This window comes from Prauserella endophytica, assembly GCF_005146945.1.
Classification (GTDB): Bacteria; Actinomycetota; Actinomycetes; order Mycobacteriales; family Pseudonocardiaceae; genus Prauserella_A; species Prauserella_A endophytica.
Map to the genome: position 1 here is coordinate 55751 of NZ_SWMS01000012.1, position 56206 is coordinate 111956.

The window sequence follows — 56206 nt, forward strand, 5'->3', positions numbered from 1 at the left end:
AACCAGCGCGTTGCCAGCGCCAGCAGCGCGATGCCGGTGGCGGTGACCCCGGCGAAGAGGCCGTCGGCGGACACGCCGAGCCAGACGGCGCCGGGGAAGAGCACCACGAACGGCAGCGATGCCCGCGCGGCTTCCGGCCTGCCGAGCGCGGCGATGGTGACCGGCACCGCCACCGCCACCAGCGCGCCGACGAGCACGCAAACGATCGCTGCCCACACCGGGCCGGAGAGACCGAGCCGGTCGAGCCACACGAACACCAGCGTCGCGCCGGGCGGGTGGCCCGCCACGTGCGTCGTCCAGTTGTCCGGCTGCCCGGCCAGTATCCGGTCGGAGAACCCGGCGAGCATCGCCGGGATGTCGGTGATCCCGGCAACCTCGTGGAGGTACTCGTGCGGTGTCGCGAGCCGCCGGGCGAAGCCCCGCGTCCACCCGTCCACCAGCGCGAGCGCGACGATCCAGGCGAGCGAGGCCACATAACCGAGCGGGAGGAGGCGTCGCCAGGGCAGCCGACCGGCCAGCGCGGGGCCCCACGCGAGCACGCACACCGCGACCAGAACGGCGAGCACCGTGCCCTTGCCGTAGTGGGGCAGCCAGCTCCCGTAGAGCGGCGCGGCCTCCGCCCAGATGACCACGCCGGAGCCGGGCCGGTTGAGGTACGCGCCGACGGCCACCGCGGCGCCCACGAGCAGTGCGGCGAGCCCGGCGGCGAGCAGATCACCTCGGATGCCGAGGGTCCTGCGGGCAGGCGAGCTCACCGTGGGGGACTCGACCACAGCCGCACGATAGACCCAGGCCCGGCCCTCGGCACCGCATCGAAGGTGATCGTCAGAACTCGGTAAGAACTTCATTGACGTCAGGATTTCGTAAGCACCACAGCGGTTCCCTACTGTCCAAGGTGGACCTACCGTGGCCGGCGTGAGGTCTGACACCGTCGACGTCGTACTCCCGTGCCTGAACGAGGCACCCGCCTTGCCCGGCGTGCTCGCCGGCCTTCCGCCCGGCTACCACGCGATCGTGGTCGACAACGGCTCCACCGACCGCTCAGCCGAGGTCGCCGCCGGCCTCGGCGCAACGGTGGTCGCCGAGCCGCGCCCCGGCTACGGCGCCGCCGTCCACACCGGCCTGCTGGCGGCGAGGACGGACATCGTGTGCTTCCTCGACGCGGACGGCTCGCTCGACGGGCGCCTGCTGCCGCAGCTCGTGGAGCCGGTCCTCGCCGACGAGGCGGAACTCGCGGCCGGCCGGCGCAGGCCCGAGTCCCCTGGCGTGTGGCCGTGGCACGCCCGCGCGGGCAACGTGCTGCTGGCCGCGGCGCTGCGCGCCAAGGGCCTCGGCGTGCACGACATCGCCCCGATGCGGGTGGCGCGCCGGCGCGCGCTGCTGGCGCTCCGTGTCGAGGACCGCGGCTTCGGTTACCCGCTGGAACTGCTGGTCAGGGCCGCCCGCGCGGGCTGGCGGGTCCGGGAGTTCGACGTGCCGTACGGCCCGAGGACCGGTGGCACGGTGTCCAAGGTCTCGGGTTCGCTGCGGGGCACCCTGCGAGCGGCGCGGGACATGGCGAAGGTGTGGCGAACATGAACGTGGACTGCGCCGTGCTCGTGGTCGCGAAGGCGCCCGTTCCGGGGCTGGCGAAAACGCGGCTGTGCCCGCCCGCGACCCCGGCGCAGGCCGCCGAGCTCGCCGCCGCGGCACTGCTCGACACGCTCGACGCCGTGCTGGCAACGCCGGGCACCGTCCCGGTCGTCGCGCTGACCGGCGACCTGCCAGCCGCCGCGCGGAGCACCGAGTTGCGGGTGGCGTTGCGGCGCTGCACGGTGATCCCCCAGCGCGGCGAGGACTTCGCGGAGCGCCTCGTGCACGCGCACACCGACACAGCCGTCGCGACGGACCGCCTCCCCGTGCTGCAGATCGGGATGGACACCCCGCAGGTGACGCCAGGGCTGCTGCGCTCGACCGCGGACCTTCTGCGCCGCGACGAGGCCGTGCTGGGTCCCGCCGAGGACGGCGGCTGGTGGGCGCTGGCGCTGCGCGATCCCGAACGGGCGCGGGCGCTCGGAGCCGTGCCGATGTCGCGTCCGGACACCGGCGCGCTCACGCGGAGGGCACTCGAGTCCGCCGGGCTGCGCACGGGAACCGCCACCCGCCTGTCCGATGTGGACAGGATGTCCGACGCCGGCCTGGTGGCCGGGATGGCCCCGGACGGGCGATTCGCGGCGGCGCTGCGCACCGTCCACTCGCGATGAGCGGCGAGTTCGACCGCGGCCTGCTCGGCGGCAGCTGCTGGCTGGAGCTGGCGAGCGGCGAACGGATCGCGCTGCCCGTCGAACGCTGGCGGCGCCCTCCGGAGACCGGGGACGGCCTGCTGCTCTCGCGCTGCGCGGGTCCCACCCTCGACGTGGGATGCGGCCCCGGCAGGCTCGCCGCCGCGCTCGGTGCGCGGGGCGTCGCCACGCTGGGAATAGACAGCTCGCCGGTCGCTGTGCGGCTCGCCCTGCGCAGGGGAGCGATCGCGCTGCGCAGGGACGTGTTCGCCAGGGTGCCCGGCGAAGGCCGGTGGCGGCACGTGCTGCTGGCCGACGGCAACATCGGCATCGGCGGCGACCCGGTGCGCCTGCTGCGGCGAGTCGCCCGGCTGCTGGGCCCGGGCGGCAGCGCGGTCGTCGAGGTGGAGCCACCCGGTCACGGCCTGCGCAGGGAACGAGTTCGTGTGGGCGGCCCCGCCGAGGCGGGCGGCTGGTTCGGCTGGGCCTGGCTGGGGATGGACGCCATCGGCACGTCCGCGGCGGAGGCTGGCCTGCGGCTGCGCTGGAGCGGGAAACACGAGCGCCGCTGGTTCGCCGAGCTGACGGCCCCCTGACGCAACCACGCGCAACCGGGCAAGGGGGTCCCGGTTGCGCGTGGGCTATGGATTCCGGCGACCGAGGCCGGAGCTGGTCTCGGCCGCCACCGCGGCCGAGCGTCGGTGGTTCAGTTGCCTTCGACCGGCTGGCCGCCGAGGGTCACCTCGAGCGTCTTGTTGTTCTGGAGCGTGAGGGTGACCTGCTCCCCCGGTGCCCTGGTCCGGACGGCGGCGACGAGTGCGTTGGCGTCCTCGATCACTCGGTCGTCGAACTTGGTGACCACGTCGCCTGCCTTGAGGCCTGCCTTCTCGGCGGGGCTGCCGGGCATCACCTCGCCGATGGCCGCGCCGCCGTTGGGGGCGTCGCCGACGGTCGCGCCGATGTAGGTCTGGGTGGCGTGGCCGTTCTCGATGATGTCGTCGGCCGTGCGCCGCGCCTGGTCGATCGGGATCGCGAAGCCGATGCCGACGTTGCCGCCCTCGCCGCCGGATGCGGACTGCGGGCTGTAGATCACCGAGTTGATGCCCACGACCTGCCCGGACATGTTGGCCAGCGGGCCGCCAGAGTTGCCGGGGTTGATCGCGGCGTCGGTCTGGATCGCGTCCATCACGGTCGCCTGGTCGCCCGAGCCACCGGCGGAGACGGGTCGGTGCAGCGAGCTGACGATGCCCGCCGTGACCGTTCCGGCGAGCTCGAACGGCGAGCCGATGGCCACCACCTGCTGACCGACCCGGAGGTCGCCGGAGCGGCCGAGCTCCACGACCGGCAGGTTGCTGACGCCCTCGGCGCGCACCACCGCGATGTCGGTTGTCGGGTCGCGCCCCACGATCGACGCCTCGGCGCGGTCGCCGTTCTGGAAGACCACCGTGACGGTGCCACCGTTCGCGGCGCCCTCGACCACATGGTTGTTGGTGAGGATGTAGCCGTCGTCGCTGATGATGAAACCGGAACCCTCGTTGGCGGCCCGCTGACCTTCCACCTGGAGCTGCACGACGCTCGGCATGAGTTTCTGCGCTGCCGCCTCGACGGTGCCCGCGGGGGCGTTGCCCGTCTGCTGGGCGGGTGGGGTCTGGTCGAGCGCGTTGACCGAGCTGCCGGCTGCCGGGCTGTTGTCCGCGGCGAGATACCCGCCCGCGACACCCGCGCCACCTCCGACCAGCAGCGCGAGCACCGCGACTCCGGCAACGAGTCTCGCCGTGCCCTTACGCTGCTGCCCCGGTCCGCTCGTGGGCTGGGTGTGCGCCGCGAACGTGGCCGCCGGGTAGGACGGGCCGGGCACAGTGTGCTGAGCGGCCGGGTACTGATGACCGGGCTGGGTGGGCTGCCCCTGGGGCACCTGGCCCTGCGCCGACCACGGGTTCGGCTCGTCCGGTCCCGGCCAACCACCGTGCTCCGGGCCTCCTGGTGCCGATGCGCCGGACTTGTCCGCAGCTGTGGGGTCGTTCTCGGTCATGCACCCATGATGGGCCAAGCTCCTGAGAGCTTGCTGAACTGAACCTGTGGGGAGCACGTGGAAGCGGCTCAGCCCGCGGCGCGCAGCCGCTCCGCGATCTGCTCCGGGGTGGAGTCGTTCACCCACACGGCCATGCCCGACTCCGAGCCGGCGAGGTACTTCAGCTTGTCCCTGGACCGCAGCACCGAGAACAGCTCGAGGTGCAGCCAGGAAAGCTCGCGGTCGCGGTGGCGGGGCGACTGGTACCAGCCCGCGACGTAGGGCAGCGGTCGGTCGTAAAGGCCGTCGCACCGGCGCAGCACCTGTAGGTACACCCGCGCGAAGTCGTCGCGCTCGGCGGCGTCGAGCTCGGTGAGGTCGGCGACCTGGCGGTGTGGCACCACCTGCACCTGCACCGGCCAGCGCGCCGCGGGCGGCACGAAGGCGGTCCAGAACCGGCCCTCGGCGACGACGCGCGTGCCCGCCTTGTGCTCATTGGCGAGCACGTCGCCCATGACGTGCCTGCCGTGCTCGGCGCGGTAGGCGGCGGCGGTGGCGAGCATCCGCTCGGTCCTCGGGGTGACGAACGGGTAGGCGTAGATCTGGCCGTGCGGATGGTGCAGGGTGACGCCGATCTCCTCGCCCCTGTTCTCGAAGGGGAAGACCTGCTCAACACCGTCCAGTTCGGACAGTGCAGCCGTGCGGTCGGCCCACACGTCGACGACCGTGCGGACCCGCTCGGCGCTCAGCTCGCCGAACGACCGCTCGTGGTCGCTGGTGAAGCAGACGACCTCGCAGCGCCCCCGGCCGGGCGCGAGCTGGACCAGCCCTGCGCCGTCCACCGTGGTGGCCTCGCCCGACACGTTCTTGGCGAACGAAGGGAACCGGTTCTCGAAAACCACGACGTCGTAGTCGGCCTCGGGCACCTCGCTCGGCTTGCCGGGGCGCGTCGGGCACAGCGGGCACAGGTCGGCCGGCGGCTTGTAGGTACGGGTCTGCCTGTGGGCAGCCATCGCGACCCACTCGCCGGTCAGCGGGTCGCAGCGGATCTCCGACGCGGCCGAGACGGCGGGCAGGTCGCGGGTGTCCACGGCCTCGCGGGGCTGTGCGAGCTCGTGCTCGTCGAAGTAGATGATCTCGCGGCCGTCGGCGAGGTGACGAACGGTCTTGTTCACTCGCCTGCTCCGGAGTGGCGTGTCGCCGGGGCGATCATGAGCTCTCCCACGTGTTCGGACAGGATTCGCCGCGCATCGTCGGGCAGCTCGTCGTCGCTCACCACAACGCTGGCCTCTGCCAGCTCGGCGATGGTCGAGATGCCGACCGTGCCCCACTTGGTGTGGTCGGCGAGCACCACCAACCTGCGGCCGGCCTCCACGAGCGCGCGGTCGGTCTCGCTCTCGGTGAGGTTCGGGGTGGTGAACCCGGGCCCGTCGGCCATGCCATGCACCCCAAGGAAGACCAGGTCGAGGTGCAGGCTGCGCAGGCTCTGCACGGCGATCGGGCCGACGAGCGCGTCGGAGGGCGTGCGGACGCCCCCAGTGAGCACCACGGTCCGGTCGGGCTGGCTCGAGTCGCGCAGGACGTCGGCGACGCGGATGGAGTTGGTGACGATCGTGAGGCCTGGGATGGCGTCGAGCGCGCGGGCGAAGGTCCACGTGGTGGTGCCCGCCGAGATACCGATCGCGGTGCCGGGGCGGACGAGCCCGGCGGCGACGGCGGCGATGGCCTGCTTGTGCTCGAGCTGGCGGACCGACTTCGCCTCGAAACCGGGCTCGTCGGTGCTGTGACTCGCCACGGACGTGGCGCCGCCGTAGACCTTCTCCACCAGCCCTCGGCTGGCGAGGACGTCGAGGTCGCGGCGTACGGTCATGTCGGAGACGCCGAGCCGCTCGACGAGATCGCTCACCCGGACCGCACCGGTCCGGCGCGCCTCCTCCAGGATGATCGCTTGCCGCTGCCGCGCCAGCACGTTGACTCCATCCCGCAACCGCAGCCGAACTACACAGAATTTCTCACAAAATTCTACACGATCAAACAGAAGTCAGCCCGGGACGCCCGGCAGGCGGATCGTCATCAGCGCTCCACCTGCCTCGCTGCGGCCGGCATAGACGGCACCGCCGTGCCGTTCGGTCGCCTGTTTGACGATCGCCAGCCCGAGCCCGGAGCCGGGCAGCGTGCGGGCCTCGGAGGAGCGGTAGAAGCGTTCGAACACCTTCGGCAGGTCCTCGTCCGCGATGCCGGGGCCCGCGTCGGAGACCTCGATCACGGCGGTCCCGTCGCCGAGCGCGCGGAGCCGGACCTGCACCGTGGAGCCCTCGGGCGAGAACTTGACCGCGTTGTCGAGCAGGTTCAGCACCGCCCGTTCCAGCACGGCCGGGTCACCCGCGAGCACCCACGGTTCGAGCGTGACGTCGAACTCGGTCTCGCCCGCCCGGCGCCGCGCACGGTCGAGGGCACGCTCGACCACCTCGGCGAGGTCGACGCGCTCGTTCTCGATCCTCGGCTCGCTCTCGCGGGCGAGTTCCACGAGGTCGCCGATCAGCTGCGTCAGCTCGTCGAGCTGGCCACGGATGTCGGCCTCCATCTCAACCCTGTCGCGCTCGGCCAGCGGCCGTGCGCCTTCCCGGCTCGTGGCGAGGAGCAGCTCCAGGTTGGTGCGCAACGACGTCAACGGCGTCCGTAGCTCATGCCCGGCGTCGGCGACGAGCTGACGTTGCCGCTCCTGCGAGTCGGCGACGGCCGCGAGCATGGTGTTGAAGCTGTGGGTCAGCCGCGACAGCTCGTCGTCGCCGGTCACCGGGATCGGCCGGAGGTCCATCGTGCGGGCGACGCGCTCGGTCGCGGAGGTGAGCCGCTCGACCGGACGCAGGCCGGCGCGGGCGACCGCGGTACCGGCCGCGGCGGCGACGACGATTCCCGCCCCGCCGAACAGGAAGAGCACGAGCGACAGCTCCGCAAGCGTTCGCTTCGTGGGCGCAAGCGATTGCGCGAGGACGAGCGCCTGCCCTGGCCCCGAGGGCAGGGCGACCACGCGCATGTCGGTCGCGGTGTCGGTGCGCAGCGACGACTCGGCGGTGCCGACCGCCACGGCGCGCTCGGCGTCACCGACGGGCGGCGGCTCGCCACGCTCAGGCCAGGTGAGGCCAGCGCCGGCCTGGAGCAGGCCGATGTCGATGTCGCTGCTCACCAGCAGCGCGGCCGGCACCTCCCGGAACTGGGCCTGGACGGGGACGCTGGTCACCGCGGCGTTGGCCCGCTCGATGAGGCTGTCGTCGAACTGCTGGTAGAGGTTGCCGCGCACGGTGAGGTAGGCGACGAGCGAGACGAGGGCGACCGCGCCGCCGACGCAGCTGGCCGCGAGCAGCATGACCCGCGTACGCAGCGAGAATCGGCGCGGACTTTCGGCTTTCTTCGGCGGGTGCGACTGGGGTGGTTCGACACCGGGAACGGCGGACATGGGTGGTGCCTGTGTCACGGTGGGGTCTCTCGCAGCACGTAGCCGACGCCGCGCACCGTGTGGATCAGCCGGGGCTCACCCTCGGCCTCGGTCTTGCGCCGCAGATAGCCGACGTAGACCTCCAGGGCGTTGCCCGAGGTGGGGAAGTCGTAGCCCCACACCTCCTCCAGGATGCGGCTGCGCGTGAGCACGTGCTTCGGATAGGACATGAACAGCTCGAGCAGGGCGAACTCGGTGCGGGTCAGGCTGATCGGCCGCTCGCCCCTGCGCACCTCGCGGGTGCCGGGGTCCAGGGTGAGGTCGGAGAACGACAGCACCTCGGAGTGCTGCGAGTTCTGCGACTCCGCACTGGCGCGACGCAGGAGTGCGCGCAGCCTGGCGAGCAGTTCCTCCAGTGCGAAGGGCTTGGGCAGGTAGTCGTCGGCGCCCGCGTCGAGCCCGGAGACGCGATCGGAAACGGTGTCCCGCGCCGTGAGCACCAGAATCGGCAGGTCGTCGCCGGTGCTACGCAGCCTGCGGGCGACCTCGAGGCCGTCGAGCCGGGGCATCATGACGTCGAGCACCATGGCGTCCGGCCGGTCACCGGTCACCTTCTCCAGCGCCTGCGCTCCGTCGCTGGCGACGTCGACCTGGTAGCCGTTGAACTCCAGTGACCGCCGCAGGGACTCGCGAACGGCCCGATCGTCGTCGACAACGAGAATGCGCATGGGAACAGTCTTACCGCTTGAGCTGAGACTGTCCTTAACGCGGCGTCACTCGACCAGGCCACCCCGGTAGGCCAGCAGGGCGGCCTGGACGCGGTTGGCCGCGCCGATCTTGGAGAGCACGGCCGAGACGTAGCCCTTCACGGTGGCCTCGGAGAGGTGCAGCGACCCGCCGATTTCGGCGTTGGACAGTCCCTGGCCGATGAGCCCAACCACCTCGCGCTCGCGCTCGGAGAGCGAGGCCAGCAGCTTGCGAGCGGGAGCGGCGGCACGCTGCTCGTCGCGGTGGGCGTTGACCATGCGAGCGGCGACGCTGGGGTCGAGCACGGCCCCGCCGCGGGCCAGGTCGCGCACGGCCCGCACCAGCACGGCGGGCTCGATGTCCTTCAGCAGGAACCCGTTGGCGCCGAAGCTCAGGGCGAGGCTGACGTAGGAGTCGACGTCGAAGGTGGTGAGCATCGCCACCCGCGGCGGCGCCGGCAACGCCTGGATCGCCCGCAACGCCCGGATACCGTCGTCGGGGGCGCGCATCTTGATGTCGAGGAGGGCGACGTCGGGCTGGTAGCGCCGGGCGGTCTCCACGGCCGATCTGCCGTCAACGGCCTCCCCGACGACCTCGATGTCCGGCGCGACGGACATCATCGCCCGCAACCCCGACCGGACCAGTTCCTCGTCGTCGGCGAACATGACCTTGATCAACCGATGCCTCCGCGCCGCGTCCAAGGGGCTAGTTACCCACTGGTAGTCTGGGTATTACAGTGAGCAACTCGCGCGTAGTCAAGGTCCGCCTCACCCACGCGCGGCCGGTACGGCTAAGCTAAGGCCCGAGCACGACCAGCCTCCGTAGCTCAGGGGATAGAGCACCGCTCTCCTAAAGCGGGTGTCGCAGGTTCGAATCCTGCCGGGGGCGCCCAGGTCAGAGGCCCTTTTTGCAGGCCAGAGCCGATTCGCGTGGTGCCGTACGTGGTGCGAGTACCGTATTCTCGCACCATGACGGGCACCAGGTCGGCGCGTCAGAAGCGCCAGCGAGGCGAGGTAGAGCGGCTACCGAGCGGGGCACTCCGCGTCAAGGTCTACGCGGGTGTTGACCCGTTGAGCGGCCGTCGTCACTACCTGCGCGAGACCGTTCCTGCCGGACCGAAGGCTGAGGACGAAGCGGAGAAGGTCCGCATCCGGCTCGTCAACGAGGTCAACGAGCGGCGCAACCCGCGCACGAGCGCGACCGTGAACCAGCTCATGGACCGCTACCTTGAGCTGCTCGACGTCGACACCACGACCCGCCAGCGGTACGAGGGCGTTATCCGCACCCACGTGCGTCCGCTGATCGGCAAGCTGCCGCTGTCACGACTCGACGCCGAGACGTTCGACTCCTTCTACAAGACGCTCCGGACCTGCCGCGCGCACTGCGGAGGCCGCAAGTTCGTTGAGCACCAAACTCAGGGCGAGCACAACTGCACCGAGAAGTGCCGACCCCACCAGTGCAAGCCCCTGTCCCTCGGGACCATTCGGAAGATCCACTGGTGCTTGAGCGGCGCATTCAAGGACGCGCTGCGCTGGAAGTGGATCACGATCAACCCGCTGGACCAGGCAGACGCGCCCAAAGGACCCACACCCGACCCCAAGCCGCCGACGCCAGCAGAGGCCGCCGCGATCATCAACGAGGCGTTCAAAGACCTTCGCTGGGGCATGTTCGTCTGGCTCGCGATGACGACCGGCGCCCGCCGAGGAGAGCTGTGTGCGCTCCTCTGGGATCGGATCGACCTAGACAACGCCGTTCTGTGGATTCGCGGCAGCATCGCACAAGATGGGCCGCGCACATGGGAGAAGGACACCAAGACGCACCAGCAACGGCGAATCGCCCTCGACGCGGAGACGGTCGGACTCTTGCGCGCCTACCGCCAGTGCTGTGACGCGGAAGCTGCGCTTGTCGGAACAACCCTCGCGAAGACCGGCCGCGTCTTCTCCCCCTCAGTAGATCATTCGACGTGGCTGAAGCCCTCGACCGTCTCGCAGCGGTACCGGCGAATGTGCGAGAAGCTCGGCTGGGACATGCACCTTCACCAACTCCGCCACTACTCGGCAACGGAACTCATCTCGTCCGGCGTCGACGTGCGCACAGTCGCCGGTCGTCTCGGTCACGGAGGCGGCGGCGCAACCACCCTCCGCGTCTACTCGGCATGGGTCGCAGAGGCCGACCAGCGTGCAGCGGGCAAGTTCACCGGCCGTATGCCGCAGGCGCCGATCGCGATTGACGCTTCAGGCAATCCCAACTCCACGCTCGAACCCGAAGCCACCAACCCTTATCAGAAGATCGCTGCGGACCTTCGCGGCGCGATCATGGCAGGCGTGCTACGCGTCGGCGACCCGCTGCCGCCGGTTGCTGAGCTCGCCAACCGGTACCACGTCAGCGTGGGTACGGCATACCGCGCCATCGCGGAACTTAAGGCCTCCGGACTTATCACAGTCCGCCGGGGCAAACGCGCCGTGGTAACTCAGACCCAAGACCTAGCCGATGCGGCAATTATCGAACTTCCACGCTGAACCCTGGCGTTGCGCAGCTCTCATTTACAGGATGCCGATCGGTCCTAATGGCCTCACCCAAGCCACCAGGGCCGAGAATCCTTGGTCGTAGACAAAGCTTGATGCGTATCGGCACATGACAGGTCGCGAACCCCCACTTAAAGGCCCGCCGCGACCGCTCCCCTCGACACACGCACGACAGGACGCACCCGTCTGGTAACAGAACACACACCTCGGACCGATAGCACATCAGCCAAGCGCTGGTATCCGCCAGCAAATTGCAAAGAAGCTGAAAAGAGTGTGAATGATTGCCGACGTCGACCAATTGCCTGAAGGATCAACTTGGTTCCGATGTGCGTTGCAGGTTAATCCCTTCACCTACGTCCAGAGGTACGGAAAGGCCAATACGCCTACTTTGGACGAAGAGACATACAATAATTCACTCGTAGACGCACTCCTAGAGAACTCAATCTCAGTGATAGGAATAACCGACCACTGGTGTATTGACTCTGGAAGCACTCTGCGATCTCTGGCGTCAGAAGCCGGAATAACGGTATTTCCCGGGTTTGAAGCGACAGCGAAAGACGGAGTACACCTCCTCGTATTGTTCGACCCCGCAGCAAACGCAGCTAATATAAATCGCATAATCGGCGAGTGCGGCATCCCCGCAGATTGCCGTGATGCGAGGCCTGGCAAGCTCGATACACAAGAGATGCTTGCAGCTGCCGAATCGTGGAATGCAGTGGTTATCGGCGCACACGTCACCAGCGGTGGCGGGTTACTAGTAAAGCTCACCGGCCAGTCAGCTATTCAAGCTTGGACCGATCCCCGACTTCATGCAGCTGCCCTGGGGGGCGGGACTCTCAAACAAGCTCATTCTGAAATAATCAACAATAGGTCTGCCGCTTACAAGCGAGACCATCCTATAGCGATACTCCGAGCAGCCGATATAAATAGCCCGGACGACCTCCGCAAATCCGGAAGCACCTGCTGGATCAAGCTGTCCAGTCCAACTGTCACCGGTTTGGACCTCGCGTTTCGAACTCCCAAGACTCGCGTTCGCACAGACGACCCACAAGTGACAGCGCATTCTCGCTTTATCGGAATGGATTGGACTGGAGGCTTCCTTGATGGTGTCAGAGTGCGGTTTAACGAATCATTGAACGTTCTAATCGGTGGACGCGGCTCGGGAAAGTCCACAATAATTGAGAGCCTGCGATATGTCTTAGGCATCCCCCCGCTTGCCAAGACCTCGAAAAATGAACATGACGCAATGATTAAGAACGTCCTTGGCTCTGGCACAAAAATCCAATTACATGTGCAGCTGCGAACACCTGCGGTTGATAACTTCCTAGTTGAACGAATTGTCGGAAGCCCCCCAGTTGTTCGGGACTCACTTGGCACCATACTTAGTTCCAAACCATCGGATCTCCTTGACCACGCGGACGTCTTCGGACAGCGAGAACTCGCGGAGCTAGCGAGAGATTCCGAACTACTCACGGAGCTACTTGCCCGGTACCTGCCTAAAGGCCTCGACGCTGACGGCGAAACCGCTCGCACACGTGCTGACCTTGAACGGTCGCGGACAGACATCCTTCGATGCAGGGAGGGTATGGCAATACTCGAGCGTGAGATCTCACAGATTCCGATTCTTGACGAGCGCCTCGCGCGTTTTGATGCCGCCGGTGTCGGGGACAAGCTAGAAGCGCAGGACAAGGCCCAGCATGAAGAACAGTTACTAAAGCGCGCAGTCGATTCGCTCGGTCCGATCGATTGGCAAGGCTGGCAAGTTGAAACAACCTATCTGGGCGACATGGAAGCAACCGATCTTCCACGACGTCCGCTCCTTCAGCAGGCGCAGCAAGTTCTCGACAGGTACAACAACGCCGTCGTGGCTGCCGCGCAGGCTGTCGAGTCAGCGCGGGTTCAGGCAAGAGCCGAACTTTCCGAGGTTCAGGAGAATTGGACCAGTGAAACCGAGCCCATCAGAAAAGAACTGAACAAGGTCTTACGCCAGCTTCAGCCCGACGGCGTCGACGGGAGCGAGTATCTAAAACTTCGACGTCAGCTCAGCAGACTAAAGCCGAAGAAAGGAAAGTACGATCAGGCGAAGGAAGAACTGACCGACCTCAAAGCGAAGCGGGAAGAGCTTCTCATACAAGCTGAGGAACACCGAGCTGCACGGCTACGTGCGCTAAAGAGCGAAGCCAAAAAAGTCGGCAAAAGATTACCTGGAACCGTGCGGGCGACCGTAAACGATGGAGGCGACCGATCTGCACTCACAACGCTGATTGACAACCGCGTTCGGGGGCGACTGGATCTCGTGCGCAATGCCATACACACAGATAGCCTCCTATCACCAAGAAGTCTAGCTACAACGATAAGAGGCGGAACGGCCGGCATACTCACGCGGTTTTTAGGCACAGTCACGCCCGCGCAGGCCAATACATTAGCAAAAGCTGACGAAGAAACACTGATGCTAATAGAGGAGGTGGAACTCCCGATTAGCACGGATATTGAGTTGAATGTTGGAACTAAGGAATCCCCAGCATGGAGGGGTTTAGATCATCTATCGACCGGGCAAAAAGCTACAGCACTGCTGCTACTTCTGATGCATCGAGGCGACGGGCCCCTTATTATTGATCAACCGGAGGACGACCTCGACAACAGATTCATCTACGATGATATAGTCCCTCGTATACGTGAGGCGAAAGACAACAGGCAGTTACTTTTCTCCACGCATAATGCGAATATTCCAGTACTTGGCGATGCTGACCAGATCATCTCACTAATAACGGAGGACGGCGACTCAGGAATAGCTGGTCGAGTAGTGGAAGACGGCCTAGGTTCAATTGACCATCCGTCCGTTCGGGCGATGGTGGAAGAGCTTTTAGAAGGCGGACGAGAGGCCTTCAATACACGACGTTATCTGTACGGGTTCTAATAATATCCGAGCTGGAACGTTGGGTTACTTGATTACGATTCAGACCGCGTATCAGGTAACCCAGCATCCAACGCCAACTGGGTACATTTCTCAGTTTCGCTGGTTTCCGCGATATCAGTTCACGAGGTCGGGGAAGATGGCCACCTGACGGTCATAACCGTGGAGTCCTCGATTGCTTCCCATGAATGGTCGACTCCTGGGCCCCACATTGCGTAGTCGCCTTGTTGTGTGAAGGTTGCCGCGCCCTCAGTCGACTCGACGCGGAAATGCCCGCCGATCAGCATCACAAGCGTCGTGCGTTGGTCGTCCGAGGTCCATTCCGGGCGCTTGTCGCCCTTGGGATGGTGCGCCCACTTGACTTCTACGTCCTTGGTCGACCGGACTCCCTGCGAGGGGTCAATGAAGTGCCCGACGATCCAGCCGCGCGTGTCCGCGCCGTCTTCGGCGGCGTTCCCGGTGTGCCAACCTGTGGTCACTTCAGCTCCCATTCGACGTGCGGTAACCTCACGCGGCGTCCGCCCAACTCCGCAAGGCGCCGGAACCCTTGGAGCACAGCGAACAGTCCTTCGTTGCTCCACGCTACATCGTCGAGCAACTCGGACAGCAGGCCGGTATCGAGTGTGGAGTATCGACGTAGGTTGGAAGACTCCCAGTTCGCCTCGATTTGGCCACCGAAACGCACCCAGAATTCTTCGTCTTCGATGACGATCAGACTTGGAAACTCATAGTTCCCGCTGACAAGGTTCAGGCCGAACCCAGTGCATTCCAGCCGGAAACGTTGCTCCACGGGATTTTCCAGCAACCATCGCATCGGCTGCGACAGCCGACTGGAATGCATCGGATCGGCACTGCGCTGTTCGCCCACGGTGTTGTCTACGTCGTCGCGCCCGAACAGTTCCTCTTCCATCTCCCGTAGGAGTGTGGCGCCAACCTGGGTGTCTCCACGGAGATCGGCTACTGGCTGGTGGAAGCCTTTTGGTATTACGGCCAGTTGGCGGTTCGCGTTGACGACGCTGCCGGAACGTTGCTGTACAAGGATCAGGTAGTCAGCGTCGCCGTGAAGACCACGCGGGCGTGCGATGGCGCAGAGCGCGAGGACACCGCCTGCACACAGCCGCCCGTCAAATCGAGCCACCGACGCGAGATCAGGCAGGTACTGATCACGTAACGGCAGCCGACCGGGCGTGAGGCTGCCGTCGGCCGAGATCGCGTCGAGCAACTCACCTTCGAGAAGGTCCATCGTGAGTGCGTACTGTACGAACGGCGCGAGGCCGAGAGTGCCGCTCAGTTGCGGACCTTCGATGTCGATAGTGCGCAGCCGGTACAGCGGCATGTTGACGAGTCTGGTGCCGAGTTCCAGCGTCTCAGCAAGCCGCCGGATAGCCGCTTCGACAGTCCGGCCGTCGAGGGGCGTTGCCGCCGGAGGCGACGCGTGGTCGAACCTCAGATCGTCCGAGCCGCCCAGTAACCGACACTCAAGATCAAGCCAGTCAGGGCGCGTCAAGATCGTGGTGTCAACCAAACGTTCGCGATGATACTTCGCGGCGTAGGTGCCGTATCCGCTCGGCTCGCTTCCGTAGTAGGCAAGCAGGGAGCGTGTGGCCTGTGCGTGGCTGATTTGTCCACGCCGGGCGCCTCGGTCACGAAGGGCGCGCACGTCGAGGTCGGCAAGCTGAGCCGCAACTTGGCGGCGGCTGGTGCCTGGGTTCCAACCGGCGTACGTATCGAGCCATTCGAGCGCTGCGCCAACGTGAGGGTCGTCGGCCAAGCGCAACTCGGCATCCGCTCTGGCCTTGTCGTCGGCCGCCGGTTCCGCCGACCGCTGCGACGGCGCGTCGCCGACGAGTTCCGCGAACCGTGTTAGGACAACGGGAGATGCCCTCTCGTAGGCGGTATCCAAGAGCTGTTGCATCTCGGATTTTGGCTTCAGCGTTGGCTTCTGGTGCCAAGAAGCAACCGTTCGAACACCGATCCCAAGATGCTCCGCGAACAGTTCATTGCTGAGTCTCAGCGCATTCTGGAGCGCACATGCGGTGCGACCCGTCCACGGTGCTGCCGCCATCTCTTACGGCTCCTGCGGGGAACGTGAGGGCTTGATGTGCTCTATCAAGGTCGCGAGCCCAGCCTGAACGTTGGACAACTGCTTCTCGATCGCATCCAGCCGCCGTTCCATCGCTTCCAGCCGGGTAGAGAGATCCCGTTCCGTAGAAACTTCCAAGCCCGGCGGCTGGCGACCATGAAGGACTGCCTCGAGGTGCTGAGGGTGCCAGCCGAGCGTGATCGACAAGGATTCGAGGGTTCGCGGGCTACGCTTCCGATTAACCGTGTTCCGCTGAATTTCGCGGACTATTGCTGACGAGACTTGCGACCGTTCCGCAAGTTCGCGTTGCCGCCATCCGAGCTCTTTCACACGCTCGTTAATGGCCTTCGCGACCGCAGCCCAGTCTTCTGACACGTACTCCTCCGCGCTCCGTTACAGCGCCGACGTTAGCGGATTGCCGTCAGGCACTCCCGCATTAGGAACAGGCAAGGCAAGTCGCCGGCTCGATATCGACTATTTCATCGATGTATCGATGAAATAGTCGATATCATCAACCGTCGAACGGGCTGGCCGAGCAGGGGTTGGCTAGCTCGCGCAACGCACCCGTTAGCCCTCACAGGATCTGCGAAAACAGCAAAGCGCATGGTTTCTGCATTGATCGTGCATTTGATGTGCACTGGATATGCATGGTTGGTGGACGCGATTCCTCGTTGAATCGAAGCCATGGAAAACAAAAGCGAGGAAAACCTCTGCGGAGGAGTTCCAGAAACCAAAGAAATTCGCAATAATCGTCCGGACTTTTATACCGTCAGGGAAGCGGCTGAAGTTCTTCGGATTGGAGCGTCAACCCTCTACCGGATCATCAGGGAAGGCGATTTTCCAGCAGTCCGATTGCGATCTCGCTACGTCGTCCCTGCGGAAGCTCTGGAGCAGTTGCTAGCGGAGGCCAAGGCGACGGGCAGCGTCGTCGACCCCAGCCGCATCGCTGCCGAGCGACGGATGGCGCGGGAGGTCGCTCGCATGACTGGAGGTGCGTCGTGGTAGAGCCTGAGGACTTCGACAACTTCGACGACTACTTGGTCGCGCTTGCCGTGGAACTCGATCGCTACGCCGATGTTCCGGATGACGTGCTGACAGACATCGTTCGGCGCGACGGCTCGTGCATGTGGGTCTACACCAATAGCGAGATTCCGGAATGGACAGGCAACGATCTGACGGATCGGGAACTGGCCGCGAGGATCTGTGCCAGCTGCACCGCTCGGTTGGCTTGCCTGGAACTGGAGTTGCGCACAGCTGGCCCGTTGACGGTTGGCGTGTGGGGTGCCCTGTCCGAACAGGACCGCCGAGCGCTGTACATGGTTTGGCTGGCTCGCCGCGAGAGCAGGCACGGAGGTGGGTTGTCATGAGCCTGCCACCTACGCACCTACTTGTTGCTGCGGGTATTCTGCTCGGCTGGGTCTTGCTGTGGAGGATCGCTGCGTGGAAGCGACGGCGGTCGCTCGACGCCACGAGGTCGAGCGACCGGCTGCTGTCGTTGTTTGGCCGAGTGGTGCTTACGGCCGGACTGATCGTTGGCGTCCAATGGGTCGTGATCGTCACGGCTGGTGGCAATCGCGCTCTAGTGGTCGCGGTTCTTGGCATCCCAGCTCTGTTCGCAGCGTACGCGCTGACGAAGGCTTTAACGGTCAAGACCGTCGTAGATACACCTCGTGTTCGGGGTGGTCGGCGATGACCCGGCAACGCTACTGGGAAGGGGTGGCCGCCTCTGGGCGGCCACCCGCCGGCCCCACGGACGAAGCGGCCTTCCGAGTGGAGCGTGTACGTGAGCAGGTGGACCGGCTGTGCTGGGCCGGGATCACGATGGGGCTGGCGTTCACGATGACGAACGTGCAGCATTTCGCGGCGGCTGGTGCACCTGCGTGGTCGTTGCCGTGGCTCGCCGCATGGCTGCTCGATCCCACGGTGTCTCTCGTACTGATCGCGATCCTGCGTGCCGAGCAAGTCACCGCGCGGTACGGCGTGCGGATGGGACCGTGGGTGAGGCGCGCGAAGTGGTTCACTCTGGGTGCGACGTACGTCATGAACACCTGGGCATCGTTCGTGGCCGGTTCATGGGCCGGGATCGTGTTGCACTCGGTCCCGCCTCTGCTCGTGTTCATGGCAGCCGAGGCCGTGACCGACCTTCGGGACAAGCTCACCGCAGCCGCCCTGGCTGCGCTACAGGAATCGAAGCCAGCCTCGACCGGAGGTGGGTCACATCGAACGGAGATCAGGACACACGCCGGTGGCCGCCGGAAACTCTTCGCGGACTACCTGACTGAGGCGCGCCACGCGTGGACGCCCGGCATCGAGATCACGCCCGCATGGGTGCGGCAGGTCACCGCGTGCTCGCGCGGCTTGTCGTCTCGCCTGGCGGCCACGCTGGCAGCCGAGATCGCGGAACGGGAGGCCAACCCGTGAACACCTACGACAGACAGCACGGTGCGGCTGTGAACGGCCGCCATGAACGCTCTGTGCTAGAGCCCAAGGTGTTCGATGCGGAGTTCGCGCCCGGCGAGCAACCGGCCGCCCCGAAGGGTCGTCGGCCCACCCTGGCGTGGCTTCGATCGTTCGTGCGGTACTGGTGGATGGCACCGCGCGTGGCACATACCCGTGCGGTGATCGCGTACCGACTCCGGAAGCTCCCCCGCGACCTCGCACGCCTCTTGTGGTTCGTGCTTCGCGGTCACGGCCGCTGGATCGCCAAGGCGTGGACTTGGGCAACGTACGGCGATCTTCGCGCCGATGCCCGTGCCGCGCGGCTCACAGGTGACGCCGAGGCCCGGCGAAAGGCGCAAGAGTTGATCCGTGCGGACTCGAAGGCCCGCTGGGGTCGCGCCGCGATCGTGCTGCACCGCTGCGTGGTCGCCGCTTCGGGAGTCGCGCCTGTGGCACTCATGCTCTGGTGTGTGGACTCGTGGATGGCGCGAACCGACATGTGGCCGTGGCTGGCCGAACTGCTCGGCCTGATCGATCGCGGGTGGGATGTACTCAAGGCCCTTGCGTCCGTGCTGCTGCTCGTCGCACCAGTTGGTTGGCTTGTCGCCGCTGCATGGGAGGGGCGTAGCCGGGAACCGGGTACCGGCTGGTTGACACAACCTGATCGCGAGGACGCGGATTCATGGATCGATGAGCGGATGGTGTCCAAGGCGCTCGCACACCTTGGCATCTCGCCGCTGAACACCTTCTTCAAGAACGGCGGAGACCTGCTGTACAGCGTCCCAGCCCGGCGAGACGGCAACGGCACCTACGTCCAGTTGCGGTTGCCATTGGGCACGACGGCGGACATGGTGGCCGACCGGCGCGACAAGCTGGCTGCCAACCTCGCACGGGCCAAGCTGGAAACCTGGCCCACTGAAGGCGACGAAGCCGGAGTGCTCGATCTGTGGGTCGCTGACAAGGGTGCGCTCGCGGGCGGCGCCGGAGAATGGCCGCTGCAGTACGACGGGCAGGCCGATGTCTTCGACGGCGTGCCGTTCGGCCTCACCCAACGTGGCGTGGTCGTCAACGCGCCACTGATCGAGGCGAACTGGCTGATCGGCGGCAGGCCCGGTCAGGGCAAGTCTGCGGCACTGCGAACCCTACTGCTGGGTGCCGCGCTCGATCCGAGCGCCGAGCTGTGGATCTTTGTCATGGGCGAGTCGCCCGACTTCGATCCGTTCCAGCCGCGCACGGCTCGCTATCGAATGGGCATGGACGACGCAGTCGCGGAAGCTGCCGTCGCTGCGCTGGAAGACCTGCTGACGGAGATGGAGCGGCGCGGCAAGGTACTCGGCGAGCAGCCAGGTAGGCCGCCGAAGGTGTCACGCAAGCTCGCTGACAAGCCCCGTCTGGTTCTGCATCCGCTGGTGTGCGCGATCGACGAGTGCCACGAGCTGTTCCAGCATCCCAAGTTCGGCAAACGTGCCGCTGAGCACGCGGTGCGGCTCATCAAGCGCGGACGGAAGTACGGGATCGTACTACTGCTGGCAACACAGTCCCCGACGAAGGACTCGATCCCTCGCGAGGTCACCCGCAACGTTTCTTGCGGAGTGGCGTTCTCGGTAGCCGACCAGGTCGCGAACGATGGGCTGCTCGGCTCGGGCAGGTACCGGGCAGGCATTCGCGCGACCGACCTACGCATGAAGACCGACCGGGGCACGTGCGTCGCGGTTGGCGTTACGGATGCAAGTTTCGATCTGATCCGGACGTTCTATGTACCGTTCGAAGACGAAGTCGACATGGTGACACCGGTTATCGAACGCGCTCTCTCGATCATGAGCGAGGACGGGCGGGCAATCGCGGGCAACGCACATCCGGAGATCGAGGCCGCGCCGGTCGATCACCTCGCAGACGTGGCGACGGTAATGCGGGACGAACGCCGAGTACCCACCAGGGTTGTGCTCGCCCGACTCGCTGAGCACAACGCTGCCGAGTACGAACGCTGGACCTTCTCCGATCTGAAGGCGATTCTCGGCGAGTCCGGCTTCGGTCCCAGAAAGTCGGGCGGTGTCCAAGTTGTGCGCGCAGAGGATGTACGAGAGGCACTCACTCGGCGCGCGGCGCCTCAGGAGGAATCGGGCTGACAGCGAGGGAAGCGTGAGGGGCGTGGGGAGATCTCCCCACGCCCCTCACGCTGCTTTGTCCCCACGATGACCAGGGAAAACGTCGTCCAGGGAACCAAGTTGGGCTTCGATTCCGGTTCGGCGATCGCTGCTGTTTCGCGGTTCGCAGTAGCAGCGCTGTCCCTCCCTCTCCGTGCGCCGTCAGGTATCAACCTCCGCGTCCAGTTCGCGCTGGCGAGCAAGGTCAAGCAACTCAACAGCGACTCGGAGCAGCGTGCGCCCGGTCGCTTCAAGATGCAGATAGTCGTACGGGTGATCAGCGTCGAGCTGCCGCTGCAACACATCGATGCCGAACCGACTCCGCTTCTCGACGCATCGGTCCTCGTACGCCTCGCGTGCTTCCCGCATAGTCGAGATCTGCTCGGGGCGGCGCGTGGCCATGTCCAGCTCCGGCTCAGGCTCGAGCCAGTCCGACAACACCAGCGAACCAAGCACATCCTGTGCTGCCTGTCGCTGGTCTTCGTTGCCGTCCAGTGCCTCCTTGAGCTTCAGCCACTGCGAAGTGTCCAACGCCGCGTAGTACCCACCAGGATCGAAGTTCAAGCTCATTACCCGTACCCCCCGAGCCGAGCAATGCAGGCCGTGCACTCCGCACCCGGAGGCGCCAAAGCCGACACCGTGATCACTTCGTGTCCGCAGACAGCCGCGTACTTTCCGTCTGTCCGGCCAGCCGCAAACTCCTCATCGGTAACCGCATGGTCCCGCCCATCCACTGCGCAGCGGTACCACGTCACGAACAACTGTCTGGTCGCATTCACCGATTCACCTCCCAATCGCCAGTGCTGATGTCACAAGCCCTGACACAACCCACTCAGGAGCTTCACGAACAGAGCAGCGATGTAGGAATCTCGTCGCGAGAATGTTGCAGTTGCCGCCTTCACCTGCAGAAATACCGAGTCAGTTGATAAGCTAAGGCAGGCTGGAGCAAGTAGGGAGGTGCGCGGCAGTGCCTACGAGACGAAGGGGCCTTGCAGCCGCGCGGAAGTCGGCAGGTCACACGCAAGAGAGCCTTGCCGCTGCCCTCAAGGTCGACCGGTCGACCGTCATCCGCTGGGAGGCGGGCGACTATGCGCCACTTCCCTACCTCCGGCCCAAGCTAGCGCGACTGCTGCAGCAGACACCAGAGCAGCTTCGCAACTTGATCGACGTCAACACTTTCGAAGCGCCAGCAAGCCTCAGCCCTGACGTCGATGCGGCTTGTGGCTGGCTCGACGAGCAGCTCGGCTGGACACCCGGAACGAGCGCATGGCGAGTCACCGCCCGTCTACCCAAGACACGACGCGAGCTACCGGCTCGACGTGCGCGCCGCGCCCGAGTGCCCCGCAGCCAAGTCACGAGCGCGCTCAAGGCGTACTACGGAGACGATCCCGACTACTTCGCTTACACAGCCAATGTGGCAGGCCGCGAGATCGAGACGAGCATCCTTACTCGCCCGGACTGGCTCGACGTCCAGATCCCGCTGACAGCCGAAACGGAGCACATCACGCTCGTCCAGTCGAAGAGCTACGACTCATCAATCGACATCGAACCCGAACCGGCCCTTGACCGGCTCGCCGAAGTGGAAGTCTCAGGAATCCGGCTCACCAACGAACCCATCTATCGCCTGCTGAGCGCCGCAATGATGCCCGACGGCATACACGCAACCGTTGGCCTTGCCGACTTCGCAGAGTACGCCCTGACCATGGACCTACTCGAAAACGAGCTGCTCGACGCTCTTGCGGAGAAGCGCACGGTCGAACGTGGTTCACTCCCCCTGCGAGACAGGTACCTTCCAACCATCACGTCCGTCATCGACCTGCCGTCCAGATTGTGCGCGGGCGGAATCGTTGCCTTGTCCGCGATCGCGCGTCCCGCTGGACCGCATCGCGACGCTGACTACGCTCTGCTGGTCCAGGAGCGCTCGGCCCTCGTCGTAAACGCCACGCAACAACTCACGGTGATTCCCAAAGGGTTTCATCAACCGCTGACGGATTATGAAGCCGATACCTCCTTGCGCACCACACTGCTGCGCGAGATCGAAGAGGAACTGTTCGGCCGAAGCGATCTCGATAGCACCATCGACTCAGCTCGGGCCATATCGCCGATGCACCCTCGCCGCATGTCTGAGCCAATGCAGTGGCTTACCTCCCAGGAGGCGGGGTACTTGCGGTTGGATTCCACAGGGTTGGGGCTGAACCTTGTCAGTGGCAACTTCGAATTCTCTTGCCTCGCAGCCATCGACGCTCCAACATTCTGGTCACGGTTCGCCGGGCACATCGAAGCCAACTGGGAAACCAAGGGGCTCAGGAGTTGCTCCAGTCGCGACGATCATGCACTGACGCATCTACTAACCGGAAAATCTTGGAACAATGAAGGACTCTTCGCCTTTTGCCAAGGCCTGGATCGCCTGCAAGTAGACCGTACCTAGCGCAGCAAGTCGCGGTGAGGGCAACCCCTACGCTTGGGCACCGTCGCCCGGATGCTCGTCAGTTGGGTCAACCTTGACCGGCTCTGTAGACAGTATTTTCGACGTCAATGCCTCTCGCTGTGCGCGAACCTCTGCCAGCTCGGCACGCCTGCGTTCGTCCTTGGCATGGCCATCACGAACCCAGACTGCCATGCCACGCTGACCAACGCCTTCTCGCCATTTCTCCACGGCGTCGCGGATCTTCTTCAATTCCTTTGCAACGTTATGAATATTGTATCGGACAACGTACTGCGTCGATTCGAGTGCTGCAATATCGAGCGAGTAAGTATACGCGTGCTCTTTCGTTCTGCGTTCACCCTTGCGGGCTAGCTTTACTGGGCCTTGACTAGTAAAGTTTACGGTGAGGTCGTAGTGATTTGGCAGTTTGGTCTTGGCGCGAGACGTCGAGAAATCGAGAAGACTTCGCCACTCCTGGCCGGGAACAAGAGTCTTGATGACGGCTGGCATCTTTACCTCTTCAACGTTTCCAGCGTCGTCCTTACTGCGCTCCAAGACTGGTTCACTCGATATACAAATATCGAAAGCAGCAGTGTTTCCAAAATTCTTGACAACAAGGTCGATACTCGAGGTCACGTAATCCAATTCCAGAAATACAGCAACGTACGGTTCGGCCTGTTCCTCGCGAAGTCTTCTTGCCTCATTCACCTGTCGCCAAGCAAATCCAGCTGCGATCAGCGCGACCAAGAGCGTACCGAGAGCCGCCATAGCCGACCACGTGGCAGCGGTCGCCTCTGCCCACGGAAAGGCGATCGGATGGACGGCATTAGTTGAGAACATGCCTGCACCGTCGTTTCCCGGGTGCCAGCCGTTACTGAGCGAGTGTCAGACACTACGCAGTCACTCACGGTGGCTGGGCAGGACCAAATCCGATCGGCCCGACGGCCGCCAAGCGTGGTGCGACTTGTGGTGCGAACTCTAGGGACGAGAGGCTCTTGCGGGTCGTGGTGCGGCGGCAGCGGGAACAAAAGTGCAGGTAGATACCACTGAACCAGCGGAGAAGTTCCCTCCTAAAGCGGGTGTCGCAGGTTCGAATCCTGCCGGGGGCGCACACCCCCTGGTCCAGAGCTGACCAGGGGATCTACGGCGAACCTCCCCACGTTCAACCCTTGTCTTTGGGATTCGTGATCGGTGGCCGCTCGGCCAGCGCCGGACCAGCGTCCTCGCCCACCACGCCACGTTCCATGTAGTCCTCCTGCGTCGTGCTGATGCGCTCATGTCCGAGATAGTCGGCGATCTCTCGAGCCGTCAGCCCTGCGTCATCGAGGACGCCCGCGACGTAGTGCCGGAAGTCATGCGGGTGCAGGCCCTCGAAGGAAGTACCAGCGACCACCTGGCGGATGCGCGCGCGGGTGTTGTCGGGGTCGCGCAGCGTGCCGGTTGACGAAGGGAACACCCACGGCGAGTCGGACTCGGCATGGCGTCGCTTCAAGATGTCCATCACCCAAGCTGGCGGGCGTATGGTCCGCATGCCCGCGACGCTCTTCGTGTGGTTCTGGACGAACAACCCTTGCCCGGTCACCCGGTCCACCAGGTCGACAAGGTCCCAGCGCTCAGCCTCAGGTGAAGCGTGGAAGACGCCCACGACAGCGCCGATGGCGCGGCCGTTGACCGTGCGCTCCTTGCGGTGCTTCATCTTGCCCAGGCTTTCGATCTCTCTGACGACCGGCCGACACCGACGTTCACACGGAATCGAGCCTGTTGATCAGGCTGGGCGCGGCGGGTCAGCTCGAGCGTGCCGCTGACCAGGAAGAACTGCGGGGTTCAGGGTGACCGTCAGGGTGTGCTTTCAGGGTTTCACCGGGTTGGCACGCCGGGTGAGCGCTGGCACTGTCACCGCATTCCCGTGACACGCAGGAACCAGCGACCGTCTACCAGTCGAAGGGCTGACATCGATGAGCGAGCGGCTTTCTCCCGACGCCCCAATCAAGCTAGCCATGAGCGTCGACGACATATTGCAGTTTCGCGGGTTGCCGTACCCGGACGGCTATTCCGCGCACCGTGTTGTCCGTTCGCTGTGCCGGTCGTTCGCAAGCCACGGCCTTCCGGCGGTGTACTCGTTTTCCAACACCTCGCCGGCTGAGGCGGACAGCGACCTGTTCCGGGCGTTCGACGCATGGTGCGAGGCCGGCAACCATGTCGGCAATCACGGGCACTACCACGCGAGCCTGAATTGGGTGGACCCCAAGCAGTACATCGAGGATATCCAGCGCAGCGAGGAGCTGATCGGTCGATGGCTCGGGCAAGCTCCCACCCGGTACTTCCGGTACTGCATGGACATGTGGGGAGACACGGAAGCCAAGACGAACGAGGTTCAGGCCTACCTGGCCAGCGCCGGGTATCTGCCGGCACCGGTGAGCTGCTGGTTCTACGACGCCCAGTTCATCGTTCCGTACTGGCGCACCCTGGTCGCGGGTGACGACGAAGCACGCCGCTGGGTACAGGACAAGGTCGTGGAATCCGCGGTCTCGCAGTTGAAGAGCCAGTGCGCGGCGGCGCGGAAGATCCACGGCCGAGACCCCATCCACATCGGACTGATGCACGGTACCGCGGTGATGGCCGATACCGCGGACCGGATCCTGGAGGCTTACCAGGACCTGGGCGTCGAGTTCGTCACACTCGAGGAGGCTATGGCGGATCCCGCCAACGCCATCCACCCGCCGGTGACGACAAAGATGTTCCGTAACTCGACGCAGAAATGGGCGGAGTACGCCGGTGTGGACGTGGAAGGCACACCGCCGCGGAAGCTGCTGGCGGAGGTACGCGCGGTCACTCCGGTGGACGGCATGAGCGAGGAAGAAGTACTCGGCACGATCATGTTGAACGCCGCGCAGGCGTTCGGCGCACAGCCGGCATTCGACGAGTTCGACTGGTAGCCGCGGTGCCAACGGAGGACAGCGCGGCCGGGTATTTCTCGGTCGGCGGTAAGACAGCGCTCGTGACCGGAGGCTCGCGCGGGATCGGGTACATGATCGCCAGTGGCCTGGTCGATGCCGGGGCGCGGGTACTGGTCTCGTCCCGCAAGCCGGATGCCGTCGAAGCGGCCGCGAACGAACTGGCCCGGCGCGGTGATTGCCGGGCGGTCGTGGCCGATGTCGCCACCGGCGAGGGGCGGCATGCCCTCAGCGACGCGGTACAGCAGTACGCCGGCGGTGCGCTGGATGTGCTGGTTAACAACGCGGGTGCTACCTGGGGTGCGCCCATCGACGAGTTCCCCGAACATGGTTGGGACAAGGTGCTCGACACCAATGTGAAGGGTGTCTTCCAGCTGACGGTGGCGCTGCTACCGGCGTTGCGTGCCGCCGCGACCAGTGCCGATCCCGCGCGGGTTATCAACATCGGCTCCACGGCTGGGCTGGTCGTACCCGAGCTGGACAACTACTCGTACAGCGCCAGCAAGGCCGCCGTGCACATGCTGACCCGCCACCTGGCCAGGCATCTGGCGGCGGAAGCGGTCACCGTCAACGCCGTCGCGCCGGGCTGGTTCGAGACGCCGATGTCGCGACACCTGCTGGACGACCCCGAGCACCGTGCGCGGCTGCTCGAACAGATCCCGCTCGCCAGGACCGGCGAGCCTGGTGACATCGCCGGCATCGTCCAGTTCCTGGCGTCCCGGGCCGGTTCCTACCTCACCGGCACCGTGATCCCACTCGACGGTGGTGTGAGCGGGTGTAGCTGAACGGCACCGCGAACCCTCCCCGATCAACGACGAAGAAGGGTGTATGCGATGGACAACGCGACTACCTCCACCAATGCCCCCGGGCTGCACGCCAGCACGTTGTGCGAGGCGTTTCAGCGCACCGTCGAGCGGTTGCCCGACCAGCCTGCGCTGCGCACGCCGGGCGATGAGGTGCGGCTGACTTGGCGGCAGTACGCCCGCCGGGTGCGGCGTATCGCCGAAGCGCTCGCGTCGCTCGGAGTGCGCCGGGGCGATTCGGTCGGCATCATGCTGGCCAACCGGCCGGAGTTCCATCTGATCGACACGGCCACGCTGCATCTGGGTGCCATCCCGTTCTCTATGTACGTGACCTCGGCGCCGGAACAGATCGCGTACGTGCTGGACAACGCGGCGTGCCGGGTGCTGTTCGTGGAAAGCCGCTTCCTGCCGCGGGTGCGCGGAGCAGCGACGCCGTGGCTGGAGCACATGGTGGTCATCGACGGCGATGAGGGTCTCACTCTCGAGCGGCTGGAGGCCGGCCATGCGCGGGGCTTCGACCTTGCCGCCGCAGCCCGACAGATCCGACCCAGTGACCTGGCTACGGTGATCTACACATCCGGGACAACCGGGCCGCCCAAGGGCGTGGAGCTGACCCACGCCAACATGATGTACGCGATCCGCGGCTGTGACAGCCAGGTGCGGTTACGGGTCGCTGGCAGCGCCGTTTCCTACCTGCCGCACGCGCACCTCGCCGACCGGCTGGTGGCGCACTATGTCCCCATGGCAACGGGGGCGGAGACCACGACGGTGGCCGACCCCGCCCAGGTCATGAGCGCCCTACCCGGGTGCCGGCCGTCGATGTTCATGGCGGTGCCCCGGGTGTGGGAGAAGCTGCGCGCCGCGCTGCTCACCGGTTTCGCGAAAGAGCCACACGAGCGAGCCGAAGCCATCGACCGCGCTGTCCGTACCGGACTCGAGAAGGTCCGCGCGGAGCAACGCGGCGAGGCCGTCCCCGCCGAGGTGCTGCGGGAATGGCAGCGGGCGGACGAGACCATCTTCGCCGGAATTCGGGAACGCATCGGGCTGGACAGGGCCGATTGGATCATCAGTGGTGCGGCGCCGATCCCGACGGACGTGGTGGAGTTCTTCTACGCGATCGGTGTCCGGGTCTGCGAGGGTTGGGGCATGACCGAGACGAGCGCGCTCGGAGCCATCAACCGGCCGGATTCGATCCGCATCGGCACCGTGGGCCCACCCATGCCGAACACCGAGCTGCGTTTGGACGTCGACGGCGAAGTGTTGGTGCGGGGGCCACACGTCATGCGGGGCTACCGGCATGACGCTGAGCGGACCGCAGAGGTGCTGAGTTCGGACGGGTGGCTGCGCACCGGCGACATCGGGCGGCTCGACGATGCCGGACACCTCGTGATCATCGATCGCAAGAAGGACCTCATTATCAACGCGGCCGGCAAGAACATGTCACCTGCCAACATCGAGGCAGCACTGATGAACTCCTCGCCGTTGATCGGGCAAGCGTGCTGTATCGGCGACGCCCGGCCGTTCAACGTTGCGCTGCTCGTGCCCGACCCGGACAGCGCCGCCACGGTGGCCCGCTCCCACGGCCTATGCGGCACGTCGCTTGCCGACCTGATCGGCGGTGGATTTCTCGACGAGGCAATCGCCGCCGCCGTGGAGCGTGCCAACGCCACACTGTCCAGAGTGGAACAGGTCAAGCGCTACCGCGTGCTGCCCGTCGAGTGGCTACCGGACGGGGACGAGCTCACCCCGACGTCGAAGCTGAAACGCAAATCTATCGCGGCGAAGTACGCCGACACCATCGAGGAGCTCTATGCCGACAGTTGAGCCGGGCCACTCGCTCGCTGTCGGCGTGGCTCAGTCCGCATCCTCGTACGCCATCCGCTCCATCATGCTGGCCACCGCGGCCCTCGAGGAAACGCCCAACTTGTCGAATACCTGCGCGATGTGTGACTCCACGGTTTTGAGACTCACGAACATTTCATCGGCGATCTCGCGGTTCTTCAGGCCGCGGGTGATGAGCTCGGCGACCTGACGCTGGCGGCAGCTGAGCACACCGAGACCGCGGCACGCGTAAGCGGACTGTCCATGGTGGATTACTCGCCGCCCCAGCGCGCGTAGTTGTTGCGCGGCCTCGTCCCGGTAGCGCGCCGCACCGCACCGGGCAAGGGCGAAGTACGCCTGCTCGAAGCGTTCCGTCGCATGCTGCTGCTCGGCCATCTCGAGCAGCGCGCGCCCCTCGCCGAGCCACGCTCGCGCGGCGTCCACCGTCCGGCCGACGCCGACGAAGTCCCGCGCTGCTGCCGCCGCATCGGCGGCTGCCTTGACCGGCTGTCCGCGCGCCAGCGCGACGTTGGAGGCAGCCAGGCGCGCGTCGGCAAGCTTGCCGGGCAAGCCCAACTGCTCGGCGGCGGATTGGGCGCGGCGTGCCCAATCCGCCGCGGCGCCCACATCGCCGAGTGACAGTTCGGCCGAGCACAGCATCGCGTAGCAGTACGGCCGCCACCCGAGCTCGATGGGCGAGAGCTCCGGGCCGCCGCAGTGAATCAGGATCCGCTCCCTGCCACGAGCGACCTCACCACTCTCGATCTGTGCCAACCCTGCCGACCACTGCAGGAACCAGCCAAATCCCTTGGCAGAAAGTGACTCCCCCATGGCCGTGCCGCGCTCGCCGTACCGGATCGCGTCGTCGAGATCGCCGAGCAGCAACGCCGCCCAGCTGCGGAACCCGAGTGCCCAGAATGTGCCAGTATTGCGCGCGAGGTGCGTGGCTTCGATGACGGCCTCGGCGAGTTTCGCGCCATCCCGCAGATTGCCGAGCCAGAGGTGTGCCATCGACAGCGCGGCCATCGCCGCGGGAAACGCCCTGCCGTGGTTGCTGGCGCGCGCGATGGCCAGGGCACGTTCGGCGTGCCGCACGCCGTCGTCGTAGCGCTCGACGCCGATTTCCGCGGCCGCGAGCAGGCCGATCGCCTCGGTGTGCGCGACCAGCTCGGCGTCGGTTAGGCGGTCGACGACACCACTGGCGCGATCCACCGACCGCACCGTCGCGGCCGTGTCGCCGAGGTAGTACCGGCCGCAGGCGAGAATGCTCGCCCCGGACGCTTCGAGTATCGGCTCATCCAGGGAGCGTGCCTGCGTGCAGGCCCGCTTGGCCAGCCGCACGGTTTCCGCCCAGTCCCCCAGATGTGCGTGGTCGCTGGCGAGTTCGAGGGTGACCGCGGTGACACCGACCGAGGCGGTATCCCCCAGCTGTGCCAATGCGTCACGCAGCCGCGAGCTCGCCTGCCGGCGCGCGTCGCCGCATAGGTGGTCCAGCCGCACGAGCGCGCCGAGCAACCGCGCCTTGCCGACCGCGTCGTGCTCCGGCACCAGCAATGTTGCTTCGCTGAGCGCCGCGCGGCTGTCCTCGAGCCGGCCGGCGGCACTGAGCGAGTTGGCAAGGGCGACCAGCAGCTCGATGCGCCGCTGTTCGCTGGTATCCGGCGGCAGCAGCCGAATCGCCGCCCGCAACCAGCCGGCCGCCACTGCCGGGGCACGCGACGCGCTGGCGGTGGCCGCCGCGCTGAGCAGGTCACTCGCTTGCCCATCACCGGGTGAGGCGGACCGCTCAACGTGGTGGGCCCGTGCTGCCAGCGGTGCCCCGGCCTCCGCGAGCAGCGTGGCCGCTCGGGCGTGCGCGGCGATCCGGGCACCATCACCGACCGATGTGTACACGGCGTGCCGCACGATCGGGTGGCGAAACATGTACAGCTGCGCGCTGTCGATGGCACGCACCAACCCGCTTGCCGTGAGTTCGTCCAGCGCGGACAACGCCGTCGCACGCGCGATGGCTGCTACCGCGGCGGCGAACTCGATGTCGAACGGCTCGCCTGCCACCGCCGCGGCCTGTGCCAGCGCCCGTGCGTCCGGGGAGACGCTGTCGAACTCGTGCGTGATCGCCTGCTGCACCGCGGGGGGCACCGCGGCCTCGCCCATTCGTCGCTGTGTCGCGTCGGGGTTGTCGGCGGGCAGGCTCCGTGCCAGCTCGGTCAGGAAGAACGGGTTGCCGCCACTTTGGTGGTAGCACTCCTCGAAATGGGCCCCACCGTCCACACCGAGCAGGCGCTGGGCATCGGCGCGGTCCAACGGGCCAACTTCCAGCAGCGTGGTCGTTCCCTCTCGCACCCCGCTGGCCAGCGCGTGCGAGAGCATCCGCGGCAGGTGGATCGGACGGTAGGCGACGGCGATGCATATCGGCCCGGCACAGCCGTGACTGAGCAGGTGCGCGAGTAGCTCGGCGGACGGCTCGTCAGCCCAGTGGACGTCGTCGAACACGACCAGCAGTCCCCGGTGCTGGCCCAGCTCTTCCAGAGCCGCACGGACCGCATGGTGCAGGCGGAACCTCTCGATGGCCAGGCCGCGAGCGTGGCTGCCCGCCGAGCTGAACGCGGGAAACACCGCGCGCAGCTCGGCGAGCCGTTCCTCGCCGAGCCGGCTCAGATCGTGTGCCGGATCGTCGAACAGCCGGCCCAGAACGTCAATTGCCAGTCCGAACGGCACGTCCTGTTCGAACTCGGTCGCCCGTCCACTGGCGATGCGCAAACCCGATTTCGTGGCCTGCTCGCGCAGTCGCCGAAGCAGCAAGCTTTTGCCGATCCCGGCCTCTCCGGACACGGCCAGGCGCCCGTCACCACGGCGGGTTGTGGACTCCAGGGCAGCGGCGAGCGCGTCGAGTTCTGCCGAACGCCCTACAATCACATCGCGTTCCTTGGGCGACCAGCGCGTGTCGCCAGTGGACTGATCGGCCGTCCCGCCGCGGCGGGCACTGTATAGCGACGAGACCACTCTGCCTCGGCCACCCATATCGGAACCTTAGCCGTTGCCGGGCGCATCCGAAAGGTGCGCGCGTAGTGCGTACGGTGCCCGCACGCGGGCATCATCCCCGATGCCCAGCGCTAGGCGTTCAACGCCCGGTCACCTGGTAGACGGTGAGGACCGCCGCGCCGCCAAGCCCGAGATTGTGCTGTAGCGCGGTGCGCGCCTTGGGTACCTGTCGGGCGCCCGCGGCGCCTCGTAGCTGCCAGCACAGCTCAGCGCACTGGGCGAGTCCGGTAGCACCGAGCGGATGGCCTTTGGAAATCAAGCCACCCGACGGGTTCACCACAGGTCCGTTCCCGCCGTAGGTGGTGGCTCGCGTCTCGACCAGCTTGTGCCCCTCGCCTTCCGGCGCGAGGCCGAGCGCCTCGTAGGTGATCAACTCGTTGGTCGAGAAGCAGTCGTGCAGCTCGATCACGTCGAGATCACTCGGCTCGATCCCGGCGGCGGCGTAGACGTTGCCGGCTGCCTCTAGCGACATGTCGTAGCCCACCACGGTGCGGCAGTTCGCCGTCGTATCGAACGTCGATGTGGTGTCGGTGACCATCGATTGCGCGGTGATCTCGACGGCATTGGCCCACAGGTCATTGGCATCGACGAAGCGTTCCGAGGCCAGGACCGCGCAAGCCGCGCCGTCCGAGGTTGGCGAGCACTGGAGTTTGGTCAGCGGGTCGTGAATGACCTTGGCCTGCTCGACTTCCTCCAGCGTGTACTCCTGCTGGAACTGCGCGTAGGGATTGTGCACCGAATGCTTGTGGTTCTTCCAGCCGATCCAGGCGAAGTGGTGCGGCGCCGAACCGTACTCTCGCATGTGTTCGCGTCCCGCGTTGCCGAACATCTGGGGAGCAAACGGGACATCCTCCGGAGTGACAAGGCGTTGCAGCGCCTCAATGTGCCGATCCATCGGGCTGGCGCGGTCCGGGAACTTGGCGCCCAGTGAGCCACGCTCCATCTTCTCGAACCCGGCGGCCAGCGTACACTCGGCAAGCCCGTACTGGACGGCTTCGCGCGCCAGGTACAGCGCGGTCGAACCGGTGGCGCAAGCGTTGTCGACGTTGATGATGGGGATACCCGTCAGCCCCAGCCCGTACAGCGCCCGCTGTCCGCTGGGCGAGTCGCCGTAGACATAGCCGACGAAGGCGCGTTCGATCTGCTCGTACCGGATCGTGGCCTCGGCCAGTGCGGCGGTGCCGGCCTCGGTGACCCAATCCGGGTAGTCACCCTCCTTGGTGCCCGGCTTGGCGAACGGGCTCATGCCCACGCCGATGACGAATACTCGATTACTCATGATGCGCTCCAGGAATCGCTGCGGTACGGATCTCGTGCACGGTGCGCGGGACACTCCTGCTCAGGCGGTCATCCCCAGCGGCAGGCCACCGCCGACATTGAGTACTTGCCCGGTGACGTGGTCGCTCCACGGCGAGCACAGGAACGCGATCCCGCCGGCGGCCTCCTCCGGGGTGGCGCTCCTGCCCAGTGGCACGAGTGAGCTCATCATCGAGCGCAGCTGCTCGGGCACGCCCACGTGTACCTCTTTGTCACCGATCGCGATGACCGAGTCCTTGGTTTTGGCTTGGGTAAGCCGGGTATCGACCAGTCCAAAGGCGACGGCGTTGACGTTGACCTTGAACGGTCCCCACTCCTTGGCCAGCGTCTTGGTCAGGCCGATGACGCCGGATTTGGCCGCGGAATAGTTGGCCTGGCCCGCATTGCCGTAGGCGGCCATCGAGGTCACGTTGACGACCTTCCGGAACACCTCGGTCCCTTCTGCCTTCTCCCGCTTCGCGGGTTCGCGCAGGTGTGGTGCGGCGGCGCGCAGGACCCGGAAGGGCACGACCGTATGAATGTCGATCATGTCCTGGAAGTCCTGGTCGCTCAGCTTGTGCAGGGGGCCGTCGGTGATGTACCCGGCGTTGTTCACGACGATGTCGAGCTTTCCCCACTCGTCGATCGCGGCCTGGATCAGCGCATCTGGTTCGCCCTCGTCGCACAGGTTGCCGGCATGAGTCGCGGTCTCGCCCGCGATCGCCTCGGAGGCAGCCTTCGCGGCGTCCGCGTCGAGGTCACTGATCAGTACCTTGGCGCCGCCCGCAGCGAGCGTCTCGACCGCCGCCCGACCGATGCCGCGTGCGCCTCCTGTCACGACGGCCACCTTGCCCTCAAACATCGATGCTCCGTTCTGTTGCCTGGCGGATGCCGGCACCGTAACATAAAAATCCATCCGGATGGATTTTTTTAGGAGGATCGATGGTCGACACTGGAATCGTCGGCCGGGAGTTGGGCACGGTCCGCTTCCCGGTCGAACGCAGCAAGCTCGCCGAGCTGGCGCGCTCCTTCGGTAGCACGGACCCGTTGTGGAGCGACCACGATGCCGCCGCCGAGGCGGGTTTCGACGATATTCCGGTGCCACCGACGGTCACGGTGCTCGCCGACCTTTGGCGGGAACACGGCGCGTTGGACGGTGCGGTACGGCTGGGCCTGGACCTCGCCCGGCTACTGCACGGTGAGGCCAGCTGGACAATGCTGCGACCGATTCGCTGCGGCGACGAGCTCACGGCACGCAGCTCGGTGCTCGATGTCGCCGAACGCGTGGGCAACCGCGGCGAGTCGATGACGCTGGTGACGATCGAGACCGGTTTTACCAACCAGCACGGCGACAGCGTGGCCACACGCCGCGACGTGGTGATCGAGACCGCAGGACCGACAGGGAAGGAGCAGTCGTGACCGTCGCAGGTAGCAAGATCCCAGTAGCACCGGTACCGATGGCCGAGGGCGACAGCATGGCCGAGCACGAGTTCGGTCCACTGACCAGGACGCATATCGTCCGGTACGCCGGAGCGAGTGGCGACTTCAACCCCGTCCACCACGACGAGGAGTTCGCCAAGGAAGCGGGACTACCGGGCGTATTCGGCATCGGCATGATGCACGCCGGGATACTCGGGCAGCGGCTGGCCGCCTGGGTGGGTCCGGAGAACGTGCGATCCTTCTCGCTGCGGTTCACCGGCCAGGTGTGGCCGGGCGACGTGCTGACCTTCCGCGGGGTGGTCACCGGGGTGGAATCCGCCGAGAGCGCGGACCCGGTCGCACGCATCGATCTCACCGTGACACGCCAGGGCGGTGGGTGTGTACTCACCGCGGCAGCGACCGCGCGAGTGGCGCCGGCGGGCGATGTACCCGCCGGCGACAGGTGAACCGTGGTCGGACAGGTGCGGCTAGGATCGGTGGTCCGATGTCCATCCAGTTAGGCTCGAACCAGGAGCCCCCTAAACAAGAGCGCAGCGCGGAAACTCGCAGGCAGCTGCTGGACGCTGCCGCGGACGAGTTGCTGGACGGTGGTTTCGCGCGGTTCACCACACACGGTGTGGCACGCCGGGCGGGCATCTCCCGAGGCGCGCAGCAGCATCACTTCCCGCACAAGCATCGCCTCGTCACCGCGGCGGTGCATCACCTGGCCGAGCGCAGCCTGCAGCAACTGGAAGGCATCACCAGCGACGGCAGCCTGAACTCAACTCGCCGGGTTCTCGACGCCCTGTTCGAGCAATACGCCGGCCCGCTGTTCGCGGCGATGCTGGATCTGTCGCTCGCGGCGCGTGCCGATGAACAGCTCCGCGACGCGGTGCAGCGCGAAGAGCACACGGTCAACCGCATGATCGACGAGTGGGCGCATCGCAGGCTGACAGGATGCGACGATGCGCCGGCGGACTTCGATGAGCTGTTCGCCATGGCGATCAGCACGGTGCGCGGGGTGGCGGTCCTGCGGCTGCTCGGACACTCGCAGGAAAGCGTCCAGCGGCAGTGGAAGTACACGCGTGATCAGCTGTTACGACTGCTGGTCGAGAACAGGAGTTGAGTGTGGTTGCGCCGCGAATCATCGTTCCAGCGCGAACGCGCCCGGTCGCGGATGCGGCGGGACGAGTGCGTGCCTGCCCAGTCGATCCGCGACCGAAAAAGCCGGAGCGACTCCGCTGAGGGCATGTCCTTGCCTGCCGGATTCCACGCCAAGAACGGCCGTCCGGCGACCCGGTGGCGCGTCATCGACCTCATCGAGAGACACCGACCACGCCTGGATGTCACGTTGCTGCGCAAGGAGAACGCATTGCCGAAGGTGCGGCTCCGCGTCGCCTAAAGCGGTGGCATCTATCTGTACCAACTCGCCTGGTTCACTTCAAGTTCTCTCCGAGTACGTCCTGCCGAAAGACGTGGAGACGTTCGTCATCGGCGGCACCCTTGGGAGCCCAAAGCAGGCGAAGGCTGCTCGCGCAGCTTTGCATGAGTGATGCGAACAGGTCGGAGACGGCCGCGACTCCGTGCTCTGCCGGTGGGAGAGCAAGGTCAACAGATGTGGGAATTTCTCACAAACTCCTCGGCCTTGGGCAAGGCCTTTCCATGCTCGCCTGATGACGACAACGCGGGTCAGTTCGCTGTTGCTCTCGCTCGCCGTTGTGCTCACTGTTGCGCGGGTGATGGGCGCGCTGGCAAGACGGCTTGGCAGCCGGGTGTGGTCGGAGAGCTCGTCGGTGGCGTGTTGCTCTGGCCCACCTTGTTCGGCGAGGCGCACTCCGGGTTCCTCTTTCCCGCCCACATCCTCCCCCCTGCTCAACGCGCTCGCCAACGTCGGTATCGCGTTGTTCATGTTCCTCATCGGGTTGGAGCTCGAACGGCGGCTCGTGCGGGAGCGCGGGCGGGGCGTCGTGAGCGTGTCGCTCGGATCCGTGCGCGTAGCCTTCGCGCTCGGTGTGCTGCTCGGCGCTCGGGTTGTACGACGACGGCGATCAGCCGTCTTCACGCTATTCCTCGGCGTCGCCATGTCCGCGACCTCCTTTCCCGTCCTGGCAAGGATTCTCGCCGATCGCTGGCTCAGCGACAGTAGGCTCGGCGGCCTTTCGATCGCCAACGCCGCCGTCTGCGACAGGACCGTCATCGTCGCCGGGGTGCTCGCCTCGTCGGCGCTCACCGAGTGGATGGGACTGCGCCTCGTCTTCGGGGCTTTCTGTTCGGCCTCGCGCCCCCCGCACGGCGGCCACGCCGGACCTCACCACCAGGATCAGTCACATCGACGGGCTCCTGCCCGTGTACTTCTTCGTCGCCAACATGAAGTCGGCTTGTCGACATTTGCTCTCGCAGCACTGCTCGGGCTGCTGTGCTTGTCGCGGTTGATGGCAAGTTCGCAGGCCTCTACGGCCCTGCGCGCCTGCATCGCATCGACCGCCGCGAGTCCGCGTCACCGAGTTGGTTTCAACTCAGCGTGCTCGACCAGCACTTCTACTCGCTCATGGTGGTCATGGCCATCCTGACCACGTTGATGACCGGCCCGCCGCTCAATCTCCTCGGCACGAGAACCTTGACAGTCGCTGACAGGGTTTCGGCGTAGCGTCCGCACCCATGGTCACCTGGAAAGAGTTCGCTGACGCCGCACCACGGACCGCCGGGGTGTTCGCCCGCCGCCACGCCGCCACCGGGAACCTCTGCCTGCTCGCGACGCTGCGTTCGGACGGGTTCCCCCGCATCAGCCCGCTGGAGCCGCGGTTCTTCGAGGGGCAACTCTGGCTCGTCGGCATGCCCGGCACCACCAAATTCCGCGACCTCGCCCGCGATCCCCGCTTCTGCCTGCACACCGCGACCGTCGACACCGAGGTCAAGGAGGGCGACGCGAAGCTATGGGGCGTGGTCGAGGACGTCCGTGACCGGGACCTGCACCAGCGCTGGGCCACCGCGCTGTACGAGGAGACCGGGTTCGACCTGCGTGGCCAGGAGTTCGACCACTTCTACGCGGCCGACATCGTCGGCGGCTCGGCGGTAGAGGTTCGCGGCGACCACCTCGAGATCACGGTATGGAAGCCCGGCGAGCAGGAACGGGTGGTCGAAAAGCGGTGAAACCGCGGTGAATCCAGCCCCCCATCCTCGTTCCCGTCGTGGCCGCCAGAGGCCACCGGACGAGACGAGGAGACCGTGACCACCGTTTCTACCCAGCGGCGATCGCGGTGAGCGCGCTGCGCAGGTCGTACGGCGAGCATCGCTTGCTCGACGGCATCGACCTGCACGTCCCGACGGGCACGACCTTCGCGCTGCTCGGCCCCAACCGACCCGGCAAGACCACCACGGTCCAGATCCGATCCACGCTGATCGGCGCCGACGATGGCAACGCACCCGGCGCAGGCAGCGGGCCGCGGCACTGCTGGAACGCTTCGAGCTCACCGACGCCGCGTGGAAGCCCGTCGCCACGTCCGCTTCGACCACCGCGCGCTGCCGAGTGCGTCGGCGGAGCCGCCCGGCATCACCATCGGCTAGGGCGGCGCTGGAGATCGGCAGCCTCGTGCGACTCGGGACAGGCTGACCGGCCCCCAAGGCCACCTTTGTTGCGTTCAACGCAACAAAGGTGGCCTTGGGGGCCTAACGAACCAGGTGGCGGTGGTGCAACGGCTGAACAAGTCCGAAACGTCCTTGAAGCTCTCTCAGCACAACCGCGCTCCACGATCCAGGCGCAAAGCGCCACGGGTGGGTCGACGAGCCCGTAGCCGATGGTCTGCGGCTTGATGGATATCTCCGCCGCGTAGCCGGACTTCTGCCGGCGGCGCGCTCCGGTGCGGGACGCGAGGCCGCCTACGGGCAGGTCGATTCCCGCGGAACGGCTTCGACCTCACCATGAAGGCGAGGCACCAGAGGAGGATCCCATGAAATACGTGCTGATGATCTACAGCTCCCCGGCGTCGTGGAATGCCCTTTCGCAGCAGGATCGGGACCGGGTCGGGCGGGAGCACGCCGCGCTCGGCGAGGAGCTGCGGGAATCCGGTGAGTGGGTGGGCGGCAACGCGCTGGCCGACCCCTCGCGTTCGGTGGCCGTCCGCGTGCGCGGCGACGTGGTGACGGCGACGGACGGGCCGTTCGCCGAGGTCAAGGAGCACATCGCCGGCTACTACGTCGTGGAGTGCGAGACCCTCGACCGCGCCGTGGAGATCGCGGCGAAGATGCCCGACTCGAAGCTGTGCCACGTGGAGGTGCGCCCCGTGATGCGCCCCGGCGGGCTGGAGATGTGACCGCTCAGCGGTGGTGCACGGGCTCGCCCGTGTGGAGGGCGGGCTCCGACCTCGCGATCCGGCGAGCTGCTGGGCAGCTGGGCACTAGGCCTTGTCCGAGTCGCCGTTGCCGGTAAAGCGGCCCCAGACCTTGCCCGCCGCACCGGACACGGCCTCGCCGACGTCGGCGAACACCTTCGCGAGCGGGTCGGCCGATGCGGTGAAGGTGTCCTTGTACGACCTCGCGGCCGACTTGACGTCGGAGGCCCAGGTCGCCTGCGGCTCGTCGCCGTCGCGCCTCGGGTAGTCGCCGCCCAGAACCGCGCGGTACTCCGGCGACGCCGCCCACTTCTGCAGCTCCGCAGCGCGGACAACGGCGAGCGGGTGGGACATCAGCTCGATGTTGCGCAGCTTGAGCAGGCTGTCGCGGATATCCTCCACGTTCTCGTACTCGGCCGCCTGCTGCAGGAACGACGGCACGTCGACCTGCGCGGGGTCCACACCACCGGCCAGCAGGACGTGCGCCCGCAGCGCGGCCTGCGGGTCCTGCCCGCACAACAGCCCCGCCCGGTCGCACGAGAGCTCCGCCTTGCGGAACCACTCGTTGAGCGCGGCGACCACCGCGCGCAGACCGAGTGCGCTCACCGGCGTCCACGACATGCTCAGCTGCAGCTTGATGAGGCGCAGCAGCATGGTCCGGTACACGGCGTGCCCGGAGAGGACGTGCCCCATCTCGTGGCCGATCGCGAACCGCAGGCCTTCGGCGTCGAGCAGCTCGACGAGCCCGGTGGACAGCACGACGAACGGCTCGTCCATGCCGATCGTCATGGCGTAGGCCTCCGCGCCCCGCGCGACGAACACCTGGGGCACCGGGCCGACGTCGAGGGCCTCCGCGCACTCGCGGCGCAGCCGGTCGATCTCGGGGTACTGCGCGGATCCCACTCGGATGGCCGAACCGAGCGCCATGAGCTGCTCGCCGCGCTCGTGGAAGAGCCCCGCCATCGCCTTGAGCACCTCGGCGAAGCCCGGCGCCATCCGCAGGGTCGCGAGCGCGCCGCGGTCCACCGGGTGCTCGTAGGCCCTGGGACTGATCCCCGGAAAGCGCACTCTGCCCGTCGAAGCGGAAACCTCCGCGCTTTCCTCCACCCCAGCCCCTTTCGTTGTGGCGTCAGCGTAACGGACATTCCTGACACACAGCCATCAGGCGCTGGCGGAAACGGTGCTCCCACGAATCGACTCCGGCTGCGACGTCCAGGACACCGCGCTGATCAGCGAGCCGTCGCGGCGAAAGGGCAGCGAGACGACGTGCGAGGCGGCGCAACGCCTCGTGGCTGGCGCTACCAGTGGCAGCGCCAGCCGTTCATGCAATCCGGATGGAAGCCGACCCTGCCAGGCGCGGCCGGTCACACCAGGCCCTGGCGGGCCGCCCACACCACGGCCTCGATGGGGGTGCGGAACCCGAGCTGGTCGCACATCGCCCGCAGCCTCCTGCGGATGGTGCGTTCCGAGAGCTGGAGTCTTCTTGCGATGGCCTCGATGGGCAGCCCACTGGCCAGCAGCCGGAGCAACGTCAGTTCATCTCTGCTCAGCGCAACGCCTTCGTTGGCAATCACCACGCCGCTCTCCCTGGCCGAGTCCGCTAAATCGTTTCAAACTCGCGCTGCAAGCCTGCGGTGTGCGCTCCCGGGTGTCAAGGGTTCCGGCTCGTGAACGTCCACTCGCCATGCCCGGCGGAGTACACCGCAAAGCCGGGTTCTGTCCGCGCGAACCGGGTCCTCGCGGCGCATGAACGTCGTCGCGGGCCGCCGGGGGCACGTGCGCCCCGGCCGTCACGCCCACCGGCAGGACCACGGTGAGCCGTAGCTCGCCGTCGAGGCGCGCCCATCCCGCGCTCACCTCACCGCGCACGGTCTCGAGGGACGTGCGCGTCCACGGCACGCGCGTGCGCCCGGCCGAACCATGAACCGCGCGTGACCCGCGTCGCCTGGCAGCAAGCCGCCCACGTTCTCGTGGAGTCACTGCGAGCTGAGTCGCGATGGCGTGCGCGACGTCAGCGTGGCCGTGCCCGCTGAGCACCCGCAGCAGCACACTCGTGCCGAGCACGCCGGTGTTGAGATGGTCGCCGCGGGCGCGGATGTCGACGGGGAGGCTCGCCACCACGGACGCCTCGGTGCCGGGCGGCACGAGCCCGAACACGAGCGGGCACCGCGTTGAGCGTCTGCCGGCAGTCCGGATCCTTCGCGGTGCGGTAGTGACCCTCCGGCGAGGAACGCGGTGTTGAGCGCGGCCTTCAGCCCGTCGGCGACGGCCGGCAGCGCGTCGCCACGTCGCGCTGCCCGAGCAGGTCGCCCAGCTCGGCCGTGCCGAGCAGCGCGTTACAGGTAGGCGGCGGTGAACCGCGTGTCCTCCGGCGGGTTGCCGCCGTAGCCGGGCGGCAGGAGTCACCGAGCGCGGTCACGGCGAGCCACCTCGATGGGCCAGTGGTCCTGCGCGCAGCACGCCCGTCGGCGCGGCCGACGCCTGCCAGTCGCCGTCGTCGAAACCGGGCTCGGTCCAGCCCCTCGGCGGGAGGCGGCGAAGCCGGGGTCGAGCACCTGGGCCTCGTAGCAGGCAAGCCCCACGAGAGGCGCGGCTCGGCGGGATCGGCGCCCGCCAGGGTGGGCGCGTACTCCACCGTGGTGCACTCGACCCGCGGCCCGCAGGGCGGCGCGGCTTCCGCCTGCGCGGCGGGGAGCGTGAACGCCGCCGACGGCCGAGCCCGTGGACGAATTCCTGCGGCTCAAGCCTTGAATCTGAATCGTTTCAAGTCTGTCACGTGCCGGAGGTTGGTCCGACTTCCCCACAGGACCGCCGAGACACGCACCGAGCCCGACAACAGAATCAGTCTTGACAATAAAAGTTGTCGGTGCGACAGTTCTCGTGTCCGACACGACAGGAGAGCTGACATGGGCCACCGATTCGAGAAGCACGACGAGGTCACGCTGGACGCGACGCCGGAGCAGGTCTGGGACGCGATCGCGACCGGCCCCGGCATCGACTCGTGGTTCATGGGCCGCAACGACGTCGAGCCCGGCGAGGGAGGCACCGTCCGCACGCTGTTCGGCGGGTACGCGCCCGAGTCGCCGATCACCTCGTGGGAGCCGGGCAAGCGGCTGGCCTACGGAGGCGAGCAGGCCGAGGACGGCCGGTTCGTCGCCTACGAGTTCCTCATCGAAGGCCGGGGCGGCGGCAGCACCGTCCTCCGCATGGTGACGAGTGGCTTCATCCCCGGCGACGACTGGGCCGACGAGTTCGAGGCCATGAGCAAGGGTGGCGCACTGTTCTTCAGCACCCTGGCCACCTACCTCACGCACTTCGCGGGCCGCGTCGCGACCCCGCTCACCGTCTTCGGCCCTCCGGTCGGCGACTGGGAGCGCACCTGGAGTGCCGTGCGCGCGGCACTCGTCCTCGGTGAGCACGTCTCCGAAGGCGACGCGGCGCGGTTCACTGTGGACGGAGACGTCGTCGAGGGCGTGGTCTACTCCGTGAACTCGCAGACGCTCGGCATCCGCACCCCCGACGCGCTGTACCGCTTCCTCCAGGGCTTCCACGGCTCGCTCGTGGCGGGCCACCACTATTTCTCCACTGTGGACATCACACGTACCGAAAACGTCTGGCAGGCCTGGCTGGCCGGCCTCTCCCAGGAAGGCAACGACAGATGAGCACCGTGACCTCCGCCGACGGCACCAGAATCGCCTACGACCGGATCGGCGGCGGCGAACCGCTGATCCTCGTCGACGGCGCCATGTGCTACCGGGGACAGGGACCCATGACGGCACTCGCCAAGGAGCTGGCGCCCTCGTTCACCGTCTACACCTACGACCGCAGGGGCCGGGGCGAGAGCGGCAACACCGAACCGTACGCCGTGGAGCGCGAGCTGGAGGACCTCGCGGCACTACTGAAGGAGGCGGGCGGATCCGCGCACCTCTTCGGCGCCTCGTCGGGCGCGATGGTGGCACTGGAGGCGGTGAACAGCGGCCTGCCGGTGCGCAGGCTGGCGATGTACGAGCCGCCGCTGATCGTCGACGGCAGCAGGCCACCGATCCCGGCCGACCTCGCCGCGCAGTACGAACGGGCGCTCGCGCAGGGCAAGCCCGGCGACGCCGTCGCGAACTTCATGCGCCAGGTCGAGGTTCCCGGTTTCATGATCGCGCTGATGCGGCTTATGCCGGTGTGGCGCAAGCTCAAGGGCGTGGCGCCGACGCTGCCCTACGACGCCGCGTTCGTGACGCCGTACCAGCAGGGCGAACCGCTGCCGGAGAACCGGTGGACCGGCGTCGGAGTGCCCACGCTCGTCGCCGACGGAGGCAAGAGCCCGGCGTGGATGCGAAACGGCGTCAAGGCGCTGGCCGACCTCCTGCCCGGCGCCGAGTACCGCACCCTCCCCGGTCAGACCCACATGATCAAGGCAAAGGTCCTGGCCCCGGTGCTCGCCGACTTCCTCTCGAAGCCCTGACCAACCGCAGTGAAGGCCACCTTCACTGCGTGGAATCAGACACAGCGGCGCGCAGCGCCTCCGCTTGGGCGGCGGTGGGAGACGGGCGGGCGCAGTGAAGGTGGCCTTCACTGCAGCCGCGGCACCGGGCGGCGTCGCCGCTTCCGTAGGATCGCGGGGGTGACTTCCCCCGAGGTGTCCGAGACGCTGCAGGTACTCAACCGGGTCTTCGGCTACGACTCGTTCCGGCAGGGTCAGCAGGAGATCGTCGACCACGTCACCTCCGGTGGCGACGCGCTCGTGCTCATGCCCACCGGCGGCGGCAAGTCACTGTGCTACCAGATCCCGGCACTCGTGCGGCAGGGCGTCGGCGTGGTCATCTCACCGCTCATCGCCCTCATGCAGGACCAGGTCGACGCGCTGCGGGCGCTCGGCGTGCGGGCGGGATTCCTCAACTCGACGCAGGATCCCGACGAGCGTCGCATGGTCGAGGCCGAGTTCCTCGCCGGTGAGCTGGACCTGCTGTACCTCGCGCCGGAACGGTTGCGGGTGGAGTCCACGCTGCAGTTGCTCGACCGCGGCAAGGTAGCGCTGTTCGCGATCGACGAGGCGCACTGCGTCTCCCAGTGGGGGCACGACTTCCGGCCCGACTACCTCGCGCTGTCCGACCTGCACGAGCGCTGGCCCGACGTGCCGCGCATCGCACTCACGGCCACGGCCACCAAGGCCACGCACGCGGAGATCGCGTCGCGGCTGAAGCTCGAGGACGCCCATCACTTCGTCGCGAGCTTCGACCGCCCCAACATCCAGTACCGCATCGTCCCCAAGAACGAGCCCAAGAAGCAGTTGCTGGACCTGCTGCGGAGCGAGCACTCCGGCGACGCGGGCATCGTCTACTGTCTCAGCCGCAAGTCGGTGGAGGAGACCGCGGACTTCCTGGTACGCAACGGGATCGAGGCGCTGCCCTACCACGCCGGACTCGACGCGCGAACCCGCTCCGAGCACCAGGCGCGGTTCCTGCGGGAGGACGGGCTCGTGGTGGTCGCCACGATCGCGTTCGGCATGGGCATCGACAAACCGGACGTCCGTTTCGTCGCCCACCTCGACCTGCCGAAGTCGGTGGAGGGCTACTACCAGGAGACCGGGCGCGCCGGGCGCGACGGCCTGCCCTCGACGGCGTGGCTGGCCTACGGCCTGCAGGACGTGGTGCAGCAGCGCAAGCTGATCGACGGCTCCGAGGGCGACGCGGCACACCGGCGCAAGCAGAGCGCCCACCTCGACGCGATGCTCGCGTTGTGCGAGACCGTCGAGTGCAGGCGGGTGCAGCTGCTCGCCTACTTCGGTCAGGACGGCGCCGCGTGCGGCAACTGCGACACCTGCCTGGCGCCGCCGGAGTCGTGGGACGGCACGGTGGCGGCGCAGAAGCTGCTGTCGACGGTCGTGCGGCTGCGCCGCGAGCGCAGGCAGAAGTTCGGCGCGGGCCAGATCATCGACATCCTGCTCGGCCGCAAGACCAGCAAGGTCGTCCAGCACGACCACGACTCGCTGAGCGTGTTCGGAGTCGGCACGGAACTCGCCGAGAGCGAGTGGCGCGGCGTGGTGCGGCAGCTGCTCGCCAAGGGCCTGCTCGCCGTGGAGGGCGACTACGGGACGCTGGTGACCACGCCGGGCAGCGACGAGGTGCTTTACCAGGGCCGTCAGGTACTCCTGCGCCGCGAGCCCAAGCGGGCGGCGAAGGCGTCCACGCGCACGCGCCGGGCCGAGACCGCCGAGTTGCCCGAGGAGGCGGCACCGGTGTTCGAGAAGCTGCGCGCGTGGCGGGCGGCGACGGCGAAGGAGCAGGGCGTCCCGGCGTACGTGATCTTCCACGACGCGACCTTGCGGCAGATCGCCACGGAACGGCCGAGCACGCTCGCCGAGCTGGGCGGCGTGAGCGGGGTCGGCGAGAACAAGCTGGCCAAGTACGGGGAGCAGCTGCTCGAGGCACTCAGCGCGTAGCGTCCCCCGCGTCCTTCGTCTCCCGGGTTCTGGCCCGCCTGCGCCGGACCACGATCACCACGGCGGCCACGGCCACGACGACGCCGAGCACGATCCAGCCGCTCGCGCCGACAGCCTTCTCGATCTGCCTGGCCGCCTCGCCGGCGGCGACCCCGATGCCGATGTGCAGCGCACACCAGGCCGCCGCGCCGACCACCACGGCAGGCAGGAACTTGCGCAAGGAAAGCCTGGCCGCGCCCGCGGCGGCGGGCATGAGCGTGCGCAGCACGGGCAGAAAGATCGCGATCAGCACGGCCCACGCACCACGCCTGCGCAGCACGTCGGTGGTGCGGTCCCAGCCGTCGGCTCCGTGCCTGCGCACGACCTTGGTCTGCCGCAGCTTCGGGCCGAGCTTCCAGCCGATCAGGTAGCCGACCGAATCGCCCGCGATCGCGCAGGACGTCGTCACCGACCACATCAGAAGGAACTCGGGCACGCTGCCGACGGTGGTGCCCAGGATGAACAGTCCGGTCTCGCCCGGTGCGACGAAGCCGAGCCCAAGGGTGCACTCCCCGAACACGAGCAGGCCCGCGGCGGCGACCAGCCCGGCGGGGGGAAGGCCCCGCAACCAGTCGAGGACGTCGGTCAGCAATGGCGATTCCCCTTCGAATCGGGACCCGGAAGTCGCATTTCTTCATCCTATCGGGCCATTTGGCGTGTCGCCCTTTATTACCCCTTGCTCACCCGCCACCACCAATGCAGGTGGCCACCCCATTCACGCGCTGGCAATGACCTACACCCAGAGTGAACGACTGAAAATGGCGTTGTCGCTCCTCGTCGGATTAGGCGGGCACTAAACATCGATCATATGTGATCTGAATCACAACCACGTCGGGTGAGAAGATCCGCAAATGCGCCGCTGTACACAGGCTCGCCAACGAGTAACTTCGTCGCCGGTTGCGGTGATCACGCGGCCGAAGCAAAACCGAAACCGAGTCGATTGGAATGGTTGAAGTGTTGAAGAAATCTGCATTTGTCGCCGCGGCGGCGGCCGGACTGATGATGATCGGCTCGCCCGCGTTCGCCGGCGGTGAGATCGACAAGGACAAGGAGCAGAACCACACTGGCCAGATCGGCCTCGTGAACGTCAACGATGTCCTCAACGACAACAACGTCGGCGTCTGCGACAACCACGTGAACGTCCTCGGCGTCCAGGTCGCCGACGCGCTCAACGGCCTCGGCGTGCCGCTTCTCTCCCCTGCGGCCGAGACCGAGGCGGCTGCCAACGACATCTGCGTCGCCGAGTCCGAGGACTGATTCGCCGGAACTTCAGCGCGAACACACACATACACACACTCGAGCGCGGGTGGGGCGGACGCCCCGCCCGCGCTCGATGCGCTTTCTTGATCCTTTTTGGATTCGACAATAGGGCGACTCGACGGCCGATCGTTGTCGAAAGCCGGACGGGGTCAATCCAGCAGCGCGGAATCCGTCGCGACGGAACGAAGCCGGACCAGTAACGCGGTCCGCACGCGGTCATACAGTTTTGAATCATCGTGCAGCAGCGCGTCCTGGCCGCCGCCCCTGGCCAATGCGTCGAGTTCGAACGCCAATTGCGCGGCATCGGTCTCCGGCGTGACCTCCCCGAGTTCCCGAGCCTCGTCGATGGTCCGTTCGTAAAGGCGCTGCCAGTCGCGGCGCGCCGCGGCCACGGCGTCACGAACCCGGCCCGGCCTGGCGTCGAACTCGGCCGCCACCGACAGGAAGAAGCAGCCACCGGGAAACACCGGTTCCGTGGCGTACGCGAGCCAGCACTCGCACAGCGCGCGCACCCGCCGGATCCCCGCCGGCGCCCTCCGCGCCGGCCGGACGACCTTGTCGACGTAGACCTCGACCGCGGCGCGCACCGTCGCGAGCTGCAGCTCCTCCTTGGATCCGAACTGCGCGAACACACCGCTTTTGCTGAGTTCCAGCTCGGCGGCGAGGCGCCGGACGGACAGGCTCTCGAGCCCTTCGACAGAGGCGATGTCCATGGCCCGGTCGAGGATCGCCCTGCGGGAGTGCTGCCCGCGCTCGACGCGCTTGTCGACCCGCGGCCCGGCCATCACGACACCTGCCCTTCGCTTCTCGCCCCAGCCTAAAGCATAGGACGACCGTCCAAGAAGTGAAGCTCCATTGGACGAGACATTGACTCTTCAACTGGGAAAGTTTTACTGTACGACCGTCCACCTACTTCGAGGTGATGAGATGAGCCTGAGCGAGCACACCGATCCGCACTGCCTGACCGACGAGGTCCTGTTCCCCCTGCTGTCCGGCGCGCCGTGGCGCCGGTTCGCGGTGCTGGGCGACAGCGTCGCCGAAGGCGTCGGCGACCTACTCGACGGCTACCCGCCGGTGCCGTGGGCCGACCGGGTCGCCGCCGCGCTGCGCGCGCACAACCCCGTGCTGGAGTACCTCAACCTCGGCAAACGCGGGCTGCTCGCCGAGGAGGTGAGCCGCTTCCAACTGTCCCCGGCACTCGCGTTCGAACCCGACCTTGCGGTGGTGGCGTGCGGCGGCAACGACATGCTGCGCCGCTCGTACGACCCCGGCGCGGTGGAGGTGGTGCTCACGGGCATCGTGCGCGCGCTGCGCGAGTCGGGCCGCGCGGTGGTGACGGTCGGCCTGTTCGACATCACCAGGTCACCGGTGCTGGCATCCGAGGTGTCCGGTGGGCTCGAGGCTCGGCTGCACGACCTTTCCGACCGCACGCGCGCGATCGCCGAGCGCGAGGGCGCGTGGCATGTGGACCTGACCTCACACCCAGCCTCGGCGGATGCGTCGATCTACAGCGCCGACGGCATCCACGTCAACGGCAGGGGCCACGCCATCGCGGCCACCGAGACCGTCCGCCTCCTTGCCGCCCACTTGCAGTGAAGGTGGGTGAGCTTGACTGCCCAAGGTTGACTGCAGCGGCAGTGAAGGCCACCTTCACTGCGTTGAACGCAGGCAGGGTGGCCTTCACTGCCGTCGGGCATCCAACCGGATCGCCTTCAGGAGCCGGTCGGCGAGTTCGGGCCTGCTGATCACCAGATCGGGCAGGTACGGGTGGGACTCGTTGTAGCGCAGGGGAGAACCGTCCACGCGGGACGCGTGCAGCCCGGCCGCTAGCACGACGCCGACGGGCGCGGCGGAGTCCCATTCCCACTGCCCGCCGGCGTGCACGTAGGCGTCGGCCTCGCCGCGCAGCACCGCCATCGCCTTCGCTCCCGCCGAGCCCATCGGCACGAGGTCGGCGTCGATCCGTTCGGCGACCGGCGCGGCGAACGCGGGGGGCCTGCTGTCGCTGACGAGCACCCGCGTGCGCCCGGCGTGCCCAGGTCCGGGCGAGGCTTCGTCGCTGGCATGGACCACTCCGAGCGCGGGTTGGGCGACGGCGGCCGCCGTGATGCCCCTGTCCCGTTCCCACAGCGCGACGTGCACCGCCCAGTCGGCGCGGCCCGGCTTGCTGAACTCGCGGGTGCCGTCGAGCGGGTCGATGATCCACACGCGGTCGGCGTCGAGGCGCGCCGGGTCGTCGGCCGACTCCTCGGAGAGCACGGCGTCGCCGGGTCGCTCGGCCGCGAGCCTGCGCAGCAGTAGCGCGTTGGACTCCGCGTCACCCCGCTTGCCGAGCGCTTTCGGGTCCAGGTCCGCCCCGTTCTCCCGCACGGAGAGCAGCAGGTGTCCGGCTTCGTCGGCGAGCTGGGCGGCGAGTCGTGCGTCGGTGGTCACCGGTCCAGCAAAGCAAGAACGTTGCCGGCGAGTGCGGCCGGGTCGCCGTCGCCGGGGTGGAGGACGAGGTCGGGGGCCTGCGGGGGCTCGTAGGGGGCGTCGATGCCGGTGAAACCGGTGAGTTCGCCGGCGCGGGCGCGGGCGTAGAGGCCCTTGGGGTCGCGGGCCTCGCAGACCTCGAGCGGGGTGTCGACGTAGACCTCGACGAAGGGCAGCCCCGCGGCCTCGTGTGCGGCGCGGACGCGGTCACGGCCCGCGCGGTAGGGACTGATCAGTGAGACGACGGCGACCACACCGGCGTCGGCGAACAGGCGGGCGACCTCGCCCGCGCGGCGGACGTTCTCGGTGCGGTCGTCGGCGGTGAAGCCGAGGTCGGCGTTGAGGCCGTGGCGGAGGTTGTCGCCGTCGAGCAGGTAGGCGGGGCGTCCGATCGCGACGAGCCTGCGTTCCAGCTCGACGGCGATGGTGGACTTGCCGGAGCCGGACAGGCCGGTGAGCCAGATGGTGGCGCCCTGGCTGGGCCGCTGCTCGCGGGTGACGGCGGCGGACTGCCACACCACGCCCGCGCCCGGCTGCCGCGGGCCGGTGATCATGCCTGCGGCGACGGTGTCGTGGGTGGCCGGGTCGATGAGCACGAAGCCGCCGGTGGCGCGGTTGCGGCGGTACGGGTCGAACAGCAGCGGTTGCCGGGTGCGCAGCCGGGCGCGGCCGATCTCGTTGAGGGCCAGCCCGGTCGCGGTCTCGTCGCGGTGCAGCGTGTTGACGTCGAGCCGGTAGTCCAGCTCGGTCACCGTGGCGGTGGTCTCGCGGGTGGTGTGGCGCAGCAGGTACCACCCGCCGGGGTCCAGCCCGGCGCGCTCGGAGAACCAGCACAGCATCGCGTCGAGGTCGCTGCCGGCGTGCGGGCGGTTGCCGGGGCGGCAGAGCAGGTCACCGCGGCCCACGTCGAGCTCGTCGGCGAGCTCGACGGTCACCGCCTGCGGAGGGAACGCCTCCGCCACCGGCGTCCCGCCGGGGCCCCACACCGCGCGAACTGTGGTGGAGAACCCCAAGGGCAGGACCAGCACCTCGTCGCCTGGCTTCAGCACGCCGCCCGCCATCGTGCCCGCGTAGCCGCGGAACTCGCCGTCGCGGATCACGTACTGCACCGGCAGCCGCACGTCGATGAGGTTGCGGTCGGAGGCCACGTGCACCTGCTCCAGGTGGTGCAGCAGCGACGGACCCTCGTACCACGGCATCGCCGCACCCCGGTGCACCACGTTGTCGCCGTGCAGCGCCGAGATCGGCACGAACGTCAGATCGTGCACGTCCAGCCGGGTCGCGAACCGGGCGAAGTCGTCCTTGATCTCCTCGAACCGCTCTCGCGACCAGCCCACCAGGTCCATCTTGTTGACGCACAGCACCAGATGGCCCACCCCGAGCAGGCTCGCCAGGAACGCGTGCCGCCTGCACTGCTCCACCACGCCCTTGCGCGCGTCAACCAGGATCAGCGCCAGGTCCGCGGTGGAGGCGCCGGTGACCATGTTGCGGGTGTACTGCACGTGCCCTGGCGTGTCGGCGAGGATGAACTTCCGCGCGGGCGTGGCGAAGTACCGGTACGCCACGTCGATCGTGATGCCCTGCTCGCGCTCCGCGCGCAGCCCGTCGGTCACCAGCGCCAGGTCCGGCCCGTCCCCACCACGTTCCCGGCTCGTGCGCTCCACCGCCGCCAGCTGATCGGTGAACAACGCCTTCGAATCGTGCAGCAACCGGCCGATCAGCGTGGACTTGCCGTCGTCCACACTGCCCGCCGTGGCCACGCGCAACAACGGAGGCACTAGAAGTACCCCTCCTTCTTGCGATCCTCCATGCCCGCCTCGGAGATCCGGTCGTCCGCCCGCGTCGCGCCCCGCTCGGTCACCCGGCTCGCCGCCACCTCGGCCACCACCTGCTCCGGCGTCGCCGCCGACGACTCCACACACCCCGTGCACGTCGCGTCCCCCACCGTGCGGAACCGCACCACCGCCTCGTACGGCTCCTCCCCCGGCCGCGGAGCCACGTGCGGCGAGCACGCCAGCAGCATCCCATCCCGCTGGAACACCCGCCTGCGATGCGCGAAGTACAGCGACGGCAACCCGATCCGCTCCGCCGCGATGTAGGACCACACGTCCAGCTCGGTCCAGTTCGACAACGGGAACACCCGGATGTGCTCGCCCCTGCGGTGCCGCCCGTTGTACAGGTTCCACAGCTCCGGTCGCTGTCGGCGCGGATCCCACTGCCCGAACTCGTCGCGGAAGCTGAACACCCGCTCCTTCGCCCGCGCCTTCTCCTCGTCCCGGCGCGCCCCGCCGAACACCGCGTCGAACGAGTGCTCCTGGATCATCCGCAGCAACGTCACCGTCTGCAGCCGGTTGCGGCTCGCTCCGGGTCCGGTCTCCTCCACCACCCGCCCGGCATCGAGGTCGTCCTGCACGCGCCCCACCAGCAGCCGCACGCCCAACTCCCGCACCAGCCGGTCCCGGAAGTCGATCACCTCGGCGAAGTTGTGCCCCGTGTCCACGTGCAACACCGGGAACGGCAACGGCGCGGGCCAGAACGCCCGCACCGCCACGTGCAGCATCACCACGGAGTCCTTGCCGCCCGAGAACAACAGCACCGGCCGCTCGAACGTCGCGGCCACCTCACGGAACACATGCACGGCCTCGGCCTCGAGCACACCCGACTGCGAGAGCTCGTAGCCCGTCATTCGAGAAAATTAGAACAAGTTCTTGAATCTGGTCAAGGGTGCGCGGAAGCTGAAGGCCATGGACATCGCCAGCCTGGAAGAGATCAAACGCGTCAAGTACCGCTACCTCCGCTGCGTGGACCTCAAGCGCTGGGACGAACTGGAGGACGCGCTCGCCCCCGACGCCACGGCCCAGTACGGCACGCCGTCGGGCGGCGGCCCGCTCCGCTTCACCGGCCGCGACGCGATCGTGGACTTTCTGCGCAACACGCTCGGCCACGGCATCATCACCGTGCACTCGGCCGGGCAACCGGAGATCGAGATCGACGGCGACACGGCCGAGGGCACGTGGTCCTTCGAGGACACGGTGCTGGCCACTGAGCACAACCACACGATGATCAAGGGCGCCGCGTTCTACGAGGACCGCTACACGCGTGGCGCCGACGGCGCGTGGCGGATCCAGCACACCGGCTACACGCGCACCTACGAGTACCTGGTGCCGCTCGGCGACCTGCCCGGCTTCAAGCTCACGGCCAACCGCTGGACGGGGGACGCTCCGTCGACGTCATTGACCGGAAGGTAGAACACGTTCTACTCTCGGTCGGTGCTCACCCAGCCGTTCGCCGACGCCGTCGTCGAAGCAGAGAAGGTCATCGCCGAGGCGCCGCACATCCAGACCGAACAGGATCTGATCGAGGGCTACGACTACCTCGCGGGCAGCATCAGGGCGTCACTGCAGCTCGCCTGGGCCTACGAACGGGACTTCCCGTACTTCGTCACGTCCACGGGACCCTACACGAAGATGGGCCTCGACAACCCCGACGCGCTGTACTTCCATTCGTACCTGCGCGACGACGCCGAGTACGTCGTCACCGGCACCCGTGGCACCACGCGGGATCTGAGCTTCCAGGTGCTGAACGGCGACTACTCGCCGGTGGAGGTGCCCGACAGCCTCGCGGCGTTCGACGACCGTGAGCTGGAGATCGGCGACGACGGGCGGTTCGAGCTGCGGTTCGGCCCCGACCGAGGCAAGGCCGGACCCGGGTACTTCGTGCTGGGCAAGGGATCGGCGATGCTCGTGGTGCGCGAGGTGTACAGCGACTGGGCCACCGAACGGCGCGGCACCCTGCGCATCCACCGGGCGGACCACCTCGGCGCCGCGCCGGAGCCGAAGGACCGCACGGCCCTGGAGAAGCGCTACGGGGTGGCGGGCAAGATCCTGCTCAGCAGACTGCGGACGTTCCTCGCGTTCCCGGAGTGGTTCTACCTGAAGCTGCCCGTCAACACGATGACCGAGCCGAGGCGCACCCCCGGCGGGCTCGCGACACAGTTCTCCTCGGCAGGCCACTACGACCTGGCCGACCACCAGGCGATGATCGTCACCGTCCCCGCGTCCGACGCTCCGTACCAGGGCATCCAGCTCGGCAGCAGGTGGTACGTCTCGCTCGACTACATCAACCACCAGACGAGCCTCACCGCCGATCAGGCGCGCGTGGACCCCGACGGCAGGCTGCGGTTCGTGATCAGCGAGCGCGACCCCGGCGTCGCCAACTGGCTGGAGCGGCTCGGGCACGCCCGCGGCTACGTGCAGATCCGCTGGCAGCGGCTGTCGCGCGACCTCACGCCGGAGGACGGTCCCGAGGTGGAGGTGGTGGACGTGAGCGAACTGCCCGCGAAGCTGCCCTTCTACGAGCACGCCAGGGTTTCGCCCGACGAGTGGACCGCGCGCATCGCGGCAAGGCAGAGCGCCGTCGCGACGAGGATGCTCGGCTGATGTTGTTGCGGGACAAGGTGGTGGTGGTGTCCGGCGTCGGGCCGGGCCTCGGCCGCTCGATCGCGATCCAGTGCGCGAAGGCGGGCGCCGACCTGGTGCTAGCGGCCAGGACGGAGAAGCGGCTCGACGAGGTGGCCAAGGAGGTCACCGAGCTGGGCAGGCGGGCCGTGACGGTGCCGACCGACATCACCGACGACGACTCGGCGCAGCGGCTCGCCGAGACCACAGTGGACGCCTACGGGCGCATGGACGCGCTCGTCAACAACGCCTTCGCCATTCCGCCCATGACCGACCTGCTCGACGTCGACCTCGACGCGGTGCGGACCGGCTTCGAGACCAACGTGCTGGCGGCACTGCGGCTCACCCGCCTGTGCACGCCCGCGCTCGCCGAGACCGGCGGCGCCGTCGTGATGATCAACTCTGCGGTGCTGCGGCACTCCCGGCGCACGTTCGGCGCGTACAAGATGGCCAAGTCGAGCCTGCTGTCCCTCGCGCGGAGTCTGGCCACCGAACTCGGCCCGCGCGGCATCCGCGTCAACTCGGTGGCGCCCGGCTACATCTGGGCGGGCTCGCTCAAGTGGTACTTCTCCCACCTCGCCAAGGAACGCGGGGTGGACCCGCAACAGGTCTACGACGAGACCGCGGCGACCATCGACCTGCGCAAGCTGCCCGAACCCGACGAGATCGCCGATGCCGTGGTGTTTCTGGCCTCCCCGCTCGCACGGGCGATCACCGGCCAGTGCCTCGACGTCAACGGCGGCGAGTACCACCACTGAGGGGAACCCGATGAGCGTTGGCACCGTCGCCGATCTGCACGCCTCGGCAACGAAGATCACCGGACTCGACGACTTCGGCACCGACGACTACACCGACGGACTCGCGGTGCTGCTTGAGTCCTACGAACGCGAGGCGGGCCTGACCCCGCTGGGCCGCAAGGTGAAGCGGGCGTTCCTGCGCAGCGCGCTCGTGGCGCGGCTGCTGAGCGAGGCCGCGTGGAAGGCCCGCCCCGAGCACGCCGCCGTCGCGATCGAGCGGCCGATCTTCGTGACCGGCCTGCCGCGCACCGGCACGACCGCACTGCACCGGCTGCTCACGGCCGACCCCGCCCACCAGGGGCTGGAGGTGTGGCTGACCGAGGTGCCGCAGCCGAGGCCGCCCCGGGAGACGTGGGCGGACGACCCGGTGTTCCAGCGCATCCAGGCAGGCTACGAGCGGTACCACATCGAGCACCCCGAGTTCCTCGGCGTGCACGCGATGTCGGCGGACGAGGTGGAGGAGTGCTGGCAACTGCTCCGGCAGTCGCTGCGCTCGATCTCGTACGAGTGCCTCGCGCATGTCCCGACGTACTCGGCGTGGCTGTCCGAACAGGACTGGACACCCGCCTACCGCAGACACCGGCGCAACCTGCAGCTGATCGGGCTGCCCGACGCGGGCAGGCGGTGGGTGCTCAAGAACCCCAGCCACCTCTTCGCGCTCGACGCGCTACTCGCCGTGTACCCGGACGCGCTCGTGGTGCAGACCCACCGCGCCCCCGAGGTCGCGATCGCCTCGGTGTGCAGCCTCAACGCGCAGGCGAGCGCGCAGTGGTCGGAGACCTTCCGCGGCGAGACGGTGGGCCGCGACCAGCTCGAGTTGTGGGCGCGCGGGCTGGAGACGTTCACCGCCGAGCGGGCCAGGCACGACCACTCGCGGTTCTTCGACGTCGACTACGACGACTTCGTCGCCGACCCGATCGGCACGGTCGAGTCGCTGTACGCCCACTTCGGGCTACCGTTCACCGATGGGGCTCGGGCGGCGATGCGCACGCTGCACGCCGAAAGCACCACGGGAGCCCGCAAACCGGCCCACCGCTACCGCCTCGCCGACTTCGGACTGTCCGAAGGGGACGTCGCCGAACGGTTCAGCGCGGTGGGCACGGCCCCCTGAGCCTCCCGCGAGCACCGCACCGGGCCCGCTGGCTGCGCCCAGCTTGCGCAGCGCCACGGCTCCGACCCGCCCGTTCCAGCCCGTGGGCAGGGACGTCGCACCACGGGCAGCACGAACAACCGCCCGGTCAGCGACACGAACGTCCCGCCGCCGAGCGCGGCACCGCACCGAGACCGCGGCCGACGAGCGCGGCCACGGCCGGAATCGGCGCCGACCGAGCTCGTACGGCACACCGTCGGCGAGGGAGGGCCACGGCGCGATGGGCGCGGCCGGTCGCCCGCGAGCACGCCGGGCTCGACGGCGTGACCGCGCGCGAGCGTGGGGTGCTCACCCTCGTCGCGACCGGGCCGTCCAACACCGAGCTGCCCGTCAGCCTGGCCACGGTGAAGACCACGTCGGCGGGTTGCTCACCACGCTCGCCGCGTGCGACCGGGCGCAACCGGTGATCGCGGTCCACGAGAGCGGCATCGTCTGCGAGGTAGCGCCTTGCAACTAAAATTGCCTCGTATATCATTGACGCAACCAAGGGAGGCAATCTCAGTGATCAGGCACTCGGCGACCCTGGCGATCAACGAGAAGCTGCAGGCGAAGCGGGCTGCGGGCGAGCAGGTGCTGCACCTCGGCTTCGGGGAGGCCGGGCTCCCCGTCCTGCCCGACGTCCGGGACGTGCTGGCCGGGGCAGCGCACCGCAACGAGTACGGCGCCGTCGTGGGTTCGGCCGAGGCCCGGCAGGCGGCGGCCGGCTACTTCAGCAGGCGCGGTCTGCCGACCGAGGCGGACGACATCGTGCTGGCCCCCGGCAGCAAGGCGCTGCTCTTCGGACTGCTGGCCGTCCTGCCCGGCGACGTCGTACTCCCGCGGCCGTCCTGGGTGAGCTACGCCGCGCAGGCTGCCCTGCTCGGCAGGCGGGTGCTCGGCGTGCCGGTGCCGGGCGGCGCGGGCGGCGTGCCCGAGCCCGAGCAGCTCGACCGGGCGTTGACCAGCGCGCG

56 protein-coding genes and 1 tRNA gene (2 of these 57 cut by a window edge) are annotated in these 56206 nt (G+C 67.4%); 32 read left to right on the forward strand and 25 right to left on the reverse strand.

Annotated features, from left to right (window positions below; all coding sequences use genetic code 11):
* Window positions 1–773: the 5' portion of a hypothetical protein gene (locus tag FCN18_RS21435; RefSeq protein WP_170200581.1), read on the reverse strand. Its footprint begins 577 nt before the window's first position; the window shows 773 of its 1350 coding nt (coding positions 1–773); the start codon lies at window positions 771–773; its stop codon lies off the left edge, out of view.
* A 142-nt stretch (window positions 774–915) separates the two neighbouring features.
* Here FCN18_RS21435 and FCN18_RS21440 point away from each other — a divergent pair, with 142 nt between their 5' ends.
* Genes FCN18_RS21440 through FCN18_RS21450 form a run of 3 tightly spaced genes read left to right on the forward strand, consistent with a single transcriptional unit; the run spans window position 916 to window position 2857 of the window.
* On the forward strand, window positions 916–1578 hold the full coding sequence (locus FCN18_RS21440) for a glycosyltransferase family 2 protein (protein ID WP_137095944.1): 663 nt from the start codon (window positions 916–918) through the stop codon (window positions 1576–1578).
* Window positions 1575–2243 carry a TIGR04282 family arsenosugar biosynthesis glycosyltransferase gene (locus FCN18_RS21445; RefSeq protein ID WP_137095945.1) on the forward strand — a complete coding sequence of 223 codons (669 nt, stop codon included), beginning with the start codon at window positions 1575–1577 and terminating at the stop codon, window positions 2241–2243. The genes FCN18_RS21440 and FCN18_RS21445 overlap by 4 nt, the downstream gene beginning before the upstream one ends.
* A complete protein-coding gene (locus FCN18_RS21450) occupies window positions 2240–2857 on the forward strand; it encodes a methyltransferase domain-containing protein (RefSeq protein WP_112276466.1) in 618 nt (205 codons plus the stop codon). The genes FCN18_RS21445 and FCN18_RS21450 overlap by 4 nt, the downstream gene beginning before the upstream one ends.
* Window positions 2858–2967: 110 nt before the next feature.
* Here FCN18_RS21450 and FCN18_RS21455 read toward each other — a convergent pair whose 3' ends face one another.
* The 6 genes from FCN18_RS21455 to FCN18_RS21480 form a co-directional block, all read right to left on the reverse strand.
* A complete protein-coding gene (locus FCN18_RS21455; protein WP_137095946.1) occupies window positions 2968–4293 on the reverse strand; it encodes a S1C family serine protease in 1326 nt (441 codons plus the stop codon).
* A gap of 68 nt (window positions 4294–4361) precedes the next feature.
* Entirely contained in the window at window positions 4362–5447 is a 1086-nt protein-coding gene (gene galT, locus FCN18_RS21460) for a galactose-1-phosphate uridylyltransferase (protein ID WP_112276463.1), read from the reverse strand.
* A complete protein-coding gene (locus FCN18_RS21465; protein ID WP_112276461.1) occupies window positions 5444–6241 on the reverse strand; it encodes a DeoR/GlpR family DNA-binding transcription regulator in 798 nt (265 codons plus the stop codon). Before FCN18_RS21465 ends, galT begins: the two co-directional genes overlap by 4 nt.
* A gap of 72 nt (window positions 6242–6313) precedes the next feature.
* Window positions 6314–7729: a sensor histidine kinase gene (locus tag FCN18_RS21470; protein WP_112276459.1), complete on the reverse strand. Its 1416-nt coding sequence runs from the start codon at window positions 7727–7729 to the stop codon at window positions 6314–6316.
* A 14-nt stretch (window positions 7730–7743) separates the two neighbouring features.
* Entirely contained in the window at window positions 7744–8436 is a 693-nt protein-coding gene (locus FCN18_RS21475) for a response regulator transcription factor (protein WP_112276457.1), read from the reverse strand.
* Between the two features lie 45 nt (window positions 8437–8481).
* Entirely contained in the window at window positions 8482–9132 is a 651-nt protein-coding gene (locus tag FCN18_RS21480) for a response regulator (protein WP_110343351.1), read from the reverse strand.
* A 138-nt stretch (window positions 9133–9270) separates the two neighbouring features.
* On the opposite strand from FCN18_RS21480, the gene FCN18_RS21485 reads away from it, so the two are divergent.
* From FCN18_RS21485 to FCN18_RS21495, 3 genes are all read left to right on the forward strand, one after another.
* A tRNA-Arg gene (locus FCN18_RS21485) sits at window positions 9271–9343 on the forward strand.
* 80 nt (window positions 9344–9423) lie between these two features.
* A complete protein-coding gene (locus FCN18_RS21490) occupies window positions 9424–10974 on the forward strand; it encodes a tyrosine-type recombinase/integrase (RefSeq protein ID WP_137095947.1) in 1551 nt (516 codons plus the stop codon).
* A gap of 283 nt (window positions 10975–11257) precedes the next feature.
* Window positions 11258–13897, forward strand: a complete 2640-nt coding sequence (locus FCN18_RS21495) for a TrlF family AAA-like ATPase (protein WP_137095948.1) — start codon at window positions 11258–11260, stop codon at window positions 13895–13897.
* Window positions 13898–14016: 119 nt separating this feature from the next.
* On the opposite strand, the gene FCN18_RS21500 is transcribed toward FCN18_RS21495, so the two are convergent.
* From FCN18_RS21500 to FCN18_RS21510, 3 genes are read right to left on the reverse strand one after another with little or no spacing between them, the layout of a single operon-like run.
* Entirely contained in the window at window positions 14017–14373 is a 357-nt protein-coding gene (locus tag FCN18_RS21500) for a signal peptidase I (RefSeq protein WP_137095949.1), read from the reverse strand.
* Window positions 14370–15959 (reverse strand): transcriptional regulator, encoded by a 1590-nt coding sequence (locus tag FCN18_RS21505; protein WP_137095950.1) that lies wholly within the window; start codon window positions 15957–15959, stop codon window positions 14370–14372. Before FCN18_RS21505 ends, FCN18_RS21500 begins: the two co-directional genes overlap by 4 nt.
* A 3-nt stretch (window positions 15960–15962) precedes the next feature.
* A complete protein-coding gene (locus tag FCN18_RS21510; RefSeq protein ID WP_137095951.1) occupies window positions 15963–16352 on the reverse strand; it encodes an XRE family transcriptional regulator in 390 nt (129 codons plus the stop codon).
* Window positions 16353–16661: 309 nt separating this feature from the next.
* Between FCN18_RS21510 and FCN18_RS21515 the strand changes: the two genes are divergently transcribed.
* The 4 genes from FCN18_RS21515 to FCN18_RS21535 all read left to right on the forward strand — a co-directional run bounded on the left by FCN18_RS21515 (window position 16662) and on the right by FCN18_RS21535 (window position 20542).
* A complete protein-coding gene (locus FCN18_RS21515) occupies window positions 16662–16982 on the forward strand; it encodes a helix-turn-helix domain-containing protein (RefSeq protein ID WP_137095952.1) in 321 nt (106 codons plus the stop codon).
* Window positions 16976–17344: a WhiB family transcriptional regulator gene (locus FCN18_RS21520; RefSeq protein ID WP_228714067.1), complete on the forward strand. Its 369-nt coding sequence runs from the start codon at window positions 16976–16978 to the stop codon at window positions 17342–17344. Before FCN18_RS21515 ends, FCN18_RS21520 begins: the two co-directional genes overlap by 7 nt.
* A 322-nt stretch (window positions 17345–17666) precedes the next feature.
* Window positions 17667–18398: a hypothetical protein gene (locus FCN18_RS21530; RefSeq protein WP_137095954.1), complete on the forward strand. Its 732-nt coding sequence runs from the start codon at window positions 17667–17669 to the stop codon at window positions 18396–18398.
* Entirely contained in the window at window positions 18395–20542 is a 2148-nt protein-coding gene (locus tag FCN18_RS21535; RefSeq protein WP_228714068.1) for an FtsK/SpoIIIE domain-containing protein, read from the forward strand. The genes FCN18_RS21530 and FCN18_RS21535 overlap by 4 nt, the downstream gene beginning before the upstream one ends.
* A gap of 180 nt (window positions 20543–20722) precedes the next feature.
* Here the strand turns inward: FCN18_RS21535 and FCN18_RS21540 are convergent, their stop codons facing one another.
* Window positions 20723–21130 carry a hypothetical protein gene (locus FCN18_RS21540; RefSeq protein ID WP_137095955.1) on the reverse strand — a complete coding sequence of 136 codons (408 nt, stop codon included), beginning with the start codon at window positions 21128–21130 and terminating at the stop codon, window positions 20723–20725.
* A gap of 397 nt (window positions 21131–21527) precedes the next feature.
* Here FCN18_RS21540 and FCN18_RS21545 point away from each other — a divergent pair, with 397 nt between their 5' ends.
* Complete coding sequence (locus FCN18_RS21545; protein ID WP_137095956.1) at window positions 21528–22988, forward strand: helix-turn-helix transcriptional regulator; 1461 nt, start codon at window positions 21528–21530, stop codon at window positions 22986–22988.
* A gap of 27 nt (window positions 22989–23015) precedes the next feature.
* On the opposite strand, the gene FCN18_RS21550 is transcribed toward FCN18_RS21545, so the two are convergent.
* Both FCN18_RS21550 and FCN18_RS40240 read right to left on the reverse strand, forming a co-directional pair.
* A complete protein-coding gene (locus FCN18_RS21550; RefSeq protein WP_137095957.1) occupies window positions 23016–23825 on the reverse strand; it encodes a hypothetical protein in 810 nt (269 codons plus the stop codon).
* Window positions 23826–24147: 322 nt separating this feature from the next.
* Window positions 24148–24681 carry a tyrosine-type recombinase/integrase gene (locus FCN18_RS40240; RefSeq protein WP_228714069.1) on the reverse strand — a complete coding sequence of 178 codons (534 nt, stop codon included), beginning with the start codon at window positions 24679–24681 and terminating at the stop codon, window positions 24148–24150.
* Window positions 24682–24940: 259 nt separating this feature from the next.
* Between FCN18_RS40240 and FCN18_RS40245 the strand changes: the two genes are divergently transcribed.
* The 3 genes from FCN18_RS40245 to FCN18_RS21570 all read left to right on the forward strand — a co-directional run bounded on the left by FCN18_RS40245 (window position 24941) and on the right by FCN18_RS21570 (window position 28566).
* Complete coding sequence (locus FCN18_RS40245; RefSeq protein WP_137095958.1) at window positions 24941–25921, forward strand: polysaccharide deacetylase family protein; 981 nt, start codon at window positions 24941–24943, stop codon at window positions 25919–25921.
* 62 nt (window positions 25922–25983) lie between these two features.
* Window positions 25984–26724: an SDR family oxidoreductase gene (locus tag FCN18_RS21565; RefSeq protein WP_228714070.1), complete on the forward strand. Its 741-nt coding sequence runs from the start codon at window positions 25984–25986 to the stop codon at window positions 26722–26724.
* 48 nt (window positions 26725–26772) lie between these two features.
* The gene (locus FCN18_RS21570; RefSeq protein ID WP_113645182.1) at window positions 26773–28566 is read left to right on the forward strand and encodes an AMP-dependent synthetase/ligase; all 1794 of its coding nucleotides are present in this window, start codon (window positions 26773–26775) and stop codon (window positions 28564–28566) included.
* A gap of 30 nt (window positions 28567–28596) precedes the next feature.
* Here FCN18_RS21570 and FCN18_RS21575 read toward each other — a convergent pair whose 3' ends face one another.
* The 3 genes from FCN18_RS21575 to FCN18_RS21585 form a co-directional block, all read right to left on the reverse strand.
* The gene (locus tag FCN18_RS21575; RefSeq protein ID WP_158303149.1) at window positions 28597–31566 is read right to left on the reverse strand and encodes a helix-turn-helix transcriptional regulator; all 2970 of its coding nucleotides are present in this window, start codon (window positions 31564–31566) and stop codon (window positions 28597–28599) included.
* A gap of 118 nt (window positions 31567–31684) precedes the next feature.
* A complete protein-coding gene (locus FCN18_RS21580; protein WP_113645180.1) occupies window positions 31685–32884 on the reverse strand; it encodes a thiolase C-terminal domain-containing protein in 1200 nt (399 codons plus the stop codon).
* 60 nt (window positions 32885–32944) lie between these two features.
* Window positions 32945–33799, reverse strand: coding sequence for an SDR family NAD(P)-dependent oxidoreductase (locus FCN18_RS21585; protein ID WP_206077960.1), 855 nt, complete (start codon window positions 33797–33799; stop codon window positions 32945–32947).
* A 44-nt stretch (window positions 33800–33843) separates the two neighbouring features.
* Here FCN18_RS21585 and FCN18_RS21590 point away from each other — a divergent pair, with 44 nt between their 5' ends.
* The 7 genes from FCN18_RS21590 to FCN18_RS21620 all read left to right on the forward strand — a co-directional run bounded on the left by FCN18_RS21590 (window position 33844) and on the right by FCN18_RS21620 (window position 38630).
* Complete coding sequence (locus FCN18_RS21590; RefSeq protein ID WP_137095960.1) at window positions 33844–34320, forward strand: FAS1-like dehydratase domain-containing protein; 477 nt, start codon at window positions 33844–33846, stop codon at window positions 34318–34320.
* The gene (locus FCN18_RS21595; RefSeq protein ID WP_199543554.1) at window positions 34317–34787 is read left to right on the forward strand and encodes a MaoC/PaaZ C-terminal domain-containing protein; all 471 of its coding nucleotides are present in this window, start codon (window positions 34317–34319) and stop codon (window positions 34785–34787) included. Before FCN18_RS21590 ends, FCN18_RS21595 begins: the two co-directional genes overlap by 4 nt.
* Window positions 34788–34825: 38 nt before the next feature.
* Window positions 34826–35446 carry a TetR/AcrR family transcriptional regulator gene (locus FCN18_RS21600; protein WP_113645176.1) on the forward strand — a complete coding sequence of 207 codons (621 nt, stop codon included), beginning with the start codon at window positions 34826–34828 and terminating at the stop codon, window positions 35444–35446.
* Window positions 35447–35569: 123 nt separating this feature from the next.
* Complete coding sequence (locus FCN18_RS39145) at window positions 35570–35722, forward strand: hypothetical protein (RefSeq protein ID WP_158303150.1); 153 nt, start codon at window positions 35570–35572, stop codon at window positions 35720–35722.
* 271 nt (window positions 35723–35993) lie between these two features.
* Window positions 35994–36890 (forward strand): cation:proton antiporter, encoded by an 897-nt coding sequence (locus FCN18_RS21605; RefSeq protein ID WP_137095961.1) that lies wholly within the window; start codon window positions 35994–35996, stop codon window positions 36888–36890.
* Window positions 36891–36978: 88 nt separating this feature from the next.
* Entirely contained in the window at window positions 36979–37470 is a 492-nt protein-coding gene (locus FCN18_RS21610) for a pyridoxamine 5'-phosphate oxidase family protein (protein ID WP_137095962.1), read from the forward strand.
* 797 nt (window positions 37471–38267) lie between these two features.
* Entirely contained in the window at window positions 38268–38630 is a 363-nt protein-coding gene (locus FCN18_RS21620; protein WP_112276410.1) for a YciI family protein, read from the forward strand.
* An 84-nt stretch (window positions 38631–38714) separates the two neighbouring features.
* Here FCN18_RS21620 and FCN18_RS21625 read toward each other — a convergent pair whose 3' ends face one another.
* From FCN18_RS21625 to FCN18_RS39825, 4 genes are all read right to left on the reverse strand, one after another.
* On the reverse strand, window positions 38715–39755 hold the full coding sequence (locus FCN18_RS21625; protein ID WP_407675788.1) for a M48 family metallopeptidase: 1041 nt from the start codon (window positions 39753–39755) through the stop codon (window positions 38715–38717).
* A gap of 257 nt (window positions 39756–40012) precedes the next feature.
* Entirely contained in the window at window positions 40013–40225 is a 213-nt protein-coding gene (locus FCN18_RS21630; RefSeq protein ID WP_369973663.1) for a response regulator transcription factor, read from the reverse strand.
* Window positions 40185–40805: an alpha-L-rhamnosidase-related protein gene (locus FCN18_RS39820; protein WP_206077961.1), complete on the reverse strand. Its 621-nt coding sequence runs from the start codon at window positions 40803–40805 to the stop codon at window positions 40185–40187. The genes FCN18_RS21630 and FCN18_RS39820 overlap by 41 nt, the downstream gene beginning before the upstream one ends.
* A gap of 94 nt (window positions 40806–40899) precedes the next feature.
* Window positions 40900–41067 carry a hypothetical protein gene (locus FCN18_RS39825; protein ID WP_206077962.1) on the reverse strand — a complete coding sequence of 56 codons (168 nt, stop codon included), beginning with the start codon at window positions 41065–41067 and terminating at the stop codon, window positions 40900–40902.
* Between the two features lie 487 nt (window positions 41068–41554).
* Between FCN18_RS39825 and FCN18_RS21640 the strand changes: the two genes are divergently transcribed.
* The 3 genes from FCN18_RS21640 (at window position 41555) to recQ (ending at window position 45081) form a co-directional block, all read left to right on the forward strand.
* Window positions 41555–42310: an SRPBCC family protein gene (locus FCN18_RS21640; protein ID WP_137095963.1), complete on the forward strand. Its 756-nt coding sequence runs from the start codon at window positions 41555–41557 to the stop codon at window positions 42308–42310.
* The gene (locus tag FCN18_RS21645) at window positions 42307–43104 is read left to right on the forward strand and encodes an alpha/beta fold hydrolase (RefSeq protein WP_113645172.1); all 798 of its coding nucleotides are present in this window, start codon (window positions 42307–42309) and stop codon (window positions 43102–43104) included. Before FCN18_RS21640 ends, FCN18_RS21645 begins: the two co-directional genes overlap by 4 nt.
* Window positions 43105–43263: 159 nt before the next feature.
* Window positions 43264–45081 (forward strand): DNA helicase RecQ, encoded by a 1818-nt coding sequence (recQ, locus tag FCN18_RS21650; protein ID WP_113645171.1) that lies wholly within the window; start codon window positions 43264–43266, stop codon window positions 45079–45081.
* On the opposite strand, the gene FCN18_RS21655 is transcribed toward recQ, so the two are convergent.
* Window positions 45071–45712: a DedA family protein gene (locus FCN18_RS21655; RefSeq protein ID WP_137095964.1), complete on the reverse strand. Its 642-nt coding sequence runs from the start codon at window positions 45710–45712 to the stop codon at window positions 45071–45073. The two genes, recQ and FCN18_RS21655, sit on opposite strands and share 11 nt — an antisense overlap.
* A 353-nt stretch (window positions 45713–46065) precedes the next feature.
* Here FCN18_RS21655 and FCN18_RS21660 point away from each other — a divergent pair, with 353 nt between their 5' ends.
* Window positions 46066–46377, forward strand: coding sequence for a hypothetical protein (locus FCN18_RS21660; protein ID WP_228714072.1), 312 nt, complete (start codon window positions 46066–46068; stop codon window positions 46375–46377).
* Between the two features lie 152 nt (window positions 46378–46529).
* Here the strand turns inward: FCN18_RS21660 and FCN18_RS21665 are convergent, their stop codons facing one another.
* Window positions 46530–47165 (reverse strand): TetR/AcrR family transcriptional regulator, encoded by a 636-nt coding sequence (locus tag FCN18_RS21665; RefSeq protein WP_137095965.1) that lies wholly within the window; start codon window positions 47163–47165, stop codon window positions 46530–46532.
* 142 nt (window positions 47166–47307) lie between these two features.
* Between FCN18_RS21665 and FCN18_RS21670 the strand changes: the two genes are divergently transcribed.
* Window positions 47308–47976: an SGNH/GDSL hydrolase family protein gene (locus FCN18_RS21670; RefSeq protein ID WP_113645170.1), complete on the forward strand. Its 669-nt coding sequence runs from the start codon at window positions 47308–47310 to the stop codon at window positions 47974–47976.
* Window positions 47977–48060: 84 nt separating this feature from the next.
* Here the strand turns inward: FCN18_RS21670 and FCN18_RS21675 are convergent, their stop codons facing one another.
* Genes FCN18_RS21675 through cysD form a run of 3 tightly spaced genes read right to left on the reverse strand, consistent with a single transcriptional unit; the run spans window position 48061 to window position 51538 of the window.
* Entirely contained in the window at window positions 48061–48813 is a 753-nt protein-coding gene (locus FCN18_RS21675; RefSeq protein WP_137095966.1) for a 3'(2'),5'-bisphosphate nucleotidase CysQ, read from the reverse strand.
* Window positions 48810–50630, reverse strand: a complete 1821-nt coding sequence (gene cysC / locus FCN18_RS21680) for an adenylyl-sulfate kinase (RefSeq protein ID WP_137095967.1) — start codon at window positions 50628–50630, stop codon at window positions 48810–48812. The genes FCN18_RS21675 and cysC overlap by 4 nt, the downstream gene beginning before the upstream one ends.
* Window positions 50630–51538, reverse strand: coding sequence for a sulfate adenylyltransferase subunit CysD (gene cysD, locus FCN18_RS21685; protein ID WP_137095968.1), 909 nt, complete (start codon window positions 51536–51538; stop codon window positions 50630–50632). The genes cysC and cysD overlap by 1 nt, the downstream gene beginning before the upstream one ends.
* A gap of 58 nt (window positions 51539–51596) precedes the next feature.
* Between cysD and FCN18_RS21690 the strand changes: the two genes are divergently transcribed.
* The 6 genes from FCN18_RS21690 to FCN18_RS21710 form a co-directional block, all read left to right on the forward strand.
* Complete coding sequence (locus FCN18_RS21690) at window positions 51597–52100, forward strand: nuclear transport factor 2 family protein (RefSeq protein ID WP_137095969.1); 504 nt, start codon at window positions 51597–51599, stop codon at window positions 52098–52100.
* A 21-nt stretch (window positions 52101–52121) separates the two neighbouring features.
* Window positions 52122–53291 (forward strand): hypothetical protein, encoded by a 1170-nt coding sequence (locus FCN18_RS21695; RefSeq protein ID WP_137095970.1) that lies wholly within the window; start codon window positions 52122–52124, stop codon window positions 53289–53291.
* The gene (locus FCN18_RS21700) at window positions 53291–54067 is read left to right on the forward strand and encodes an SDR family oxidoreductase (RefSeq protein WP_113645165.1); all 777 of its coding nucleotides are present in this window, start codon (window positions 53291–53293) and stop codon (window positions 54065–54067) included. Before FCN18_RS21695 ends, FCN18_RS21700 begins: the two co-directional genes overlap by 1 nt.
* Window positions 54068–54077: 10 nt before the next feature.
* Entirely contained in the window at window positions 54078–55217 is a 1140-nt protein-coding gene (locus FCN18_RS21705) for a sulfotransferase family protein (RefSeq protein WP_137095971.1), read from the forward strand.
* A gap of 302 nt (window positions 55218–55519) precedes the next feature.
* Complete coding sequence (locus FCN18_RS39150; protein ID WP_158303151.1) at window positions 55520–55663, forward strand: helix-turn-helix domain-containing protein; 144 nt, start codon at window positions 55520–55522, stop codon at window positions 55661–55663.
* 94 nt (window positions 55664–55757) lie between these two features.
* A protein-coding gene (locus tag FCN18_RS21710) for a pyridoxal phosphate-dependent aminotransferase (protein ID WP_137095972.1) crosses the window boundary here: on the forward strand, window positions 55758–56206 show its start. The gene runs 781 nt beyond the window's last position; only the first 449 of its 1230 coding nucleotides appear in the window; the start codon lies at window positions 55758–55760; the stop codon falls past the right edge of the window.

What these genes read in the sequence shown, in the direction of transcription:
- FCN18_RS21645 (WP_113645172.1), top strand. Translation starts at nt 42,307, where the DNA reads ATGAGCACCGTGACCTCCGCCGACGGCACCAGAATCGCCTACGACCGG.
- FCN18_RS21580 (WP_113645180.1), bottom strand. Translation starts at nt 32,884, where the DNA reads ATGAGTAATCGAGTATTCGTCATCGGCGTGGGCATGAGCCCGTTCGCC.
- FCN18_RS21540 (WP_137095955.1), bottom strand. Translation starts at nt 21,130, where the DNA reads ATGAGCTTGAACTTCGATCCTGGTGGGTACTACGCGGCGTTGGACACT.
- FCN18_RS21590 (WP_137095960.1), top strand. Translation starts at nt 33,844, where the DNA reads ATGGTCGACACTGGAATCGTCGGCCGGGAGTTGGGCACGGTCCGCTTC.
- FCN18_RS21490 (WP_137095947.1), top strand. Translation starts at nt 9,424, where the DNA reads ATGACGGGCACCAGGTCGGCGCGTCAGAAGCGCCAGCGAGGCGAGGTA.
- FCN18_RS21450 (WP_112276466.1), top strand. Translation starts at nt 2,240, where the DNA reads ATGAGCGGCGAGTTCGACCGCGGCCTGCTCGGCGGCAGCTGCTGGCTG.
- FCN18_RS40240 (WP_228714069.1), bottom strand. Translation starts at nt 24,681, where the DNA reads ATGAAGCACCGCAAGGAGCGCACGGTCAACGGCCGCGCCATCGGCGCT.
- FCN18_RS21665 (WP_137095965.1), bottom strand. Translation starts at nt 47,165, where the DNA reads ATGGCCGGGCCGCGGGTCGACAAGCGCGTCGAGCGCGGGCAGCACTCC.
- FCN18_RS21550 (WP_137095957.1), bottom strand. Translation starts at nt 23,825, where the DNA reads ATGTTCTCAACTAATGCCGTCCATCCGATCGCCTTTCCGTGGGCAGAG.
- FCN18_RS21670 (WP_113645170.1), top strand. Translation starts at nt 47,308, where the DNA reads ATGAGCCTGAGCGAGCACACCGATCCGCACTGCCTGACCGACGAGGTC.
- FCN18_RS21620 (WP_112276410.1), top strand. Translation starts at nt 38,268, where the DNA reads ATGAAATACGTGCTGATGATCTACAGCTCCCCGGCGTCGTGGAATGCC.
- FCN18_RS21705 (WP_137095971.1), top strand. Translation starts at nt 54,078, where the DNA reads ATGAGCGTTGGCACCGTCGCCGATCTGCACGCCTCGGCAACGAAGATC.
- FCN18_RS21530 (WP_137095954.1), top strand. Translation starts at nt 17,667, where the DNA reads ATGACCCGGCAACGCTACTGGGAAGGGGTGGCCGCCTCTGGGCGGCCA.
- FCN18_RS21660 (WP_228714072.1), top strand. Translation starts at nt 46,066, where the DNA reads ATGGTTGAAGTGTTGAAGAAATCTGCATTTGTCGCCGCGGCGGCGGCC.
- FCN18_RS21605 (WP_137095961.1), top strand. Translation starts at nt 35,994, where the DNA reads ATGACGACAACGCGGGTCAGTTCGCTGTTGCTCTCGCTCGCCGTTGTG.
- FCN18_RS21505 (WP_137095950.1), bottom strand. Translation starts at nt 15,959, where the DNA reads ATGGCGGCAGCACCGTGGACGGGTCGCACCGCATGTGCGCTCCAGAAT.
- FCN18_RS21455 (WP_137095946.1), bottom strand. Translation starts at nt 4,293, where the DNA reads ATGACCGAGAACGACCCCACAGCTGCGGACAAGTCCGGCGCATCGGCA.
- FCN18_RS21640 (WP_137095963.1), top strand. Translation starts at nt 41,555, where the DNA reads ATGGGCCACCGATTCGAGAAGCACGACGAGGTCACGCTGGACGCGACG.
- FCN18_RS21690 (WP_137095969.1), top strand. Translation starts at nt 51,597, where the DNA reads ATGGACATCGCCAGCCTGGAAGAGATCAAACGCGTCAAGTACCGCTAC.
- FCN18_RS21495 (WP_137095948.1), top strand. Translation starts at nt 11,258, where the DNA reads ATGATTGCCGACGTCGACCAATTGCCTGAAGGATCAACTTGGTTCCGA.
- FCN18_RS21475 (WP_112276457.1), bottom strand. Translation starts at nt 8,436, where the DNA reads ATGCGCATTCTCGTTGTCGACGACGATCGGGCCGTTCGCGAGTCCCTG.
- cysD (WP_137095968.1), bottom strand. Translation starts at nt 51,538, where the DNA reads ATGACGGGCTACGAGCTCTCGCAGTCGGGTGTGCTCGAGGCCGAGGCC.
- FCN18_RS21445 (WP_137095945.1), top strand. Translation starts at nt 1,575, where the DNA reads ATGAACGTGGACTGCGCCGTGCTCGTGGTCGCGAAGGCGCCCGTTCCG.
- FCN18_RS21610 (WP_137095962.1), top strand. Translation starts at nt 36,979, where the DNA reads ATGGTCACCTGGAAAGAGTTCGCTGACGCCGCACCACGGACCGCCGGG.
- FCN18_RS39145 (WP_158303150.1), top strand. Translation starts at nt 35,570, where the DNA reads ATGTCCTTGCCTGCCGGATTCCACGCCAAGAACGGCCGTCCGGCGACC.
- FCN18_RS21600 (WP_113645176.1), top strand. Translation starts at nt 34,826, where the DNA reads ATGTCCATCCAGTTAGGCTCGAACCAGGAGCCCCCTAAACAAGAGCGC.
- FCN18_RS21470 (WP_112276459.1), bottom strand. Translation starts at nt 7,729, where the DNA reads ATGTCCGCCGTTCCCGGTGTCGAACCACCCCAGTCGCACCCGCCGAAG.
- FCN18_RS21570 (WP_113645182.1), top strand. Translation starts at nt 26,773, where the DNA reads ATGGACAACGCGACTACCTCCACCAATGCCCCCGGGCTGCACGCCAGC.
- FCN18_RS40245 (WP_137095958.1), top strand. Translation starts at nt 24,941, where the DNA reads ATGAGCGAGCGGCTTTCTCCCGACGCCCCAATCAAGCTAGCCATGAGC.
- FCN18_RS21700 (WP_113645165.1), top strand. Translation starts at nt 53,291, where the DNA reads ATGTTGTTGCGGGACAAGGTGGTGGTGGTGTCCGGCGTCGGGCCGGGC.
- FCN18_RS21515 (WP_137095952.1), top strand. Translation starts at nt 16,662, where the DNA reads ATGGAAAACAAAAGCGAGGAAAACCTCTGCGGAGGAGTTCCAGAAACC.